Raw genomic sequence first — 56,816 nt, 5'->3', positions numbered from 1 at the left:
AGTGGCAAAATCTTGGTTGGTGGCAAAAACTTTGGGTCGGGATCCTCAAGAGAACATGCGGCTTGGGCTATTTATGACTACGGATTCAGAGCTGTGGTTTCAAGTTTCTTTGCAGATATTTTCAGAAATAACTGTCTGAATATTGGTGTACTTCCAGTACAAGTGAGTCCTGAATTTGCCGATACCATTTTCAAAGCTATCGAAGCTGACCCTAAAACAGAATTAGAAATCAACTTACCAGAACAAACCATTACTTTAAAAGTAACTGGACAAAAAGAATCTTTTAGTATTTCAGGTTACAAAAAAGAAAATATGATTAACGGATTTGATGACATCGATTATTTAATCAACATCAAAGATGAAATCGTTGACTTTGCCAATAAACAGTTGATATAGAACAGTTAATCAATTACACACCAATAGTACAGTCCTATATCGTTTTTTAAAATGATATAGGATTCGTTTTACATAAAAAAGGATGCTTTAATCCGAAAATAATTCCCAATGGAACAGAGAAAAATTGAAATAATGGATACGACCTTGCGCGATGGAGAACAAACTTCGGGCGTATCGTTTTCGGCTGCAGAAAAACTAACCATTGCTCAATTATTATTAGAAGAATTACACATTGACCGTATCGAAATTGCTTCGGCACGCGTGAGTGAAGGAGAATTTCAAGGCGTGAAAGGTATTATGGATTGGGCGGCTATCAAAGGCTATACCGATAGAATAGAAGTTTTATCATTTGTTGATGGAGGAATTTCTATTGAATGGATGAAAAAAGCTGGAGCCAAAGTTCAAAATCTTTTAACCAAAGGTTCTTTAAACCACTTAACCCACCAATTAAAAAAAACACCTGAACAGCATTTTGCAGAAATAGCACAAGCAATCGAACTCGCAAATCAAAACGGAATTGCCACGAATGTTTATCTAGAAGATTGGAGCAACGGTATGCGTAATTCTCCCGATTATGTGTTTCAATATCTGGATTTCATTACACAACAACCCGTAAAAAGAATTTTACTACCCGACACCTTGGGCGTTCTAATTCCTTCGGACACTTTTGAATTTATTTCTAAGATTACACAAAAATACCCTGACATTCACTTTGATTTTCATGCTCACAACGATTATGACCTTAGTGTAGCCAATGTCATGGAAGCCATAAAAGCAGGAATCAGCGGTTTACATGTAACTGTAAATGGAATGGGAGAACGCGCCGGAAATGCTCCTTTGGAGAGTACCGTTGCCGTTATCAATGATTTTTTACCTCAAGTAAAAATTAATGTCAAAGAAACATCTCTATACTCAGTTAGCAAACTTGTAGAAACTTTTACTGGATATAGAATTCCGGCGAACAAACCCATAGTTGGAGATAATGTTTTTACTCAAACCGCTGGTATTCATGCTGATGGAGACAACAAAAACAATCTGTATTTCAACGACTTATTACCCGAACGTTTTGGAAGAAAACGAAAATATGCGCTTGGAAAAACATCAGGCAAAGCCAATATCGAAAAAAACCTTCAAGAGCTTGGGCTACAACTCAATGCCGAAGATTTGAAACTCGTTACACAACGCATCATCGAATTGGGCGACAAGAAAGAAACGGTCACAAAAGAAGACCTACCTTATATCATTTCCGATGTTTTAGATAGTCAGTCCTATCAAGAACGTGTGATGGTGCAATCCTATGTCTTGGTTCATGCTAAAGGAATGCGCCCTTCAACCACACTTTGCCTTAAAATTGATGGAGAAATAATCGAAGAAAACGCACAAGGCGACGGACAATTTGATGCTTTTATGAACGCCCTTAATAAAATTTACAAAAGCAAAAAAATGACTTTACCTAAGCTTATCGACTATGCCGTAAGAATACCTCCAGGTAGTAGCTCCGATGCTTTGTGTGAAACGGTTATCACCTGGACAGCCAACGGAAAAGAATTCAAAACACGAGGATTAGACTCCGACCAAACTGTGGCAGCCATTGTAGCTACGCAAAAAATGTTGAATGTAATCCATTAAAAAGCCACTTAGAATCTAAGCTTCTAAGTTTTCAAAAACAGACTTAGAATCTTTGAAACTAAAAAAAATTAATACCATACTAAGTTACTAATTTTTTGAAAAAACCTTAGAAACTTAGCTTCTCAGATTCTTAGAAACTTAAAAATAAAAAACAATGAAATTAAACATAGCCCTTTTAGCCGGAGACGGCATCGGACCAGAAGTCATCAACGAAGCCGTAAAAGTATCGGATGCCATTGCCAAAAAATTCAATCACAACATCACTTGGACACCCGCCTTAACAGGTGCTTGTGCTATTGACGCAGTTGGCGTACCTTACCCAGACGAAACACACGAAATATGTATGAAAGCCGATGCGGTTTTGTTTGGCGCCATCGGACACCCAAAATACGATAATGACCCAAGCGCTCCCGTTCGTCCTGAACAAGGTTTGCTTTTAATGCGCAAAAAACTAGGTTTGTTTGCCAATGTACGTCCAACGTTTACTTTCCCTTCATTGATTGATAATTCTCCTTTAAAAAGAGAGCGTATCGAAGGAACAGATTTAGTTTTCTTGAGAGAATTAACCGGAGGAATTTATTTTGGTGAAAAAGGAAGAAGAGATGATGGAGAAACTGCTTTTGACAATTGTGTGTACACCAGAGCCGAAGTACAACGTTTGGCTAAAAAAGGTTTCGAATTAGCGATGACGCGTTCTAAGAAATTATGCTGTGTAGATAAAGCCAATGTTTTAGAAACTTCTCGCCTTTGGAGAGAAACGGTTCAAGCTATGGCGAAAGACTATCCAGAAGTAGAAGTGAGTTATGAATTTGTTGATGCTGTCGCTATGCGTTTGGTGCAATGGCCTAACTCTTATGACGTATTGATTACCGAAAATTTATTTGGAGACATATTAACCGATGAAGCTTCTGTAATTTCAGGTTCAATGGGATTAATGCCTTCAGCTTCTGTTGGTGAACACACTTCATTATACGAACCAATTCACGGCTCGTATCCACAAGCAACAGGACTAAACATCGCAAACCCATTGGCTACTATTTTATCTGCCGCAATGATGTTTGAAGATGCCTTTGGATTAAAAGAAGAAGCGCAAGCTATAAGAGCCGTAGTCAACAAATCTTTAGAAGAAGGTATTGTTACCGAAGACTTAGCTGCAAAAGGAAGTAAAGCCTATAAAACTAGCGAAGTGGGAGATTGGTTAGTGGCCAATTTATAAATCGCTTTAAATCGAAAGAAAAGCAAACAACAAAAAAGGGAACAATTTTTCAATTGCTCCCTTTTTTTATACTAGAAAAAAATATTAATATCTTCCTCCTCTGTCACCACCACCGCGGTTGTTTCCGTAACCTCCGCGTGAATCACCACCACGGTTGTTGTTGAAACTTCTTCTTTCGCCTTCTGGTTTTGGCTCAGATTTATTTACCACAATTGCACGTCCTTGAACGGTAGCTCCGTTTAATTCGTCAATTGCTTTTTGAGCTTCCGCGTCGTTTGGCATCTCTACGAAACCAAAACCTTTACTTCTACCAGTAAATTTATCCGTTATAATTTTAACTGAATCTACTGCTCCGTAAGCTTCGAAAGACTCTCTTAAATCTGCTTCCTCAATACTGAATGGAAGACTTCCAACAAAAATGTTCATATGTACTTATTTATAATAAAGCAACAAATGTAGTCTTATTTTATTCTAAACTACTATATAACAAAACATTTATGTTATAATTATGAAAAAGAAAGTAAAGCAAAAAGCCCTTACCTTATTAAAAACCAGACTATTTAGTCTTCGTTATAATTTCTAAAGTCACTGGAACTTTGTAAAAAACACCTTGCGAAAAATAAAATTCTTTAGATTCTTGAGTATCGGCAGATTCATAAGGAATCACAACGGTAAAGGTTCCGCTAATCGTTTTGTTCTCTTCATCATATTCACTGATGGTAATTTTCCCCGTTCCTTTACCACTTTGAGTAGTTAGCGAAGTTACAGGAGTTGTTTCTCGAGAGGTGTACGTTACATAATCAATAGCATTATCATCTAATTGATATGTATTTAATTGTGTAGACGAAAGATGTAACACTAAAGACTCTTTCAAGGTTTGCGCCTCAATAACTATCGAACCATCTTTAGACAAAACAGCTTTACTTTGAAGAGCGCGCCAAAATATATTATTCTTTAATCCTTGAACTGAAGGGTTATTGAAGATAACATCATCAGAACATGAGCCAGCCAATAAAGCTAGCACAACTATCAATAGAACTTTTTTCATTTACTATAATAACAAATTGGATTACAAATCTATTCTTTTTTTAGTTTAAACCATCAAAAGTAGCTTTCAAAGAAGCATTAAAATTCTATCTATTAATATTATAAGCACATTTTAGTTTTTTTAAATAAAAAATGTATCTTTGCACCCTTAATTAATCGAGGTCGAGTACCTCAAAATTTAATCAATAAGATTATGTCAGTAAAAATTAGATTACAAAGACACGGTAAAAAACAAAAACCGTTTTACTGGGTTGTAGCAGCAGATGCTCGCTCAAAAAGAGATGGTAAATACTTAGAGAAAATCGGTACTTACAATCCAAACACTAACCCAGCAACTATCGAATTAAACTTGGATAGCGCTGTAAAATGGTTGCAAAATGGTGCTCAACCTACAGACACTGCAAGAGCAATCCTTTCTTACAAAGGAGCTTTATTGAAACACCACCTAAACGGAGGAGTTCGTAAAGGAGCTTTGACTCAAGAACAAGCTGATGCTAAATTAGCCGCTTGGTTAGAAGCAAAAGCTGGTAAAGTTGACGCTAAAAAAGAAGGCTTAACTAAAGCTCAAGCTGCTGAAAAAGCTAAAGCTTTAAAAGCAGAACAAGAAGTTAACGCAAAACGTTTAGCTGCTCAAGCTGAAGCTGAGGCTGCTGCTATTGCTGCTGCAACTCCTGCTGAAGAAGTTGCCGAAGTTGAAGCTGAAGAAGCTCCAGCTGCAGAAGAAAATAACGAAACAACTGAGGCTTAATTTTACCCAGCGACAATGCGTAAAGAGGACTGTTTCTATTTAGGTAAAATCGCTAAAAAATTTAGTTTCAAAGGGGAAGTCCTAGCTTATCTAGACACGGACGAACCTGAGTTATACGAAAACTTGGAATCAGTGTTTGTTGACCACAACAAACACTTGGTTCCTTTTTTTATTGAAAGTAGTTCACTGCACAAAAACGACTTTCTACGCATCCGTTTTGAGGACATTACTACCGAAGAACAAGCCGATGCACTCATTGGAAGTGACCTTTATCTTCCTTTAAAAATGCTTCCAAAACTAAGCGGAAACAAATTCTATTTTCACGAGGTTATTGGTTTTGAAGTAGAAGACAAACGCTTAGGCTATGTTGGAGAAATTCAATCTATCAACGACACCACTGCACAACCTTTATTTGAAGTACTCAAAGGCGACGCCGAAATTTTAATCCCAATAATCGACCATTTCTTGGTAAAAGTAGACCGAGAAAACAAAAAAATTATTATGGATTTGCCTGAGGGATTGATTGAGATGTACCTTTAATCGAAGTACTCAGTCTACAGTTTTTAGTATTCAGTAGTTCAAAAATCTGAAATCTTTATGTCTAAATTCCAATTCAAAAACTTTTTTATTGAACAAGACCGTTGCGCTATGAAAATTGGTACCGATGGTGTACTATTGGGTGCTTGGGCTCCAATTGACAATCATCCTTTCAGCATTTTAGACATTGGCACTGGAACTGGAATTATCGCTTTGATGTTAGCACAAAGAAGCGCAGCACAGCAAATTGATGCTTTAGAAATAGACGAAGATGCTTACGAACAAGCAACAGATAATTTCGAAAATTCACCTTGGAACGATCGTTTGTTCTGTTTTCATGTCGGTTTGGACGAATTTATAGAAGAACCGGAAGAAGAATATGATTTGATTGTTTCCAACCCGCCTTTCTATTCCGAAGATTACAAAACCGAAAACGAATCACGCGATTTAGCACGATTTCAAGACGCTATGCCTTTTGAGCAATTACTCGAAGCGGCAGATTTATTGCTTTCTGAAAACGGAATTTTTGCAGTAATTATTCCCTTCAAAGAAGAAGAAAACTTTATTGCTTTGGCCAACGAATTCGAATTGTATCCTTTGAAAATCACTCGTGTCAAAGGAACACCAACTACAGAAATCAAACGTAGCTTACTGGCCTTTAGTCGAAATGAAACTACTGATTTACCAATTGACGAATTGATTATCGAAACCGCAAGACACGTCTATACTCCTGAATACATTGAATTAACTAAGGATTTTTATTTGAAGATGTAAAAAAAGCAATCTCTATTTTTTATAAATAAAAATTGCTTTCTACAAATAGCCTATCAAAGTTTCGTAACTACTTAACTATGCAATATGTACTTCCGCCATCAACATCTCCTTGAGGAAAGTTTTTACAATAAAGTGTTCTTTTGAGCGTAAAGCAATCGCCATCAATACTTACAATGTCATTTACTATTCTATCACCTACTTCTATTTGACTTTCAGCAATTTTCTTCGTACAAGTTACTTCATATTGGCAATCTGTTAACCATTTTACACTCCACTCCATCTTTAATACTCCATTATCAAAACTTTCTTGCTTTGTGCCGTTAATAACAAAAATCTTTTTTGGATAATCTGGATCTGCTGCCTTTACATTTTTAATCTTGTTACAATCAAGAGATTGAGAATAACCAATTACGCCCAGTAAAAAAAATATTGCTAATGTTAGTTGTTTTTTCATATATGTAAATTTGATTTGTGCGCGAGAATCTTTTATTTGAATTTATATGCTTGACAATATTAAAAAATTGTATTGTACTATACAACCCTTTACCTTTGCTGTTAAATTAAAAACTTTAGTAAAGAACAAAATACAAAACATCAATTTACCGAAAAGCTGATACAGCTTATTTAATTAGAGTTTTTCAAGTTAATTTCATTATAAAAATGCGGCGCTTGCCAAAGAGCATTTGTTGTACTTGTAAGTTAAACTAAGCGTTTCGTTATTTTATAAACTTTGAACTCTTACACTGTCACTATTTTAATTCGAAATTAAACCGTAATTTTATGTTCCCTACAAAAAGTGATATAAAATAAAAGCTGTTCTTAAAATTATAACATTTTTAAGTAGTTTTGTTATATTTCTTTATGTAGATTTGTCGCCATAAAATTTTCGAACCATGAAACCAGACTTATTTCAATCTCCTGATTACTATAATCTTGACGATTTATTAACCGAAGAACACAAATTAGTGCGTGATGCCGCAAGGGCTTGGGTAAAAAGAGAAGTATCCCCTATCATAGAAGACTATGCTCAAAAAGCAGAATTTCCAAAACAAATCATCAAAGGTTTAGGAGAAATTGGCGGTTTTGGCCCTTACATTCCTGTTGAATATGGAGGTGCGGGATTGGATCAAATATCCTACGGACTCATAATGCAAGAAATTGAGCGAGGTGATTCTGGCGTGCGTTCTACTTCATCTGTACAATCTTCTTTGGTAATGTATCCAATTTGGAAATACGGTAATGAAGAACAACGTATGAAATACCTACCCAAACTAGCTACCGGAGAATTCATGGGTTGCTTTGGATTGACAGAACCTGACCACGGCTCTAACCCAGGTGGAATGACCACCAACTTCAAAGACAAAGGCGATCATTATTTATTAAATGGTGCCAAAATGTGGATTTCTAACGCACCTTTTGCAGACATAGCAGTAGTTTGGGCAAAAAACGAAGAAGGACGAATTCACGGTTTAATTGTAGAACGCGGAATGGAAGGATTTACAACTCCTGAAACCCACAACAAATGGTCCTTGAGAGCTTCGGCTACGGGAGAATTGATATTTGATAATGTAAAAGTTCCAAAAGAAAACTTGTTGCCAAACAAATCAGGTTTAGGCGCACCACTAGGCTGTCTAGATTCTGCTCGTTACGGAATTGCTTGGGGAGCCATTGGAGCAGCTATGGATTGTTATGATACCGCTTTGCGTTATGCCAAAGAGCGTATTCAATTTGACAAACCTATCGCAGGAACTCAATTACAACAAAAAAAATTAGCCGAAATGATTACCGAAATCACCAAAGCACAATTGTTAACTTGGCGATTAGGTGTTTTGAGAAATGAGGGCAGAGCAACTTCGGCTCAAATCTCGATGGCCAAAAGAAACAATGTAGATATGGCTATTCATATAGCAAGAGAAGCCAGACAAATGCTAGGCGGAATGGGAATCACAGGTGAATATTCTATCATGAGACATATGATGAATTTAGAATCTGTAATTACCTACGAAGGCACACATGATATTCATTTATTAATTACAGGAATGGATATCACAGGAATTGCTGCTTTTAAATAAGATAAACAAGTATTAAAGTATTGATAAAATCAATTATAGAAGCTTCTTGGTAACAGGAAGCTTTTTTAATTTTACAAAAAAATCCCAATGAACATAACTTCCATCAATTCAAAGATAGCTTCTCAAAAAGAACAACTTTTAAATCATAGCCTATATCATAAAGTACAAACCCTAGAAGATTTACATTGTTTTTTAGAAACTCATGTATATGCCGTATGGGACTTTATGTCACTATTGAAAGCTTTACAAGCTAAATTAACTTGTACAACAACACCTTGGTTTGCTACACCCAACCCAGAAACACGCTATTTAATCAACGAAATTGTTTTGGCAGAGGAAACAGATCTTTGTATAGACGGAAGACATCTTAGTCACTTTGAAATGTACACCGAAGCCATGCAAGCTTGTGGCGCAACAACCACTGGAATCCATACTTTCCTAGAAGAAGTACAATCCATTCAGAATATTTTTGTGGCTATTAAAAAAAGCCAACTACATCCGAATATCAAATCATTTTTGGACTTCACTTTTCAAGTGATTGAACATGGTAAAGCACATGAAATTGCCGCAGCATTTACGTTTGGAAGAGAAGACTTGATTCCAAGCATGTTCACAGAAATATTGCAAAACTTCCAAAAAAACTTTCCAGAAACGGATTTAAAACAATTGATTTATTATTTCGAAAGACATATTGAGTTGGATGCTGACGAACACGGCCCTATGGCCATGCAAATGATAACAGAACTCTGTGGAAACGACTCCAAAAAATGGGAAGAAGTAGAGAACATTTCCATCCTGGCTTTAGAGAAAAGAATAGGCCTTTGGAATTGTATCGAGGAACAATTGAGTTTAACAATGGAAACTGCTTAAAAAAAGCAATGGCACACTTCTCAACAATCATAAAAAAAGCTCTGCAACTCTTCATTTTGATAGTTGTAGTGCTATTTTTGGGCCAATGTTCTAACGAAAACTTAACAATTACTCCTCAACCAGAAAGCAGCCCAACACCACAGCAACCATCTCTGCCTGTAAATAAAAAAGCATCCTATATCGCTCTCGGCGACAGCTATACGATTGGACAAAGCGTTTGCGAAACATGCCGCTTTCCAGAACAATTAAAGAGAAAACTAGAGAGTACTATCCCAGGTTTATCGGTAGATTTAAAAATTATTGCTCGGACAGGATGGACGACTACAAACTTAATAAGCGCTATTAAAGAACAGCAACCAACTACTAATTACAACTTGGTAACTCTACTTATTGGCGTCAATAATCAGTATCAAAATAGAGAATTTGGCATATATGAACGAGAATTTCCCCAATTGATACAAACTGCCATCTCACTAGCCAAAGGAGACAAATCAAATGTAATAGTGATTTCGATACCCGATTATGCATATACACCATTTGGTCAACTATTAATCACTCCTAGTAAAACTTCAGCTGCAATTGATCAGTATAATGCTTTCGCAAAAAGATATTGCGATACTAATGGAATTACATTCATAGACATAACAGACATTACAAGACAAGGCTTAAAAGAAACCTACTTAGTAGCCATAGATGGATTGCATCCGTCTGAAAAAGCTTATTCGCTATTTGTTGACAGAATCGCTCCCAAAGCTAGCGTGATTATTCAAAAGTAAAAGCCCCGTCGTAGTCGACAGGGCTTATTGTTTTAATTTTCTGGAGCCAATTCCAACTCAAGTCCATCAAGGCTTTCAGTTATAGGAATTTGACAACCTAAACGGCTATTGGATTTTACATAAAAAGCTTCGGATAGCATGGCTTCTTCGTCGTCGCCCATCGGTGGTAGTTCAACCTCATTAAGCACATAGCATTGGCAAGAAGCGCACATGGCCATACCCCCACAAGTTCCTTCAACTGGTAACTCATAAGCTTTGCATAATTCCATAATGTTCATTGCCATATCCGTTGGCGCTTGTAATTCGTGAACAACCCCTTCTCTATCTTTAATCTTTATTAAAACATCCATTATTTAAAATTCCTTATTATTTATCTGATCTCAAGATCCAAAATATATTCTTTACTATTTTTACTATTACTAATTTTTAAACGAAGTATATCCGCTTGGTTAATGGTATAGACAACAGAAACATCTGGAGCATATACACCATCAATGGTTTTATAAACCAGTTTACCTTTATAAGTTGTACTAACTAAGCCGTTTTTTTCATTTTTGGTACCCACTAACGCTTGAGAGGTTAATTCGGCAGAATTATAAGCTGTGTTTTCTTCTAATTTAGCTTTGTCACCACTAAGTTTAGTTAAAAACTCTGCGCCTGTGATTTTCAAATAACCTTGTCTATTAGAAAACACATTAACAGGAGTTGCAAAAGAAGTATCTTGCCACTCACCATCACCACCGGTATAAGCTCTTTTAACAATAGCTTCTTGAATAAGTTCCTGTCCGAAGCTGTTACAAATTGACAATAACAAAATAAAAAATAAGTACTGTTTTTTCATAATTGGTTAGGTTTTAGGTTAATAACTCAAATATAAATCTTTCCTGAAATAAAGAAATAAAATAAAAATGAATTATTCGCACATTTTTCTGATAAAATAAGAAAAAAAGGAAACCAAAAAATGAATTCAATAACGATTCGGTGCTACATCGTTATAATTATTGAATAGTCAAAAACTACTTTCAGACCAAATTTGCCTTGAATATTGCCAAATCAATCTCTTCAAAGAACTTAAAACTTTAGCTTCAAAAGAAACTACTACATGACATTGACTACAGTCTCTATTTGAGGTGCAAATTTTTTGATAGTAGTTTCTACACCGGCACGCAATGTCATTTGATTAACACTACAGCTGGTACAAGCACCCTCGAGTCTAACCTTTACATGTTTGTCTTCCTCGATTGAAATCAGCGTTATATCGCCACCATCCGATTTAAGAAATGGTCTGATTTCATCTAATGCTTTATTTACATTCTCGGTCAATTCTTCTGTTGTCATAATGTATTATTTAATCATTCAACCTTTGAAGAATACTTCTAAAGGTTGAATTTTTAATTATTATTTTTTTACCGCTGAACAACCCGCCATTGTTGTAATTTTTATGGCTTCGGTAGCTGGTAAATTCTCATTTCTGCTTATTGTTTCTTGTACTACATTTCGAGTAATAGTTTCGAAAACAGTTCCAATAATAGAATCGGTTTGTAGTGCTGCTGGTCGACCGTAATCGCCCGCTTCGCGAATAGATTGTACAATTGGCACTTCTCCCAAGAAAGGTACATTTAAATCTGTAGCTAAATTACGAGCACCTTCTTTACCAAAGATATAGTATTTATTTTCAGGAAGTTCTTCTGGCGTAAAATAAGCCATGTTTTCAATAATTCCCAAAACCGGAACATTGATTGCCTCAGATAAGAACATAGCGACACCTTTTCTTGCATCAGCCAAAGCAACAGCTTGTGGAGTGCTCACAACAACCGCTCCAGTAACAGGTAAGGATTGCATAATAGACAGGTGAATGTCTCCTGTTCCTGGTGGCAAATCGATTAGCATAAAATCCAACTCTCCCCAATTGGCATCAAAAATCATTTGATTCAAGGCTTTGGATGCCATTGGTCCTCTCCAGATTACGGCTTGACTTGGAGATGTAAAGAAACCAATTGAAAGCATTTTTACTTCATAGCTCTCGATAGGTTTCATTTTTGATTTTCCATCTACTTCGATAGAAATAGGCTTTTCATTTTCTACATCAAACATAATTGGCATAGAAGGTCCATAGATATCGGCGTCTAAAACTCCAACACTAAAACCCATTTTGGCCAAGGAAACTGCTAAGTTTGCTGTAACTGTAGATTTTCCTACACCACCTTTTCCTGAGGCTACAGCAATAATATTTTTGATACCAGGAATGGCTTTCCCTTTTATTTCTGGTTTGTCTGGAACCTCAACTTTGCTATTAATTTTGATTTTTGCTTCGGCAGATACTTTTTCCAGAATCGTTTTTTTAATATCATCTTCAGCACGTTTTTTAATATGCATAGCAGGTGTGTGCAATACTAAATCTACCACCACTTCATCACCAAAAGTAACTACATTTGCAATAGCCCCGCTCTCGACCATATTTTTTCCTTCTCCAGCAATAGTAATCGTTTCTAATGCTTTTAATATTTCTTTTCTATCTAGTTTCATCATTAAATTATTTATTCAATCGCTAATCTTTTAATAAGACTGATTTTGGATTGCAAAGATAATAGGAAAATTATGGAATCAATTAGGAATGAATTGAAAATATTGATAGAAAAATAGGCAAACTCATTACCTCAAAACAAATTACAACAGTAGCAAACCAGAAACAAATGATTTTTGGCACAAAGAAAAACATCCGAAGCTGTATCTATTCAAAATGGCAGTCTGGCTCCCAAAAATGAGTTTCAAAGTTTACAATTTGATTATCTTTAATCACAATCCCTTCGCTTTCTAACAATTGCTGCATTACATTCGTTCCATCAAAATGAAATTTACCCGTTAATAGCCCTTTACGATTCACTACACGGTGTGCCGGAACATCTTCTAGATGATGTGAAGCGTTCATAGCCCAGCCCACCATCCTAGCAGATCGAGCAGCACCCAAAGCTTTGGCAATGGCTCCATAAGAAGTGACTTTGCCATAAGGAATTTGCCTTACTACAGCATAAACACGCTCAAAAAAATTGGTTTCTTCCATGACTGATTAAAAAAGATGAAGACCGTAATGCTTCATAATGTTCCAAAAAGTGATCAATGTAACTAAACCAGTAATGGTTCCGATGATACGATTCATGTTCTGAATAAAAAAATCGGCTTTGGATTCGATTTTATTAAAAAAAGCCACATAACCATAAAACACAACAAAAGCCCCAGAAACCACTCCCATAACGAAGATAAAAATTGACAGTAAATCAAAGGCAAACAATTGATAAGAAGCAAATGTAATTCCTAACAAAACGTAATAGGGAATAGGAAAAAAATTCAAGGCAGAAAGTAACATACCAAGAAAAAAGCGGGAACTTTTACTGTACTTTTTGATATGTCCTTCTTTTACTTTAGGCTTTTTAGCGATGAAGAGAAAATAAAGAGTCAGTAGAGCAAAAATTACACATCCAATTTCTCTTAGTAATAATATAAGCGAGGGACTTTTATCAATTACCCTAGCGAACAAAAGCGCTAAAAAAGTTTGAAAAAAAATAATAATAACAGCTCCAAAAACAAACCATAAAGCTGTACGTTTTCCTTCTTTGAGGTTTACTTTTACTGCCGTCATATTAATGAGTCCTGGTGGCGAAATACCAACAAAAGCACTAATAAAACCGAGAAAAAATAGACCTAGTATCTGCATATCAAGAAGAAAAACTAGATTTAATTAAAAATCTAGTTTATGATTTTATTTTAAAACGAATAAAAGTAATCGCTTTGTTGATGGCTAAATATTGTTTTTCGTAAAACGTTTGAAAGGCCGTAACTTCCTCAGGACTTCCTTCGTTTTTATACACGTTATGATTGGCATACAACACCTCATGTCCTTCGCCATGCAAAAGTCCTAAAGTGTAACCGTGCATGAATTCTGAATCGGTTTTTAGATTAACGACACCCTCTTTTTTCAAGATTTTTTTATACAATTGTAAAAAATCCGAGTTTGTCATACGATGCTTGGTTCTCTTGTATTTGATTTGTGGATCTGGAAAAGTAATCCAAATTTCATCTACTTCATTTTCTGCAAAAATATGATTGATTAATTCGATTTGGGTTCTTACGAATGCCACATTCTTTAATCCTGTCTCTATGGCAGTCTTAGCTCCTCTCCAAAAACGAGCACCTTTTATATCGATACCGATAAAGTTCTTATTGGGGTATCGCTCTGCTAAACCAACCGAATATTCACCTTTTCCGCAACCCAATTCCAAAACTAATGGATTATCATTTTTGAAAAATTCTGTATTCCATTTTCCTTTCAAAGCAAACAACTCACCTACTACCTCTTCTCTTGTTGGTTGAAACACATTATCGAATGTTTCGTTTTCTTTGAACCTTTTTAATTTATTTTTACTTCCCACGGTATTTTTTGCTATTTCGGGCAAAAATAAGCAATTAAATTAGAAGGCTCGCTTTGCTTAACAAAAAACAAGGACATTCGCTTATAAAATTTCCGACACGAATTCACTAATAAATCAAGAATTTCAATGTATTTTGATGATACAAATTATTATAATTGATGGTGTTGGGGTTCTTCAATATCAATTTCGATCGCAATTAGTGACAAATTGTGCTATTGCTTCGCCTATTGGCTATCGCTCGGGTAGCGACTAACTTCTTTTATACTAATGCGCTGACAAAAACGTTTTATTCTTTGGCGGTTAGTTGTTTCATAACTGCATCTTCTAAAGGGGTTTTAATTTTTACCACTTCGTCTACGTTTTCGTTTGGAATGGTCATAGAAAGCACGTAATGTTTGATTTTCCATTCCTTCCCTACTTTTTCTAACACACCAGAACCTCTACAAATTTTCATTTGCGTACTCAATAACTCGTCAAACCAAGCAATTTTTCCCTTGGCATCCAAAAAAATATGACGCTCGATAGCTGTAAAATTCCAGGCTTTCCCTTTATCGAAATAAGGCTTTGCAAAGGCTTGAAAAGCGGTTTTGTTCCAATTTTCTTTAGCATCGGTACCAATAAAAATCGCATCATTGGTCATTAGTCCAAAATACGCGTCAAATTGCGCTTGTGCCGCAGCTTTATGCCAAGCATCCAGAGTAGCTGCAATTTTTTGTTCTTCAGAACGCTGAGACTGAGCCGAAGCAGTAAAAAGTCCTACTACCAAAAGGAATCCAATAGAAAGTGTGGTTTTCATAAATCGTATTTAGTTAAATGAATGAATCACAAAAATAACGACTTTCTATGAGCTTTGTTTACTTCATTGATCTGAAAGCTAAAAAACAAGACGAATCGGTGCTTTGTCGCATTTTTTGAATTATTTTTGATTTCTAAAACAATCAAAATCAATCTAATTATGAAAACGATTCCAACTCTTCTACTTGCTTTTCTATTATTTTCCTTGTCACAAAGTTCATTTGCACAAGGTTTTGGAGTTCGCGCAGGAGCTAATTTCTCCACGGCTAGTGATGGAAATTTTGGCAAAATAAAAAGCAACAACGGCTATTATCTTGGCGTTTACAAAGAAATGTCTATTGTTCCTAAATTACTTTTTATACAACCCGAAGTTCAGTTCTCTAAACAAGGTTTCAACACAAATACTACTGATTTTGACTTGAGCTACATACAAGTGCCCATTTTGGCCAAATTGTATTTGCTAAAAGTCGTTAGTTTTGAGACGGGTCCACAATTTGGATTCAAAGTAAGTGATAAAATTGACGGCCCTCAAAATCCAGATTTTAAAACTTTTGATAGTGCTTGGGCGTTTGGGATGTCGTTTAATTTGCCTTTTGGGCTAGCTATCAACGGAAGATATATTGGTAGTTTTAAAGAAGTCATCAAAGACAGCGATGCTAAAAACCAAGTCTTTCAATTGGGTGCGTCCTTGACTTTTTAAAACCTGTATTTTTTTAATAAAAAAAGGGCAATGTTTTACGACATTGCCCTTTTATTTGGAACTAGCTCTAAGCTAAAGATTTATCAGTATGCTTTTTGTTTTTCAAAAGTAGAAGTTAAGGTGCGTTTGATTTTGTCTAATGCCCCATGAAATGCTTTTTCGATGCTACTAGCATGTTCTGTAACCGCAATAGGTTGGCTATTAGCCGCACGCACTTCTATCAAGCAACGTTTATCATCTACTCCCGATTTGTTACTATTTTCATCACCAAAATGCACTTCGATTCGGGTAATTTTATCTTCGAAACGAGCCAATGATTTTTCTAATTCACCAGAAAAATAAGCTTCTACTCTCTCGTGTCCTTCGATGTTTTTGTCGGTGTTGATTTGTACTTTCATCGTTACAATTATTTTGAGTTATGTAGTAAATTTAAGCAAATCGGCAGAAAAAAGCTACTCTTTTAGCAAAAGTTTAGTAACTCCATCTTCATTTTATTATTCCAAAAAATTACTTGTGATTACTCCTCGGTTTGTAACCTTTTTACCGTTTTTTTTCTTGTAATCAATAAAGGAATAGCTACACCTGTCGCTAATACTACCAATACAAAAAATGTAGTTAAGCCGTTATTAACCGCTTCGAAGAAAATTTTTGAATAGGCTGTAGGATCTTTCTCTGAGGTTAATTTTATCATACCAATCATGGCTTTGTAGGCAAACAGTCCGGGAATCATAGGTATTACTGCGGGTATTGCAAATGTTATAGGAGGACAGTTTCGTCTGTGCGCAGCAAAAACACTCAAAAAGCCAATTAAAGAAGCACCACAAAGAACCGCTAACACAATTCCGATTTTATTTTCTATCAACAAAAATTTGGTCAATCCCCCAAGGGCTCCAATGATGAATATAGAAAGTAAAGCACGTCTTGGCACATTGAACAAAATAGCAAATCCAATGGCTGCAATTCCCAACCAAATTCCTTTTTCTAAAAATAACAAAACATCCATGATTTAGAAATTATAAATTAACAATCCCATTAAAAGTCCGAGAGCGATGGCAAATGCAATGATTAAAACATTTACCCCGCGAGTAATTCCGTTTAAGATGTTTCCATCAATCAGGTCCGAAAAAGAATTCATCATTGGCACACCGGGAATTAAAAACAAAACCGAAGTCGAAAAAGCATGAATGTATGTAAGCGTAGGATTAAAGTAAAAGTAAAACCCTGAAACTAAAGCTGCTGTAGCCGAAGCAAAAAAGACACACAAATAAAAATTAAATTTTAATTTCATGGCCTCTTGCCTCACGAAAAGGCCAACAAACGAAGCCACAAAACAAGCCAGCATTTCTACAAGATCTCCACCCAATAGTCTACAAAAAGAAGCACCAGCAAGCGCCACCATTGTAAGTACCAAAATTCTTGGATATAAAGGCTTTCTGTTTAACGTTGCTAATTCTTGATTGATGCGCTCTACGCTCCATCCTTCTAAAACAATTTTCCAACTCATAATACTGATTTCGGAAATCAAGTTAAAATTTAAATGCATGTTGGGGACCCATTTGACGCTGGTAAAGGTTTTATTTTTGTTTTGATACACCAAAGTAATCATCAAGCCGTGATTGGTAATCATTAATTCTGATCCACAACCAAAGGCCCCTGCTATTCTATCAATAGTTACTTTGATTCTTTCTGTATTAGCTCCAGAAACCATCAATATCGAACCGATTTCAAGGAGCATTTCGCCCAATTCATATTTATTGGGCTTATTTATAACTTCCATAACAAATGTATTTTTTTCATTGTCCACCAAATTTACGGCTTTTTCATACTCAAAAACCGCTGAAAACACAGTAATTACGTAAACTTACTAACGCAAACGATGGATTTTAATCATTATCCTTTTGACTAACTCCAAAAAAAAGCGTTGCTTCTTGCAACGCTTTATAGTATCATATAAACAAATGACTAGTTCACTACAGCCACTGGAAAAGTCACCAAAGCATCTGTTGCTCCACCAGCATTAGTGATATCACCCTCAGCAACACCAGGAGCTCCTTTTATTGGAAGGTGTTTAAGTGTTATAGTAATATTCCCAGTGCTTGGGCTTTTTGCAGTGGTTAGAGTAAAAAGTATACCAAGCGGTTTCCCATTTACATCTTTATCAACATATTGGAATGACCCAATACTCAATGGTGCTTGATAAAAAAATTGGTGTTCATCACCTTCAGAAATTATTTCAGGATTAAGATTTATAGAGGGGCTTACGGTTTCATTTGAAATCTTAAGGCTACCTGCATAAGTAGTATTCACCTTCAAATTACCAGAAACCGTTACCACAGGCGCATTGGGGCCATCGCCATCTAAATCTCTAGATTTTAGAGAGATTTCGGCATCACCCGCTTTAAGAGTGGCTTCAACTGTAGTAATCACTTCTTCTTCATTAACTGGATTTGGATCGTCGTTGCTACAAGCATTTAAACTTAGTAATGTAAGTAACGCTAAAGGTATTAATTGAATTGTTTTCATTGGTGTAAAATTTGTTTGTTAATAATTAAACTTTATTTGAATTTGAAAATTGCGCCCTACTTCATCTGCGAAGAAGCGTTGGCGGTTGAGATAATCCCTGTAATTTGTATTGAATATATTTTGAACAGCAAACCCAAGTGTAGTCGTGGTTTTGTAAAACGTATTGAATTTCATTTCACTGTAAAAATGAAGCAAATGATACCCCACTGGCGGCGTGCTAATGTCTAATAAAGCTGGCGTTAGATTCCCGTCGCTATCCACTAAGTTAATGTCGAAATTGTTGTTAGGAAACGACTGTTGTCTCATCACAACCTCACTCTTCAACTCCAACAATAACTCATGCCATTCTTTTTTCTTAAATTCGATGGTATTGGTAAAATGAAAAGGAGGCATATCGATCAACGGTTCGTCATTGTCTAGATCATCCCCTTTGATGTAAGCCATCGTAAAACGATGTTGCCATTGCGAACTGATTGTCCAATTGGTTTGCACATCAACTCCTCCCAAAAGCGCTTTGGTTTGTTGGTATTCCCAAACGGGAAAGGCACCACGAATGGTAGTTTCGGCACCAATAGGACGAAGAAACATATAGTTTTGTACAGCATGAATGTAAGGATTGATTTCGAAAGAAAAGACGTCCCATGCCTTTTGCAATGTCGTGGACAGTTTTAACGATTGCTCTTTTTTCAGTGCCAAATCCCCTAATTCAATGATTCCAGTAGAGTGATGCAATCCGTCGCTGAAAAATTCCGATGGATTGGGATTTCGTGTCGCCAAACTAATATTGGTATACCAATCCCATTTCTTGTCAAACGTTTTTCTAAAACCAAGACTAGCCGATAGGTTATGGAAAATAAAACTAGGGTGTGCTAAAATTTGGTCGCCCTCCTCTCGTATCACAAATTGTGGAAAAAGAACATCATAGCCTCTTTCGGTCCATCTGCTTTTAAAGTAAAACTTTTTGGCATCTACCTTTGAAAAATCATAGCGCAAACCACCATCTAGAACCAAACCGTCTGATAAAGAAACACTCGCAATTCCGTAAATACCCGCATCTAGCTTTTCGTAATTAGGAATCAACGGACGAATACCCGTGGCAGGACTGGCAAAGTTATTTTGGAAACCTGTATTTATTCCTGATTTCAAATGCCAATCGTGGTAGGTTTTCTTGAAATCTACATTCAAATTGTGCGTAGACAATTCCAAATCCAAAGCCGCTAGATTATTGAAGGAACCTCTTCTTACATCAAATTCCAATCGCTTATTGAATTGAAAAGAATATTGCGAAGAAAGAGAAGCCGTCTCATCAAAATAGTACTGATAATTCAACTTTGCCAAATGGTGTTGCACCTCTTGTTTTGGATTGTCGATAGTATAGGTAAAATCCTTGATTACCGAAGGTTTTTGGTTATTGATTGAGTTATACAAATCATTGACACTTCCCGTATGCGAAGCGCTCAAAATTCCAATAGTGGCGTTGTAGTAACTATAAAATCCTGACAGGAAATAGTGTTTTCCAGTATACTTTACATCGCCCGTAAAATTCGATTCACGGTTACCAGTATTCGACAAAACATAATCAGGTGCTTCACGATCTCCCATATATTTAAAGGTACCGAGTACGTTCCAACTCCAGCCTAGGTCATTCCCTTTGTGTAAACTTGTAGTGACCGAACCACCTCTTCCGTTGGAAGCCAAATTGAACATCGTTCTTCCAAACAAAGTGTCTTTTCGGACTTGAATTGGTTCTAAAATCACCAAACCTCCCACAGCGTCGCCACCGTATTGTAAGCCTGAAGCACCTTTAATCACCGTTATTTTTCCCGCTGCATTGATGTCAAAATTGGGAGCGTGTTCTGTTCCCCATTCTTGATCTTGCATACGGACGTTATTATTGATGATAGGCACTCGGCTTCCGAACATCCCGTTTACAATAGGTTTGACCACGGTGCTTCCAGTCTTTAAACCCGAAACACCAGCTACTTCTTGCAAAACATCGCCCAAGGACTGATTACTAAACTTCTCAATCGTAGCTGCTTTTACTTTTTGTTCCAGTACCGACTGATTGGGTGTCGTGTTTTTTTGTTTCACCAAAACTTCATACAAAGCCTCTGTATTTTGCTTCATAACAAAATTCAATTCCCTATCCGATGTCAACGTAATCACCGTATCAATAGTTTGATAACCTACATAGGACAACGACACCTTCAACGTACCAGAAGGCAAGTCTTTGATTTCGTAAAACCCTTTTTTGTTGGTGTTTACCGTTTTATTTCCAATGTGTACGTGACAACCTTCAAGGTTTTTTTTCGTTTCAGTTATAATGGTACCGCTCAGTTTGTTTTGTGAAAAAACCAAAGCCGTAAACCAAAAGAACACGAAAACACTATAGCTTTTTGCTCGCATTTTGATATTCAAAAAAAAATTAAAATAGGATTATCGCCATTCCCGAGTCTCGAAAATGACGTATTGAAGTGATATAAACGCTATTAAATTGACTACAAAATGTGCTTTAATCACAAATCATAGTCTATCAAAAAGTTACGCTCACTTCCTAAAAAAAGCTATACCACAGGCGGAGCCCGTAACGCAAATAAACTTCCTGAATAGAAAGTAAAGGTTGAGGAAAAATAAAACTTAGTCGTTTTACCATCAGTTACAGCCTCACTACTTTTCCAAAAAAAGGAAGAAGGCGGCAAGAAACTGTTAACAGAATAAGCACAAACCGAACAAGGTTGCGCATAATGGTGCGCGTGTGTGATTTGTTTCTTTGAAGTCGTGTTTTCGTGATGACAAATTGGAGCTTCTAATTGCTCAACAAAATGGTCATAGCTGTGCTTGGTTTGAAAAACCAACATTGCTAATAGAACCAGCAAAAAGAGTCTCGATATGAAAGCTTTGTTTGTCATCTGTTGCAAATGTAAAGAAAGAAACACGAATTTCAAGAATTGACACAAATTAAAATAAAATTAAAACTTTGCGTCCTTGAGAGAAAAAACACGAATTTCACGAATGGTCACGAATTAAATCTTTGCGTCCCTTGCGTAAACCCTCGCGCCCTTAGCGGTAAAAAAAGACACAGATTACACAAATTTTCACAGATTAAAACCTTGCGCCTTTGCGTCTTTGCGGTAAAAAAACACAGATTGAACAGATTAAAACCTTGCGTCCCCTGCGTAAACCCTTGCTTACTTCGCGGTTAAAAAACTATTTCAATCGAAACACCACCCTCACCAACGCCTTAAGAAAAGGCACTTTTGGACATTTCCAGATTACTTGTAAGTCCTCGAAAAAAGAAGTCTCTTCATCCAAAAATTTAAAAATCAAATCGGGTTTTCCTTTTTGGAACAGCTTTGAAAAAATAACACTTCCCAATTCGTTGCTGCGGTCCAGAATATCCAACAACAACAAATCATACCACCAAAATTTAGTTCTTCTTCCCAAGGCGGTAAAAGGCAAATCGCGTTGCAAAAAGTGTACTAACGCATCCGATTTTTTGTCCGAATTCCTAAAAGTATAGCCCGTACTGGCTTTGGTCCAACCTCCAGCGGTGCCGATATTCAAGACATTCTTCGTATTTGCTTTCCAAAACGGATAACAAGTCATTGGAATACTCCCCTGCTCTTTTTCTTGAATAGTATAACTCGTCACTCCAAGTTGCTGTAAGTAGTCTTTGATGGCGGTTTCGTATTCTGCTGTGGGCAAGAGGTTGGCCGAAAAAAGTGTGTATTCCACCAAAGCCTCGGTAGCCGAAGTAGGCAGCACATACATAAAACGCGTATTCCCTTTTTGCGCGACCGAAAAATCCATAAACGTCGGTTTCTCTGCGGTGAAAACCGGCTCTTTCGTTTGCACAAACCACCCCACAAAATGCTGTTGCAGCACAGGATATTCGTTTTGACGCGCCACCAAAGCAGGATTATAAATACTGTTCAACACACGCTTTCCGTAATAGACCGCTTCCGTGGTTTTTACAAAAATTTGCTGTTCGGTTTCTTCTATATCGGTTACTTTTTCCTGCACAAAAGTCACCTTAGGATGTTGTTGCAACAAAGCGAACACTTGCTGGTAAAAATCAATGCCGCGAATCATTTGATAGCGATACGGCTGCAAAGGCAAGTTCCGACTGTACGCTTGCGAAGCAAACCAAGCCACGTCCCAATGCTTCGCCACGACACCATCCCAAATACTGGGCGAAGTACTCCAAAAACACCAAGTACGATTGTTCGTTTTTTTGGCATCTTCGTCGAGTAACAAAAGGGTTTGGTCTTGGAAAGCAGGAGACGACACCATTTTGTACGCCGTCATCAAAGCCGCCAAGCCCGCCCCAGTAAAAATATAATCGTATTGCACCGTAGTCTCTGAAGTCATACGCCAAAAATAAGGAAAATAACCGCAATACACAGCAAGCGCCCAAAGGCTATTTTATCCACCTTACAAACTAAAATAATGGTATGGATTTTTAGGAGCAGCCATACCAACTTTCCCACACGAGTCGTCCCGCTGTCCACTATATCTTGCTTGCCGAACCCCGGCAAGCAAGGATGCCGCTCCCATCGGGGCTAAGCGAGAACGTTTGGTTTTCAGAATACAAAAAAGAAAAGTCTCTTATTATTTATCAATCCGAGGTTTAGGGAATTATTCTAGTAGCTTATTAGAGTAGACAAGGATTGCAAATCTGCGCTATCGCGATAGGCACTTCATACAAAAACATAAAACTTTTCTTTCTTACGTTTTACAATTTTGATTATTTTTGAAACAAAACACAATTTATGAAGACATTAGAGGAACTACAAAAATTTATTTCATTCGGTTATCTGTACTTAATACTAATGGGTTTACTTCAAGAAAGTCTATTTTTTAACCAAATCGGAATAAACATTTTAAATTATTCATCCATTACAGATATCCTTGTTAGTCCAATAGCTATTTTAACGTCACATCCTATTTTACTACTCGCATTAGTTGTTATTTCAGCCATTTTGTTTACTATCCCTAACTACTTATCCAAAAGAAGCCATAAAAATTGGATTCAAAAAAATATTTTAAAAAACAAACCAAATTTAAATGAAACTGAAACCAGAACTTTCTTTTCCAATCTGGTTATCGTGTTTTTTTTAACTACTTTACTCTGTTTTTTTCTTGGAATTGGACTTGGAATGGGAGAAAAAATTGCTGAAAGAATAGCCAACAACAAACTTGAATACAATACCAAAATGACCTTCGGCGATGGTAATTCAGAAAATGTTTATTTAATTGAAACAAACAGTATGTACTATTTTTACCTTACAAAAGGAAATCAAAATGTAAAAATTGCCCCCATTGGTACCATAAAAAATCTTGAACTAATTAAAAACTAAATAGCAAAATGAAGAGTAAAAATCTAAGTGAATTAAGTATTGAAGAACTAATCAAACAACAGAAAACCATAAAAACAATAATAGGCGTACTGTCTGGTATGCTGCTAGTTCTTCTCGTTTTAGGCATATGGCTCACCTTTCAAAAACCAAGCTTTCTTGTATTTATAGTAATTCCTTTTACCTTTATCCCTTTACTAATTTTCAATGCAGTCACATTGAAGAAAATTAAGTCAGAACTTCATTCACGTGAAAACAACAAGTAAATAATTTCATTTCTCTATTTACCTACTATCGCTTAGTCTCTAAAAACGGGAGCAAGCAAGGATGCCGCTGCCATCGGGTCTAGGCGAGAACGTTTGGTTTTCAGAACACAAAAAAAACGCGTTGATAAATTATCAATCCGAGGTTTAGGGAATTATTCTAGTCGCTTATTGGAAAAGGTACGGATTGTAAATCCGCTATCGGGTTTATGGGATAGGGATGTACCCAACCAGCCTTTTTTTTAGAAACTACTGTTTTGCGTTCTTTTTTTATCTACACATTGTATTGAGGTAAAAACTCATACTTTGTCCACTTTTACTCCAACTATCCATTGCTTTTTCTCTGTAAAAACTGGTTTCAGTTATTGACTTTGCTGTTGAAATGCCAAAGTATTTGCTTTTCTGATTTGCCTTTTTGCTTTCCACCCATTGAATGGTAACTGCTACATCTGCTGTTTCTTTATCCAAATATATTTCATACGGTTTCAAGTCTACCTTAAACCAACCTTTAAACTCATCTTTGATTTCAAAAACGATATCTTTTTCTACAATACGATTTGATGGCAATCCATTTTCAATTTTATAAAAATTCAACCTAAATTTTAGGGAACTGAATTCATTTGAAGTGATGTTAAAATTCAAATCATTTATTTTGCAATCTTTCTTTAGTGTAAACTTCATTCCAACTTCTTTACTCAATCGGTCGTCAACATTTTTTTCGTAATAGGTATAAAAATTAGTGTGCATTAGTCCAAGACCTTTCGAATTTCTTCCCAATACTTTAGGCTTTGGTTTTACAAATTTGACCACCACCTCATCTAATTGATTCTTCAAAGGCGTTAATTCAATTATGTTATTCGGAAGAGTAAGTTGTGATACGGCTACTGTTTTTGATTGATAACCCACATAAGAAAAAGTGACTACATCATTTTCATTGACGCTTTCATCCATTTTTAAAGAAAATTTCCCCTCAGAATTTGATACCGTTCCCGTATTTTTATTGGCAATTCCAATATTTGCGTAGTGTAAGGCAGCTTTATTTTCTATATCCTTTATTTCACCGTTAATCACTTTTACTTGAGCGAAAGAATGTAAAGTAATAGCTAAAAAAAGATAAAAAGGCACTTTCATATTTTGTTTGTTTTCTGTTTTGTTTAAATGATGTAATTGTAGTACTGTCTCAAAAGGTTTTTAACTAAAGTACTCTTTTTTCAGATTTGCCCAAAGTTATGGCAAACCAACAAAGCTAAAACGTGACTAGCTACATTTTTTTAGGTTTTGGTTTAGTTAATGATTGTGGGTAGGAGGGTGACGCTCGTGCTAGCGCAGGGCTTTTATATTTCTCTTGCTTTTATATTAACTTTGGAAATCTGTACCTTTTTAACGCTCCTACATTTCATAGTTTCTTGATTAAAAAGCACCAAATTAGAACCAGTATTATGAAGAGAGCTTCTAAATTTTATTCCTTGAACATTGGTAAATATCTTGATAAACTCACAAATAAACTGTGTAGGAATATAATCTATTTCAGAATCATATCTTCTCATTGGTTTAGATAAGTCTCTACTTATTAACTGCTTTAATAATGTAGATTTGATTTTCTTGTTAACGTCGTTTGGATGATATAAAGTAGGGATTTCTGTGAAATCAGAAATTATTATTTCATTCTGATACTCTTCGTTTTTGGTAAAAATGGCAACTGAAATTTCATCCAAATATGAAGCCCTAACCTCATACAAAATAGTTTCTTGATTATCACTTAAATAAAGATAAGGTATTCCTATTGGATTAGCACGTCCAGCTGAAGCATATTGTGCGGGAGGAGATGACATTTTATCAATTGGATAAATTTCTTCTTGAGAGTTTTGATGTAATCTTGCTCTATAATATTCTTCATCTTCATTTACGATAGTTTTGCTCTCAAAAAAACTATCCCAACCTAAATCTTCCGTTAAAGTATCAATATTTGTAAAGTACCTTCTTTCCCATTTTAATTGCTCTTTTAAGAAAGACCAATAGTTTATATTCTCAAGAATTTCTTCACTAAAATCTACTAAATCTTCAGAACTACTTATTGTTGAATCAGTTTGATTAAGGACTTCATTCAATATTTTATGACCACAATTCAAATCGCTAAATAAGTTCCAGTTTCCTTGAATTAAGGAAATTAAACTTTTACCTTCTTGTTTTACTTGGAAGTTATCAAACAGCTCTTTAAAGAAGTCTAAAAGTTCTATCAATTCGACAGTTTCAACATCTACACTTTTGCAACAATCACAATTTCCTGTTTTTCCTTGTGAAACAATGAACCCAATTAGTTCTTTATCAGAAAAGCATTTTTTACATACAAACTGCATAGCATTAATTTAGGAAGTCACTTATAATTAGCAAATGATTTTTAATGGAAATTTTTTTTACCGTTCCTAAACCAGGATATCTACCTTCTTCCAAATATGTTTTTAATTCATTTGTTGCAGAATTCAACAAAGGTAAGCTATCGCAAAAATCGACTGCTTTTTCAGCTGCTTGAGCAAATTTACCCTGTACGTTGGCAATGGAGTCAACATCTTTAGAAGTAAAGTGTCTTATCCATATTTGATTTTCTAATTCTTTATTTAAATAAGTAAGGTGTATAACAACAGCTCTTGGTGTGCTACCTCCTTCTACAAATTCACTTGGCAATGCCGTAAAGTCAGCAAAAGCTTGATAACCATCTTTGTCATAATACAAGTGTTCTTCTGTAAATTTATGAGCTTTAATATCTAAAAAATCGGCATTTTTTTGTTGCTTTTCGAAAACATCATCTAATCTTATGTAAAACTTCCCTAAACCTTTAATATTTCTGTCTAAACTTCTATACTTATGAGGTTCTAAAAGCATAATCTTACTGATTTTTTCATTTGAACAAAGTGTTTTTAAACTTTCTTCATCTGAAAAATTATCAAGACATATAATTAGACAATTATCTAAATTATATTTTTCAATATTTGAAATTATATAATCTGCATTATCAGAATAATGAAATGCTGGCAAGAATTTAGTGTTTTCTAATTCTGAAAGATAAGTAAGAAAAAACTCTTTATCGCCAGCTTTTTCACCTTTAAAAGGATTAACAATCAAATAAGCGTTAAAATCTTTTTCTTGAAAAACTTTGTGGACTAAATTAAGATTATTGAAACCTTCTTTTACTGGTTCTAATACTGGTGTAATATTTTGTAATTTACCATCATTTACTAGTTCTCTCAAACTAATTAATTCAAATTGTCTTGCTCTTAAGTAAGGGAAATACATAATCTAAATAGTATTTGTTTTTAAACCATTAATTAGGTTATCTCTATCCTGTTTTTTGAAATTCATAGATAGGCATATCTGATTAAATTCACTATTTACCTTATTGAAAAACTGGTTGTTTATATTTCGTTTTTTCATAGAAGTAATAAATAAATTATTCAAATCTTCTTGTGGTATTTTTGATATGAGTTCTTTACAAATCTCAAATTGATTAAAGGAATTCATTTCAGGGAGTTGTTCAAAATATGCTTTTGAAATTTCTAAATATTCTTTCGTATGAAGAACTTCCATTAAAGTGTTCGAATCTATCTTGTTAATTCTCTCTGCTTTTTGAACAAGTTCAAACTCTTTTGAATCAGAATCAAAGGAAATTATACCGACTGAATCGTCAAAACTTGAATATTTTGATAAAAGTACGTTTGGAACAATGATATAAACTTCATTGAAAATTTTCTTATATTCTTTAAGTTGATTCGACAATCTATATTCCTTATCTAAAATTGTTTTAATTTCAAATACTTTAGAAACTCCATTGAACATAGCCAAATCAGCAATAGCTTTACCAATTCTAAATTCATTGAATATGACAGAATTGCTAGTTCCTAATTCTTTCTTTAGCCAATTGTTTAAAAACTCATTTTTTAATACATATTCATTTGGGTAGTTTTTTTCGAGAATTCGATATGTATTTCGAAGAAATTTAAGATAAGATTTACCTTTATTTTGCTCTACAAGATTATACCTTTTAAGCTTAATGTCAATGGAATCAAAATCTCCTTTTAGCCAACGATTTACTTCACTTCTAGAAAAAAGTGTTGAAAAATCTCTTAGTTGGTTTGAATTGTATGACATTGTTTTTCGGGTAAAAGTAATAAAATATTTCACTGTTTCAATATTGACGCTCCTTTTTACTAGTACTGATAACTAATAGATGGTATAACAGATTGATACTTTACTTCCTCAAATATATACAATTTCCATTACAAAATTCACACTAGTTTATCGTTTGTAGTTATCATCTTGTTGTTTTGGATGGTTGAGAAAGTATAAGGATGGAATTCGACAAAAACACACCCCCAGCCCCTATAACTCCATATTTTATTTTATTTTGAGTCGTTGAATCTTCGATTTCTAGAGGGGAGCAGTGCCCGTAAAAATTGGAATTTGCCCTTCGACTGCGCTCAGGGTGACCTTCTATGGGATTTTTCTCGTTCTAACGTTCCTAGCCCTGATGGGAGTGGAAATCCTCTGGCTCGGGTGGCTATTTTGGGCAGGACGGAAAGAGCGACTAAAAGAAGCTCCTTTGCGACCTAGCCCAAAAAGCCACGCGAGGCGGAGATTATAACGGACAGCAGGAGTAGCTCCTTAAAAAAACAACACCAACACTTTATAAGACGCTATCCCAAAACACAAAAGGCCGCCGAAGCAACCTTTTGACTAACAATAACAAAATAAAAAAACTAACTACAATTCTAGACAGTTATTGTAATTTGGCATACTCGAACGTAGGATTTCCTCTTAGTCCCGCTTCGTTGCTCATCGCGAGGAAGCGCACTTTGTAGTAGTTGGAAGCGGCATCTTTGACCACATAAAAACGGTCGGTTCTTACGCTTGGCAAGGTAGTTGGTCCGCCTCCGCTTCTCCAGTTGGAGCCTATGATTCTTTGGTCGGTTTTGGAAGCGGTAAATTTATCTTCGACTACTTTTGCTAAGGTAAAATCTGCATAGCTACCACCATCGGCAACCAAAACTTGGTAGGCTTGTGTGCCGCCCAATCTGTTCGTCACGATAAAATCGGAATAGCCATAGGTTACCTCAGCGGTTCCTGTGGGTAAATAATTGGTGAAAGGCGTAAAATTCAAATCCCACTTGGTTTTTTGTGGCTCAACCGTTACTGTTTTGCCTTCGGACAGACTGAAAAATGTAAAATTGAAATTGCTGTCTTTGGCAATGGTTTTTTCTGTAAAAGTAGTAGCACTCAAGTCCGCATATTGGATTTTGTAACCGTTTCCGTTGCGTAGTATTCTGATTTTTTTCCAGCCTCTCGCTTCGCCGTCAAGGCTCACCGAGCCAACGCCTGGCGTGGTCGTCGAAACCGCAAAACCTAGATTGACCAAGTAGACTTTGTTCTCGGCATCGTTGGCAGCCACCGCGGCGATGGCCGTTCCCACTCCTGCTCCCGCTCCTTCTAAAACTCCCGTTGGATTATCGACAAAACCATTGCTGGCCAAAGTTGTCCCCCCGCCAACTGCCACGGCAGCATCAGCCGTTTGAGGCAAGGTAATGTCAGTAGTTTCTAGTTTTTTTACGGCCATTTTTAAAGCTCCGTTGAGGATTACTCGGTATTCTGCACCTGTTGAAAATCCGAAATCCCAAAACCCTCTCGGAATCGCATCGGTTTTGCTGGTACTCAAATCTACATAGACTTGATTCGGCTGATTTGGCCCACCTACTGCAGGTTGTAAAATCGCTCCTAAGGAAGGAATTTCTGGTTTGTTCCCTTCGTCATCGTTGGAACAAGAGCTTAAGGTAGCTAAGGCTAAGGCTAAAATTAAAAAGGTTTTTTTCATAAAAAGTTGATTTATATTAAAGATTAAGGTTATAGGTCAGTTTTACAAAAAAGGAACGTCCGTAAGCCAGCATTACTTGGTTGGACGTGGCGTGTCCTGCCCCTTCTCCGGTTCTAGTTTGATTGATATTTTTGATGTCGAACAAGTTTCTCGCGCCTATAGTCGTTTCGAGTGTATTGCTGAAAAAATTCTTCTGTATGGTCGCGTCCAACCAATGGCTGTCGTCTATTTCGGAAATCACATACGCAGCACTACTTTCTATGAATTGCTGGGTTTTTCCACTGTATTTGTAGTAGGCCGAAACAATCGTTTTCCATTTGGGTAGCGTATACGATACGCTAGTATTGGCATTGAAGGTGTACAAAAACCGGTCATCTGACACAAAAACTTGATTGTCGATTCTTTGGGAAACACCTACCAAAGAAGCACCCAAATTGAGCAACCAATTCTTGCCCTTGAACTGATTCGTGGTCGAAACATTCCACATTTGATAGCGGCTGATGTTGATGTACTCGTATTCGGGATTACCCGTCTCGGCATTGAATCGCGCCAATGCCATATCGATACGGTCATTGACTTTGAGATAATTGGCGGTAAACGTATGCGACACTTGCAGACCCGAATCCAAAAATGCCGTTTTCTTCGCGCTCATTTCATAAGACCAACTGGTTTCTGGAATCAAATTTTCATTGCCTGTAAAATGATGCCCATCAAAAATTTGTTTGGTGTACAATTCTTCAAAAGTTGGTGTTCTGAAAGATTGCCCCAAAGAAGTACGCAGTTCTATTCCTTTTGGCAACAAATAACGCAGACCCAAAAAAGTTGCATATTGGTTGTCGAATTGCGATTGAATAGAATATCGAACTCCGGGACGAATAGAAAAAGAAGGCGTCGCTTTGATTTCTGAACTCATAAACCAATCGTAATTGTTCAAGCGTTTCGCTATCGGAGCAAATAGATTATTGCCTTCTTGCACCAAAGAATAGCCCAAATTACTCACCACTTCATACCCCAATTGCACATCTATTTTCTTGCTTTTGAAAAAATTACTTAGCGTTCCAGTGCTATACAACACTTCCATAGCTTGGTCTTTTTGTCTCACAGCTTCCTTTTCTTGCTGTGTAAATAGATAGTACCTAAAGTTTTCGGTGTCGCGTTGTTGTTTTTGATGCGAAAGCGAAACAGTATAACTCATTCCGCTTTCTAGTTTTCCAGAAGCATTCCAATTGTGGAAAAATCGTTGCGTCCAATACCTTTTGTCCATAGCATAGCGGTAAGAACCAAGCGTTGGCGAATAGCCCGACTGTACCGTACTGTTGTAAAAATCGACACGTTCATTGAGCCATTGGAACTTATAAAACATTCGAAAAGCGTTCTTTTGGTAGCCTAACATCGTGGTAGCATTCCATTGTTCTTTGGGCAACCAGCGATAGCCGCGTGTGGCATCATTTTCGAAATAATCCTTCCCTTTTTTACCATCCAAAAAACCCTGAAAATCATTCCGATTCAGCGATGCATTAAAAAACCATCTTTCGTTGGGTGCATAAGAAAGTGCCAAAGCCTGAATATGGCGTCCTTTGTCAAAAAGTGAGAATTCGTTGTGTACCGATTCTTCTTGGGTCGTGGCGCGCAAACTCCATTTGTAGCGCGACCCTTTTTTAGTAATTATGTTGAGCACACCGCTTACGGCATTGGCACCGTGCGTCACGCCCATCGAGCCTTCAATGATTTCGATTTGTTCGATGTCGTCCAAGTTAATCTGAGACAAATCGGCGTTATTCCCCAAACCTGCCTCGCCAATTAATGGAATATTGTCGACCAATATTTTGAAATATTGCCCGTCTAAACCAAATAAAGAAACGGTAGAACGCCCATCAGAACTACTAGGCCTTACGGTAATGTTCAAATATTGATTCAAGACATCGGCCAAGTTATTCGCTGCTAAATTTTTGATGTCCTGACTCGAAATCACCCGAACATTGAAAACCGATTTTCTCAAAGACTGGGGTTCTATTTGTCCGGTCACCACAATTTCTTGCAGCGGATTAACCCGAAGCGAATCTTGCTCCTTTTGCTGGGAATAGCCTGTAAATACTGGCAATAACAAGAAAATAACCGCTATACTCTTTTTCATTATTTAGAATTAATCTTAATTATTTTCGGCAAATATATACTTTATTTTTATTTATTCTAAATTAATATAGTATTTTTGTCCGCATAATTTTAACCCTTACTAATAAAAATGAAAACAAAATCAATGCTTATCTTAAGTGCACTTGCACTAAGTACGACCCTTAGTTTTGGACAAAATGCCAAGAAAAAAGAAGACATCAAGGCCATACAAGCGATGTGTGGTTGTTATGAAGTACAATTCAATTTTACCGAAACCTTTGACTATCCAAAAGATAGCGCTAGTTACAAACCCTCAAAAACCAAACACGAAACGGCTTTGGAATGGGTAGAATTGGTAGAAAACACGCCTAACAAATTGGTTTTGCAACACCTCCTCATTACAGGCAACAAAGAAGAAGACATTGTAAAACACTGGCGACAAGACTGGCTCTACGAAAACACCGATTTGTTGCAGTTTCACAAAGACCTTACTTGGAAGTATAAAAAACTTGACCCTAAAACCGTAAAAGGCCAATGGACACAGAAAGTATACCAAGTAGACGACAGTCCAAGATACGAAGGCTCTGCTTCTTGGGCCACAGTAGATGGCGTGACGTCTTGGAAAAACACTACCGATGCGCCTTTGCCTAGAAGAGAACACACACAACGTAACGATTACAATGTTTTGAAAAGAAGAAACATACACGAAATCACTCCAAAAGGATGGATTCACGAACAAGACAACGACAAATTGATTCGTACAGAAGGAGGTTCGGATGTGCTTTTGGCACAAGAAAAAGGAATGGATATTTACACCAAAGTGCCTGACGAAAAATGCCAATTGGCGCAAAAATGGTGGGCAAAAAACAAAGACCTTTGGGCAAAAGTACGCAACGAATGGGCAAAAGTTTACGGTCAAAACAAAGACCTAAACTTGGAGAAAAAAGTAGATAAAAAATCATTATTCAGCATCCTATTCGATTTAAAACCCGATGCTTCTCAAGAAGAAGTAGCCAAAATCATTAACGCATTTGTAATTCGCTAAAACCAAAAACGATGTGCACCCTAAACATTTTAAATAGAACCAATAACGGACTGTTATTTTATTGTACGCATAGTTCGCTGTACAATCTTTCGTTTAACAATTTGACCTTCAACTTTGATGCGGTGGAATTTGATAGATTTAGGGTGTACCTCAACTCCATAGACAGCGCGTACTGGGAAAAGGAATATGAAAATTCTATCTATGAAAAGAAAATTCCCATTCCAACCCTGCAAAACAACTTCATCATTTTGCTGAATCGCCACGAATTGGAGGAACTCAAAATACTAGTCGATTTTAGCCATCGGGCACGCCTGTTAGCCCCCGAGGAAATCAACTATAAAATGATTTACAATTAAAACCAAAAAGTCCAGCAACCACAAACAATTGCTGGATTTTTTACATATAAATTCATCCTATTTCAACAACTTCTCAAAAGCCTTTCGTGGCGCCCCGCGAACCACAATCTCACCACAATAAGAATAACCCAATTTATCGAGAATTTTCAACATCGGAAAGTTATCAAAATTGGTGTCCACTTTAATGCTGAACACGTTTTTCGAAACACTCAACGCTTCAATTTTCTCAAACAAAAGCGTGGCAATTCCCTTTCCTTTGTACTCAGGTGCTGTGGCTACACGATGCACGACCACATAATCCGAATCGCTCAACCACTCACCTTGCAGGTCGTTGTAGGTCGGTTCCTCTCCAAAAATGATAGCCGCATAAGCTACCACCACCTCATTTTCGACCAATACGTGGGCATATCCTTTTATAAAATCGTCGGTCACTGTTTCCAAATTCGGATAACCGTCTTGCCACTGTGTGCTACCGTCTTCTTTACGTTGGGCAATCGCTGCTTGCAAAATATCCCAAATCACTGGAATATCCGCCAGACTTGCTGTTTTCAAAATCATATCGTGCGCATTTGAGCCGTAAAAATAACTTTTATCCCCAAAAAACGAATGCTTTTTTACATTAGTTTGAGGAGCACCACCAACCTGCTCACCACACGAGTCGTCCTGCTGTCCGCTATATCTTGCTTGCCGAACCCCGTCAAGCAAGGATGCCGCTCCCATCAGGGCTAGGCGAGAATATTTGGTTTTCAGAACAGAAAAAATGATTGGTAATCTCTGGATTTTCTTTTAGCGAGAGAGAGAAAATAATTATAGAAAATACAGAGGCTTTAGCCAAAACTAGTTTAGATTTTGACTAAAGCCCCAAACTGAACTAACATTAATGAATGGGCTAAAGCCCATTCCTATCCATTTTTTTCAAAAAAAAATTGCTTCACCTGCAAGGTCTTTTTCCAGACCTTGTAGGTGTTTTAACAGAGCATACCTACAAGGTTAAAAGAAACCTTGCAGGAAATCCGATAATACATCCTTTTTTCGTGAACAAGGACGTCATAAACTTGTAATGATTTAAGATGTTTTCCTGCAAGGTCTTTTTCCAGACCTTGTAGGTATTTTGAAAGTAGCCTAAACCTACAAATCGGATTTGAATTTATATCGCATCAATAAAATAATGCTTATTAATTGATTGCGGGAAAATCAATTGCCTCTCGCTTTAGCGAGAGGATATAATCATAAAAATGTAGAGGCTTTAGCCAAAACTACTATAGATTTTGGCTAAAGCCCCAAACTGAACTAACATTAGCTATTTACATATCCCATCTATCCATTGAAACAATTCTTCCAAATCATAATCGCCACTATGCGGTTTTTGCCAAGGCAAAGCTAAGTCTACTTTAAGATTATTATTTTCAAGTAAAGTGGCCAACATCACCGAAATCCCTAATCCCGTATCCTTGTCATTAGACCCGTGACGAATGCGCCAATGCTTAGAAGTCGCCACCCCCGAAACGCCAATGTAATGCATCGGGTTCATCATTTTTATCACGTGATCATCAACAGTTGTAGCTGTAAGAGTTGAATGCATTTTACTATATGTTGTAAAGTGCTGTGTATCGATTGTTGTTGTCCCAAAAAGTTGTGTTTCTGGACTTGAAAGGTCTAAAGCATCAAAAGCTGGAGGTGTTTTTTGTCTACCAATAAACTTTAAATACGCTTCATAATCAAGTCCTACTACTTTTGATTTAGCAACTGTTACAAACGGAAATTCAGACAAATCAATTCCTGAATCCAGTGCCTTTTGAGCAGATGCCAACACATACGATTGAACTAAGGTTTTAAACGTACCATCCCCGTTTTTGTCCAATGACAGTAGGTTGCCCTTTTTATCTTTTAGCTGTAAACTATTTAAATAAGCAGGAAACAATTCTTTTAATTCGTTGGATACTTTTATTTGATTGGTGGTCAGTTCTTGTGGTTGCGCATTTTTTGGAGCAAATGGCCCTCCTTTTTTATAGGTGTTTATTCCGTTAAATTGCCATTCATAGGTCATATCTGCGTGTTCTAGATTGGTTATAGGACAATAGGCTGAAACTGCATAAATTGCGTCGCTTGCCTTTGCCGCACCAATGGCGTTTAAATAGGGCTCATAGTCTACGGCATCTCCCGTAGCTCCTAGTAAAGTGGACATAGCTCCACCTGCACTTGTGCCGTTTGAAATTATTTTATGAGCATCTCCGGGCATCACGGCATCATTATATTTCAAATAGCGAACCGCAGCTTTCAAATCTACAATTCCAGCTGGTGCTTTGCCTGTGAAATTCCCCATTTGATCTTTTAAGGTTCTTCCTCTAGCTCCAGCTGAAGCAACAATGTAACCTCTAGCTAGTGCGGCTACTACTGTAAGTGGCTTTGAGGGTATTCTTTCTCGCATTGGAGGCAATCCTTCTAGAGGTCTGTTACCCATAGAAGGAGCTTCTCCGTTAATTGGAGGACGCATTCCCATTGGGTTGTCTTTGGTTGTAGCTGGTTTAGCTGGCATATATCCTCCAACTTTATTCGGAAAAAAAATAGGAGCCGTTTGAACTGTATAGCCATTTAGGGTTTGATTAGTAAAGTATTCTTCTGGAATATAAATGTTCATTTTTTGATAAGCAGTATCTACTGGATTGCTTACATATATCGTGTTTTCAAAGGCTCTTACTTTAAGCGTCTTTCCTTCGATGGTCAGTTCTTGCTTTTGAAATTTTGTCACGTCAAATTTCAAGTTAATGGTTTGATTTTGTGCTTGTAGAGTAATCAGACTACTCACAAATACGGCACTCAAAAGGATTACTTTTCTCATATTTTTTACATCTATAGTTATGAAAAACAATGTCTTTTCTTTTCTATATTACATCATAAACCGACATACTGTACTTATTAAAGGCAGATGTATGCAGTTATACTGCTTTTTTAAAAATAGAAATACTTGCATACGTATGTCATCTGAATAAATCTTTTTATGCAACACCATTATTTCCCAAATCAAATATTTCCCTGGTTGTTAAATTAATTTTTATTTCCCAATGTTTGCTACAACCATCAAACCAATTTTCCTTTTCTTTTTTCCAATTATCACTCTCATCTATCTGAAAACCTTTAATCTTCTCTATAACTGTGAGTTTGCTTTTATTAAAAGTTACGAAAATCACTCTTTCATTTTTTTCGTTAAAATAGACAAAATATTGTCTTCTATAAATATTTAAATTCCTATGAATTACCGAACAACCACTTCCTTGATTCATTTTTTTGAAATTAATTTTCCGAAACATATTGCTTTTTCGTTACCAACGTATTTTCCATAATTGGGTATTTCTTTGTATCCTTTTTTTAAATAAAAAGCATAGGCTTCTTGATTTAATCTTCTCGTTTCTAACCAAATTTCTTTGTACTCTAATGCTTTTGCTTTATCCTCAAGGTAATCTAATACTTTTCCTCCAATACCTTTTCTACTATACTTTGAAAACATTCTTTTCACTTCTGCTATATCACTCGAAATTGGCCTAATAGCACCACAGCCAACAACTTCGTTTGTCAAACTTGCTTTTACAAAAACCGATTTAGTGCTTTGTCCATCCCATCCTTGAAATGAATTTTTACCTGTATCACCAAACCGTTTTCCAAGTTCTGCTGATAATTCTTCAATTAGAGGAATCACCTCAATATCTGTTGGTTCTGTTTCAATAATTTGGATTGTCATGTTATATTTTAATCGTTAAAGTTCACTATCTAAAATGCTTCAATAAATGTGTCGTCATTCATTAGCAACTAACATCGATCTGCAAAATAATCTCCGCTTATTGTCATCCCAAAAATAGTCAAACCAACTTTACTAAAAACTACAATCTATAACTTAAGAAACCTATTTTTAAGGACTACAACTAAAAATAAACCTCGCTTAAATATCCTTAAACGAGGTTTGTTTTTGTGCGTATTATTAAATTTTACTTTTTTAATTGAGTTTTACAACGGCTACGTGTGTTGGCGGATGGATTTATGCGCAATGTTTATTTTATTTGACAGTGAATAAATAGTTATATAATGTATTGTCTTCTATTACACCTTTACCCTTAATGGGAGTCAAAATAAAAAGATAAGTTTCATTTTTTATTGTGTAAAACAAAAAATTTGCGCTTAAATTTTCCATATCATAATATACAATTCTACTCGTTGCTATTAAATTATCTTCCTGCTTATTAATTTTTAATTGAAATTCGCTAAATTTTAAGTTCAAACTTTTTATTGTGTCATTGTTAATGGGGCTATTTATTTGAGTATTTGATGTGAAATCTATCTCAGTAATTTTATAATCATTTTTATAAACTGATGGAGTAAACTGCACATCATATACATTTGAAGCACCGATAACTCTAAAAAAACCAGGAGAAGTAGGAAGAGTATTCGGATGTATGTTTAATTTATAATTTTTGGCAACATTTTTTAATTTAATTACCAATAAAGAATATTTTGATTCAATTTCATACTTTGAAATAACGGTATCATTTCCTTTTTTATAACTTCCTTTAGAAATATAACTTTTATTAAAATTTGTTATTTCTTTTATCTTAATACCTTCACATTGTATATAATCTAAATTTTCTTCTATTTTAAATTGTTGACAATTAGTACATATTATCAAAATAATAAAAATAAGATATCCTTTCATAGTAAAATTTATATTGTAAAATCCCGAATCTCAGAATCTATCCGCCAAATAGTAGATAGGTCTGATAAGAGTCAGACTTTAGTTTTCTCAAATATATACAGTTTTAACTACAAAAAATTCAATGCTATTATTGTTTTTGTTTTTGGACTAATTAAGCTTAGTTTCAAAGTCACATAAATTGGAATTTAAAAAACACACCCCCAGCCCCTCTCTAGAGGGGAGCGGTTCCCTGCGATGATTGGAATTTGTCCTTCAAGTACGCACAGGGTGACACTTTTTGGGATTTGGAATTTGGTACTTAAAAATTGAAATTTTATTGCGCTAACGTTCCTAGCCCTGATGGGAACGGCATCCTCTTGTGGCGGGGTTCGCCACAAGAGATATAGTGGACAGCAGGATTAGCTCCTAAACATTAATCCAAATGCCATCGCAAACCTATAAAAGCGCGAATGCCTTGGTTGGGTCCGTAGGCGTAGGTCGGGTCGAAAGTGAGTGCATAGGGATTGTCGGGAGTGGGTTGTGCGACGCCGTTGCTATCGAAGGTGACTTGCTTATCGAAAGGGTCATGGGCACGCGCAATCAAAAAAGGATTGCCGCGATTGGGTGTCCAATTCAGGAGGTTTTTGACGCCGCCAAACAACTCCACGTTGTGGAATTTCTTGTACGTGATTTGAATGTTTTGAATGCTATACGGCAAGGAATACTCGCGACGCGGATCGAGGGGCGACAACAAGGGCAAACGCATACTGCCAGTATAACTTCCGGTATAATCCAAACTCAGGAACCAGTTGGGGATTTCGTAGCTCAAAGCCCAAGACAAACTGACTTTTTCGGTAAACAGAGGCACAAAACGACGGCCTTCTTGCTCGGTCAACGGATTGAAATAACTACCGCCCAAAGTCCCTTTTAACCCAAACGGACTGACCCAATCCAAGGAAATACTACTTCCGAAAATTCTAGAAAAACCATCGAGATTGGCATAAATGATTTGGTTGGGATTCGTATCATAGTCGGCAATGATGCGGTTTTTGAAATGGGTGTACCAAGTCGAAGCTTCGAGGGTGAGCACGCCCGCGGTGTTGGTATCGAATTTTTTGAGGTAATTCAGGTTGGCGGTATACGAAGTTTCGGGGTCTAAATCGCCTTTTAGGACGACTTCTCTAGCACCCGAAAGCGCTTGATGGTCTTCGGTAAACAAATTCACCACTCGGAATCCCGTTCCTAAATTGAGTCGTAAAATATCGGTGGCGGTGGGTTTCCATTTCAGAGCGAGACGTGGCGTGACAATCGAGCCGTGTGCAGGGTGATAATCGTAACGCGCGCCCAACAGCAAGCCCGTTTGCTTAGAAAGTTTGATATCGTCTTGGAGAAATCCACTGTAAATAGGGGTTTGAGAGGAAGTGGCCGTGGCAGGCGTGTTGTCGTTATACCAAGTAAAACGCGCCGCGGCTCCGAACAAAAGCGAATGATTTTGGAGCTCTTTGTCCCAAAGGTATTGCCCAAACGCAATTTTTTGGTTCGCCAAAAAAACGGAAGTACCATAGACCGAATTTTGGTCATGGCCCACCATCGAGAATTGCAAGCTCATTTTTTCGTCAACAGGCAATTGGTACTTGCCCAAGATTTCATAGCGTGACGTATAAATACTTTCGCCATAGACTTGGTCACCTCCTCGAAAGCTGGAATTCCACTGCATTTCGCCACCCCAACGGTCTTCATACAAATAACGGGCGACGAGGCTCATTTCTTTTTTGGAACGGCGTTCAAAATGCCAGCGGCTAAAAAAGGAAACTCTTTTCTGCAAAGCAATATCCGTAAAATTGTCGCCATTGTTATCGACAGCATAATCATTGTAAAACGTGCTGAGTCCAAAAAGCGCATTAGATTTTTTGCCAATATTGGTGCGATAACCCAAATCGAGACTGTTTTCCAGCCAAGAAGTGGTCATCAAGTCGGCAGTAAATTGTGGTGCGTTTTGTGGTTTTTTGGTAATGATATTGATGAGTCCTCCTACTGCCTCGCTCCCATACAAACTCGAAGCGGCGCCTTTGATGATTTCGATTTTGTCGATCATCGCATTCGGAATTCCAGACAAACCATACACCGTTCCCAAAGCACTCACTATGGGCATGCCATCTATCGTGACCATCGTATAAGGGCCGTCCAACCCATTGATCCGAATATCGCCGGTGTTACAAACATTGCAATTGTTTTGTGGACGCAAACCGTTGACGTTTTGCAAGCCTTCAAAAACTGAAGCGGTGGGATTTTGTTTCAAAAAAGTGGTCGAAATGATTTCTACTGGCACCGGATTTTCTAAACGACGTACGGCTTTCATCGTACCCGAAACCACTACTTCGTCGAGCAGTTGCTCGTTCGTCACCACATTTATTTTTAGTAAATGCTTAAAATCCGCACTGCTGATGGACTGCTGATGGGTTTTGATGCCGATAGCAGCAACGCGAAGCGTGTAGCGTTGTAGCGGCAATTGAGGAATTTCAAAAAAGCCCAAACTATCCGTTTGCGTCCCAAAAGCGGTACCTACAATTTCAACCTGTGCCTGTGCTACAGGTTGATTTTCGGAGGTGACTTGTCCGCGAAGAGTAGCTTTTTCTTGTGCCAAAGCAATAGTTAACGAAAAGAAAAACAAATAGCTATATAATAATTTCATTAGAGTAAATAATATTTTAGACAAATCTAAAAAATAATTTTATAATAACTTAAAAAAACGGCTCAATAAAATTGAGCCGTCTGTTTACCCAAAAATTAACCAAACATTCAGGATTTACAACAAAGAATAAATTATGATTTTAATGATCTCCACTATTTTCAAAACCAACAATAGATAGACGATAAGGAGTATTAGAGACTTTTATTTTTAATTCAGATTTTCGTTAAAAATAGCTGTAGGCGAATTACTGGTCGTGGTTCTTGGAATGGGAAAAGGGTCTTTGCTAGAGAAAAAACCATCTTGCAAGTCTCTAAGTTCATCGGGAGTACACAAACAACTGTCTAATTCTTGACGAATTTCAGTTTCGTTCAGACCTATTCCAATAAAAACCAATTCATTCAGACGGTCTCCGTAGGCTCGAGTCCATCGTTCTTCTATAACCTCTTGAAATTCGACAAAATTTGAAAACGTCATGCGCTCGCTCAAAGGCATACTCGCCCACCAAACTCCCGCACCTTCGGCTTTAAGAGAGCCACCCGCTTGACTCCAATTGATGGCTTGATCGGGTCGCGAAGCCATCCAAAACAATCCTTTACTTCGAATGATGCTTTGCGGAAAACGATTGGTCATCCATTCCCAAAAACGATAGGGATGAAAAGGTCGTGGGTCTCTAAAAACGAAAGACGAAATCCCGTATTCCTCGGTCTCTGGCGTGTGAATGCCTTCCAATTCTTGCATCCAACCCGCTGATGTTTCGGCTTCTTCAAAATTGAACAAACCGGTATGCAGTATTTCATGAGGTGCAATTTTCCCCATAGTCGATGTTATGATTCTTGCCACAGGATTCAACTTTTGAATGGAGGCTTTCAAAATTTCGAGTTGTTTTTGGGTAACCAAATCGGTTTTATTCAACACAATCACATTCGCAAATTCGACTTGATCTACCAGTAAATTAACGATTGTTCGTGTATCATTTTCAATATTAGTGGCTTTGATATCTTCTAAGGTTTGGGCAGAGCCAAAGTCTTTGAAAAAGTTAAACGCATCAACCACAGTTACCATAGTATCGATATAACTGAAACGAGACAAATCGATATTCTCATCCTCATTCACAAACGTAAATGTCTGCGCCACCGGAATGGGTTCACTAATTCCTGTACTTTCGATTAACAAATAATCAAAACGATTTTCTTTGGCTAATTTTTCTACTTCTTGCATCAAATCCTCACGAAGCGTACAACAAATGCAACCGTTACTCATTTCGACGAGTTTTTCTTCTGTTCGAGAAAGCGTCATTTCGTCTTTGATTAAACGGGCATCTACATTGACCTCACTCATGTCATTAACAATTACAGCGACTTTCAGTCCGTCTTTGTTGTGCAAAATGTGGTTAAGCAAAGTGGTTTTACCTGCGCCAAGAAAACCTGATAATACCGTAACCGGAAGTTTTTTCATTTTATCGTTATTGCAATTATGTTGCAAATATAGAAATAAAATCTTCTAATGCAATATTGTTGCATTTTATTTATTACGCATAAAAAAAAGCCTCTTTTACAAGAAGCTTTTGTTTACAATACTATAACTGTTTTATAATTCTTCGTATACAATCACGCCTATACCTGTTTCTTGCTCATAGTTGATTTCGATAGCACCAGCCTCAAAATCAATCGTAACAAAATTACCAACAGTATATTTCTCATCGATCTGAGATTGCATCTTCAACAAAGGAGTTTTAATGTTTTCTACCCACAATGGAGCAGCAGAAACATTAACTCGTTTTAGAGAAAGCGCACCGTCAAATTGAGCCGCTAATGCAGCTTGCTCCTTTTCAAAATCATACTCTTCCAAAATACTGAATCCCGTATCCTCTTCATTTATTTTAAAAAAAAGAACGCTTTGGTCTTCAAAATGAAGCTCTACCGTATCAATAAATATAAATTGCTTTTCTGGTTGTACACCATTAACCCATAAATGATAAAAAACTGCCGATACAGTTTTCTTTTTACTGTAGTGCTCCAATAAAGAATTTTCTTCCTTTGAAAAACGATAGGGTGTATTCATGTGTTATGCCGTTAATTAAATAAACGACAAAAATACAGCTTGAAAGACAAAGAAACCACTAAAATCATTTTTTTTGATGATAAAAGTAATGCAAAACATGGCCTGAGATGATTCCAAGCCCTCCGATGGGAACCAAATAGGTTTCTTCATGCAACGCAAAATCTAAAAGCATCCCATTAAATACCAAGAACAAGGAAAACAGCAATGTCAATTTGATATACAAAGGTGCTTCCCCTTTCAGGATAGAAAAAATCAAAACAGCCGCTATCCCAAAAAAGAAAACATCAATCCAAGGGTTATGCGCAATTCCCATAGGCAATACCGAAAGCAACGGGAAAACAATACAATGCACCAAACAGATACTAGCACTCGAAATTCCCAAAACGTCTTGAACAATCAAAGTTTGCTTCTTCATTTTTTTGTATTTTTGTGATTGGCAAAGATAGCCTCTTTTTTATTTATTGCAACAATGTTGCGTTATTTATTTTTTTTATGAAAACTACCCGTAACACAGCTGCCAAAACAGCCATTGCTTCCCTTTTATCCGAATCAAAAGTAGCGCTATCGCATATTGAAATTCAGCATCAGCTGAACGGTCTTTGTGATCGCGTTACTATTTATCGCGTTTTGGACCGCTTAGTAAACGAAGACAGTATTCATAAAATCGCTACTCCTGAAGGTACCGTAAAATATGCCAGTTGCCATCACGAACATACTCACAACAACCATCCGCATCAGCACAACCACGTGCACTTTCATTGTGAAAAATGCCAATCGGTGAGCTGTTTGGATGCTGTAGTCCCTCAATTTGAAATTCCTTCAGCCTATGTGGTGAAAGAAACCAATTTCACCGTAACCGGAATTTGTCCCAATTGCCAATAAACCTCTTATTATTTAGACAAGTCTAAAAAAATATTTAAAGTGAACTTTTTTGTATATATTTGGGTTTTAAAACACTATACAATTGAGTCATTCCTTAGAAGAAGTCAACCAATCGGTGACTACACAAAATAAAAAATCAACGTTTAGAAAAATCTTAGCTTTTCTAGGCCCTGCCTATCTCGTAAGTGTAGGCTACATGGATCCTGGCAACTGGGCTACTGATATTGCGGGTGGAAGTCAATTTGGCTATTCACTATTGTGGGTATTACTGATGAGTAATCTTATGGCGTTGCTATTGCAAAGTTTGAGTGCGCGTTTAGGGATTGTCACCCAACGTGATTTGGCACAAGCGTCTCGTGAAACGTATTCGCCTTTTGTGAATTACATTTTATATTTTTTGGCCGAAATTGCGATTGCTGCTTGTGATTTGGCCGAAGTACTCGGAATGGCGATTGGGATTAATTTACTGTTTGACATTCCGTTGATTGAAGGCGTTTTGATTACGGTTTTGGATACTTTTTTACTCCTCTTCTTAATCAACAAAGGCATTCGAAAGATGGAGGCTTTTATCATTGTTTTGGTAGCCATCATAGGATTTTCGTTTGTATTCGAAATGTTTTTTGCCCAACCAGAACTAGACAAAGTGGTCTTAGGATTGATTCCCTCCATTCCAAATGAAGCTGCGCTTTATATTGCCATTGGAATTATTGGAGCCACGGTAATGCCCCACAATTTGTACTTGCATTCGTCTTTGGTGCAAACCCGAAAATTCGATCGCAGTCCGAAAGGTATTCGTCAAGCCTTAAAATACAATCTGATTGATTCGACGATTGCCCTAAATTTGGCTTTTTTTGTCAATGCCGCTATTTTGATTTTGGCTGCAGCCACCTTCTACAAAAACGGATTGTATGAAGTGGCCGAAATTCAAGATGCCCATAAATTTTTGGCACCAATTTTAGGCACTAAATGGGCTTCTATTCTATTTGCCGTGGCATTGATTGCTGCTGGACAGAGTTCAACAATCACGGGAACTTTAGCGGGTCAAATCGTGATGGAAGGCTATTTGAATTTACGGATTCAGCCTTGGGTACGTCGTATTATTACCAGAATAATAGCCATAGTTCCAGCAGTTATTGTAATCTTGATTTATGGCGAAAGTGTCACAGGGAAACTACTCATTTTCAGTCAAGTGATTTTGAGTTTACAATTGGGATTTGCTATTATTCCATTGATCCATTTTGTAAGCGATAAAAACAAAATGAATGGTTTCCATATCAATACGATAACAAAAATAGCAGCTTGGACGATAGCTTTGATTATTGTTTCGCTCAACGCCAAATTGGTTTTTGACGAGATTCAAGGTTGGTTAACGGAGTCTCAAAACCCAATGGTGCTATGGTTAACAGTAGTGCCTCTGGCCATCGGTTTCTTAATTTTACTACTTTATATTGTTATAAAACCATTCTTAACCAAGACAAAATATACCATACAAAATCATTCGCCACATAATATGGCCTTGCAATTCAATGCTACCGAGGCGCATCTCCCTCAAAAAATTGCTATTGCCGTCGATTTTTCTTTTGCCGATGAAACTGCCATTAACTACGCCTTTAATATGGGTGGAAAAGAGGCTAAATATACGCTGATTCATGTGGTAGAAACTGTTGGTGCTATGATGTATGGTAAACAAACCGACGATCACGAAACCACCATTGACGAAAAATTGTTATTAGAATACAAGGAAATGTTTCAAGAAAAAGGTTTCCACGTCAAAACCCTACTTGGTTTTGGGAAGCCCAACAAAGTACTTCCAAAATTGGTTAATAAAGGCAAATTCGATTTACTTATTATGGGTACGCATGGCCATACTGGATTTAAAGATTTACTATTGGGAACCACAATCGATCATTTGCGTCACAAGATTTCCATTCCATTAGTATTGATTAATAATGCTAAAAAATAAAACAACCCCGTTCTGGCTTTAAAAGCTGAAAGAGGTTAAAAATTCCATTTCATATGATGACCCACTCCGAAGAAAATTATCTCAAAGCCATTTATCATTTGACCGTGCAGCTTGAAGCCGAAGTGCCCACGAACGCCATTGCCGAAATGATGGACACCAAAGCTTCTTCGGTAACCGATATGCTAAAGAAATTGGCTGATAAAGCATTAATCAATTACATCAAATACCAAGGAGTTTCCTTGACTGAAAAAGGTACGCACGCTGCTAAAATGATTGTACGCAAACACCGTTTGTGGGAAGTTTTTTTGGTTGAAAAATTGGCTTTTACTTGGGACGAAGTACACGACATCGCTGAGCAATTAGAACACATCAAATCCGAACAACTCATCAACAAACTCGATGATTTTTTGGGCAACCCTACTGAAGATCCGCACGGAGATCCCATTCCAGACGCACAAGGAAAAATAACTAAAATAGAAAAGCTCCTGCTCTCGGAATTGGCCGAAAGCGAAACTGCTATTTGTGTGGGAGTAAAAGATTCCTCTGCCGATTTTCTGCAATACTTGAACAAACAAAAAATTGCTTTAGGAGCGGTTATCAAAGTATTGGGAAGAGAAAATTTTGACGCCTCTTTACATTTAATCATCAACGATACGCCACTTACCGTATCGTCAAAAATTGCAGGAAACTTGTACGTGAAGCGGATTTAACTTAGCGTAAGTGAACTAGCTTCTTCCATATGATTATTAGTGATATACTGAACCAAATAACGCTGGTCTCTTTGGTCAAAAAAGACATACCAAGAAGTTTTGTTATTTAGCGAAACTACTATAAAGTAGCTTCCATATTGACTTAAAAATTTAGGCGTTTTGTAGTGTTGCCTTACATCAATATATTTTTCGATTTCATCTCGAAGCTCAATAACATATTTTTCTGCATTTTCTATATAACTGAAATACTCTTCAAAAAATAGAATAGTAATTAAATCAATCAAATAGTTTTCAAATGATGGAGTATAGACTATTCTTTTTTCCAAGGCAAGGTGCGTAAATGGGTGTGAACACGTTTGACCAATTCCTCTCCTGAAATACCCTCAGACCATTTTTTTTCAAAATTTTCTTCTTCAGATAAAGCGCCTACTTGCTCTAAAAAAAACTGCAAGGCTTCTCCGTGTTTTTGTAAATCTATCGTTACCGATTTTGCTTTACCAGAAACATCTCTTTTAAATTCAACACCTGAAATATTTTTCATTTGTAGATTGTTTTAACTGTGATAGATGACATCATTTAGAGAAACTTTTATCAGAATCTTACTTATAAGACTGCCCTTCAAGTCATTTGAATACGACACTAAGAATTGTTTTGAACAAATGACATACAAATATAGGGATTTAACCACACCCACAATTCCCGTCTCCACAGTTTTTTTTGGACTTCTTTTTCCAGAAAAACTTTCGAATGAGGAAACCAATGGCAATAGCCAATAAGGAAAAAGCGATGATTTCTTGTACCAACATAGTAGGTTCATTTTAAAGAATTAAACCCAGATTCCGAATTAGAAATCTGGGTTAAAGGTAGGCTTTATTTAAAATTTGGCACCAATACTAATGTAAAAAGTACGTCCATCATTTGGCAATACGCCAGGTCCAGGATAACCTCCAGCACGACGAGTAGCATAACTAACATTCGTAAGATTATTAATTCCCGACTTAATATTATAATTCCCAAAAAAGTCATATTTCATAGAGAAATCATAGACACTAAATCCTGCTAATGCCCCAGTTACACCATTTGCTGATGGAGTTTCGGTGTTGTTGGCATCGGTATAAATCTTACTGGTTCTTCGATTTTGAAACGTGGTAGAAATATTTTTGAAATCCCAGCTAATCCCAAAATTGTGGATGTAGCGTGGCGCGTTTTCCACTTGCTTACCTGCTAAATTACTTTGCGTAATCACAATATTCGGAGCTGTTCCCGATACTTGCGTTAGTCTAAAATCAGAGTAAGTAGCATCAATAAAAGACATAGTCGCAAAGAAATTAATATCCCCGATGGCTTCATTTACCTGAAACGCTTTGGTCACATTCACATTCACAAATCCTTCAAAACCTTTGTGTATGGTCTCTCCTAAATTGGTTCTGAACAAATAAGTGCTTTGCGATGGGTCATTATTTGTAAATTGACGAATACTTCCCACTCTGTTTTGATACAGTAAATAAAAATAGGACACATCAAAGTTGATAAAACCTAGCAACGAACCTCGGTAACCTAAATCCAAATTGTAGCCGCTTCCATCTTTCAAATTAGGATCAATCACATCGGTGGTTGCAGATGGCGTCAAATCCGAAAATAATACTGGGCGAAAGGCTTGTGAAAAATTACCGTAAAAATTGGTTCTTTCCCATTTGTATTCTACTCCTAAACCAAACAATGCCACATTTCGGGTAATGTCTTGCGGATTGGCCATAACATCATTTCCGTTAGTAATATTAATTCTTCCTGCACTTGTAGAACGAATCGATTCGAAACGCACACCAGGAGTCACACTTAATCTTGGGGTAATTTTGAACTGATTTTCGGCAAAAGCGGCAAAATTGTCTGTGGTGAAATCTAAATCTCGATTGTAACGACCTTCAATCGTCAAATCAAAATCGGAACCCGTTGTTCCTCTTCCTTGTTGCACACGGTTCATATTGGCTTGGTACAAACGAACACCGAAGGCTAATTTTTGTTCTTCCTGACCTAATGTATATTTGAAAATACTTCTGGTTTCTAAACCAAAGTTTTTGTAGAAATCACGGTCCACCTGACGATTAGCATAAGCATTCGTTGCGGGATTAATTGCATCTTCAACATTTGGAGCTGCTAGAAAACCTACTGAATTACGTTCTCCGATTAATCCAAAAAGTTTCGCATTAAAAGTCAAACGGTCACTGAATTGGGTATCCAAAATCAAAGCGCCTACATTCCAAGGCGTACCAAACCAGTTACGACTACGAAGAGATTGCTGTGGATTGGCTTCAAACTGTGCATCTGTCAGCCCTCCCGCTTGTTGCATATCATAATCCATATTGGTATATTCAGCAGAAAGTTTGGTTTTCTCGTTGAACTTGTACGCAAAATAAGCATGGGTATTGCGCACCGCATAGCGCCCGTTTTCTCTCCAACCGTCCCCGTTTCTGGAATGATTGTACACGTAATAGTCTATTTTTTTTGTGGTACCACCAATGGCGTTATAAGAACTAAATAGGCCATAGCTTCCCACCGTGTTTTGCGTTTCGAAAGAGAAAGCTTTTTCCGTTTCGCGTTTCAATTCGTAGTTGAGCATTCCACCAAACTGAGATCCAAATTGTAGTGAAGCGCCACCGCGAACCAATTGAATATTGGCTACTGCTTCCAATGGCGGATTGTAATACGCTTCTGGATAGCCAAACACATCCGAGGATATATCATAGCCATTCTGACGTGTATTCAACTCCCAACTTCTGTTTGGACTCAACCCGCGAACCCCTACATTGATTTGTATTCCAGACCCCTCATTTTCCCAAATCGAAACACCAGGTACTTTCGCAAAAATTTCTCTTGCATTGTTGGTTACCACATTTCCATTAGTGTTTAGCAATGAAATCACTTCGTTTTTCTTTCCAGAAAACAAACTATTGCCTTGCACTTCTTTCAAGCGCTCTACAGGCTGTTTTTTGTAATAAACGGTTACGGGATATAATTTTTTTACAGTGTCGTTTAAAGCAACATCATTAGTGTCTTGTTGTCCGAAAGCCAAACTACTTGTCACTAGTACAAGCGCAGAAAAGAATAATTTCATTTTTATTTAGATTAATTCTAGACTGCAAATGTAAGTTCGGATTCTTATTTAGACAAATTAAAAATTACTTTTAACATTTGTTCTGCTACTTTAACTCAATAATTGATAGGCTACTAAAGCCACCGTATAAGCAAAAGCGCTCATAAAAAGAAGTTGTCCCAAAGGCCATCGCCAACTGTTGGTTTCTTTGCGAGTAACAGCAAGTGTACTGACGCATTGCATCGCAAAAGCATAAAAAAGTAGTAAAGAAATCCCAGAGGCAAAATTGAAGACTTTTTCGCCTGTCAAAGGATTGATTTCTGATTGCATTTTATTCTTGATGGTGTCTTCATTATCGGTGTCGCCAACGCTGTAAATCGTGGCCAAAGTACCCACAAAGACTTCTCTCGCCGCAAAAGAACTGATAATCGCAATTCCTATTTTCCAATCATACCCCAAAGGCGTCAAAACAGGTTCAATAGATTTACCCATCAGTCCGATATAGGAATTCTCCAATTTTTGCGAAGCGACTTCGTTCTCAAACTCGGTTGCAGAAAGCGGTTTATCAGCGTGTTTACTTTCTACAATTTGCTCCGCATTACTGAAGTTTTCACCTGGACCATACGAAGCCAAAAACCACAAAATAATCGAAATCGCCAAAATGATTTTTCCAGCGCCAAATACGAAGGCTTTGGTTTTTTCAATCACATTGATACCTACGTTTTTAAACAAAGGCAATTTATAGTTGGGCATTTCCACAATGAAATAGGATTTCCCTTTAATCTTCAATATTTTATTCAAAACATAAGCCGAAAAGATGGCCATTCCAAATCCAAGCAAATACAACATCATTAGCGTTAGCCCTTGTAGATTTAAGATTCCCAACACCCTTTGATCAGGAATCACCAATCCAATAATGATAGCGTACACTGGCAAACGCGCCGAACAAGTCGTAAACGGAGTCACTAAAATGGTTATTAGGCGTTCTTTCCAATTTTCGATATTACGAGTCGCCATAATCGCAGGAATAGCACAAGCCGTTCCCGAAACCAAAGGCACGACACTTTTGCCCGACAGCCCAAACTTACTCATAATTTTATCCATCAAAAACACCACACGACTCATGTATCCGCTTTCCTCGAGTATCGAAATGAACAAAAACAAAAAGGCTATCTGTGGAATAAAAATTAAGATACCACCAATTCCGGGAATAATTCCTTGGGAAATCAAATTGGTCAACATGCCTGCTGGCAAGACTTCGGCAGACCAAGCGCTCAAACTAGCAAAAGAGCTATCGATAAAATCCATTGGTACTTCTGACCACACAAAAATGGATTGAAAAATGCCAAACAAAATACAAAAGAAAATCACATAGCCCCAGAATTTATGCGTCAACACACGATCCAATTGGGCTCTAAAATCTTTAGCAATAGATTGATCGATGGTCATTCCCACTTTCAACACATCATTAATAAACTGGTAGCGCTTAATGGTTTCTTTTTGCTGCAAGCGTTTCAAGTCCGAATGTGATTTGGTAAATGTACTCTGGATTTCTTTTCGCTCTAAATTCAAAAAGTTCACATCTTGAGTAATCACCAACCATAACTTATACAACAACTGATTCGGAAACGCCTTGCGAAGATTTTCAAAATATTCAGTATCAATTACCGAGGCATTCATACACGGCTCGGTGGGAAGTGATTTATAAGAAACAATTAGATTTTTTATTTCTTCAATTCCTTGTCCTTTTCTGGAACTCACCAACGCAATTTTGGTTTTTAGCTTTTCTTCTAAAAAAGGAATATCCAAACTGATGCCCTTGTATTCCATTCGATCCGCCATATTGATAACCAAAATCGTTGGAATTTCAAGGTCTTTGATTTGGGTAAAAAGCAGTAGATTTCGCTTTAAATTCTCCACATCCGTCACCACTATGGCAACATCGGGGTAGAGTTTATCGTTTTTGTTGAGCAGTAATTCAATCACCACATTTTCATCAATCGAGCTGGCATTCAAACTATACGTTCCTGGTAAATCTAGAATATTGGCTTTGAAATTATAAGGCAACTTACAAAAACCCACCTTTTTTTCTACCGTAATTCCAGGATAATTCCCTACTTGTTGATTCAAACCCGTCAATTGATTAAAAACAGAGGTTTTCCCCACATTCGGGTTCCCTATCAAAGCGACATTGATGTTGTGATTGCTGGTCATTAGCTTTATTGGATTCGTTCCACTTCTATTTCCTGAGCCGTTGCTACTCGAATCGCAACGTGTGACCCGTTAATGTTTAGGTACAAGGGATCACCGAAGGGAGCGATTTGCAGCAACGCTACTTCATTACCCGGCAAACAGCCCATTTCGAGCAATTTTAATGGAATCGCATCAATATCAAAGTCTTTGATAATGGCTCTTTCCCCTTTTTTGAGTGAATGTATTGTTGTCGACAAACCTTATTTAGATTGAATTAAGATTGCAAAAATACATATTATAATAGAAATTCAAATGATAATTATCACAATTATAAAAGAAGTAGCCACGAATTCACGAAGTATAGCTAAAAAACTATCAAAGTAGAAATGAAGTTCCACAAATAATACAACTCGTAACTATTTATGACTTGTAAAGGCAGAGCAAAAAAACAAAACCGAATTAGTAAAAATTAGTAGAATTCGCGTTCCATTTTCACCAAACTAAATAAGAATCCGTGTTCATCTGTTTAAATCGGCGTGATCCGTGTTCCATTTCAGAACTGAATTAGTGAAAATTCGTGAAATTCGTGTTCCCTTTTCACCAAACTAATTAGCACACAAAAAATTAATATCTTCTATCAATCGCGTCATATCCTCTTTTTTGGTTCCATCATAAAAACCACGAACGCGTCTTTTTTGGTCCACCAACACAAAATTCTCGGTGTGTACCATATCGTACAATTCTTCGGGTTTCCCCAACTTAACGGCCAAATACGATTTTCGAGCCATTGTATAAATTTCCTTTTTATCACCAGTAACCAAGTTCCATTTGCTGTCTATCACGCCGTGTTCAAGAGCATATTTTTTCAAAACAGGCACACTATCGGTCTCTGGAAAAACGGTGTGCGACAACAGCATTACTTTGGGATTATTTTTGATAGCTGCTTGCACTTCGGCCAAGTTCTTGGTCATTTTAGGACAAATCGAACCACAAGTCGTAAAGAAAAAATCGGCCACATACACTTTACCTTCATAATCTTTTTGGGTAATCGTCTTCCCATTTTGATTCACAAACGAAAAATCTGCAATCGTGTGTGCCTTACTCACATATTGCACCGTACTGTCCACCAATTCAGGATTCACGTCAGCTGGATTGTAAATCGGCAAGGTCTTTTCTGGTTTCAACGCATTGTAAAACAAGCCAATTGTAATCGCAGAAAACACCAATAAAACACCAAAAAATATACGATACTTATAAAAGAAAGCTTTCATTTGTAGGTTTTTAAAATAAAATAGAAAGACAACATTTGAATTTCGCGCAAAATTACAAAACAACGGTCTGCCTTACACTACTCTTTTTAAAATAATTTGGGCGTGCCCCTTCGCCTCGTAGAAAAAACGAGGCAAAGGGTCGGGTCTCCGTTCCCGCTTTTTTTTATCCCGCGAAAAAACGGGATAAAAAAAGAGCTCCACTCCACCCCTCACGCAAAAAAAATTTCACAAGACGTTAAACCTTTACTACACTATGAAGTCCAATAGGGTATTCTTGCCCTTTGCATAAAAATTTCAAGAGTCAAAATTCGAAAGACGTCTTTATTGTAATGCTAATTTTATGCAAGCAAGAAAAAGGAATTCCATTGTGCAAAATTCTCTTAATAATGTATTTTTTGTCACAAAAAAAGCAATTTCGATGTAACTATTTTTTGCTTTTTGACACGAATGTATCGTAACTAATTCAAATTTTAATATGAACCCAAAAAAGTCCACCACCTTACTGTTTGCACTACCAGCAGTTTTTAGTTTTGGATGGAGCCAAGCACAAACCGCTTCGGCCTCCAAAGAGCCAGGAATCAATATCCAATATATGGATAAAACCATCAAACCAAGCGATGATTTTTTCAGATATGTAAACGGAACCTGGTTGAACACTACCGAAATCCCAAGCGACAAAACCCGTTGGGGAAGCTTTGACGAATTGCGTCAACGCACCGACGCTGATGCCTTGGCCATCCTAAAAGAAGCCGCCAACAACCCAGCGTACAAATCGAATACCGACCAAGGTAAAGCCATCAATTTGTACAAAACCATGTTGGATACCGTAAGCCGTAACAAATTAGGTATTGCTCCCCTAAAACCTTATTTGAAAAAAATCAACGCGGTGAAAAACGTAAAAGATTTACAAGCTTTGTTAATCGAAATGGAACCTACTGGAGGCATTGGCTTCTTTGGCGCTGGTGTAGGTACCGATGCTAAAAACAGCAATGTCAATGTAATTAACTTAGGACCTGGAGGCGTAGGCTTACCAGACCGTGATTACTATGTAGGCGAAGACAAAGATTCTAAAGAAAAAAGAGAAAAATATGTACTGCACGTGGCTAAAATGTTGCAATATTTAGGCGACAAACCAGAAGTAGCCAAAGCCAACGCTGAGAAAATTTTGGCTTTAGAAATCGAAATGTCTAAGCCTCGTTTTGACCGTGTAGAAAGAAGAGACCGTCGTAAATCGTACAACCCAATGACCGTTGCGGAAATACAAAAACTAACGCCATCCATCGATTGGACTACGTATTTCACTAAAATTGGTTTGCCAACGAATCAAACAATTATCGTGTCGCAACCTAAATATATGACGGCATTAGAAACCCTTTTTAAAGAAAACAAAGTAGACGACTGGAAAGCCTATATGCGTTGGTCTTTATTGAACAGAGCTTCTAGCCAATTATCTACAGAAATTGAAAAAGCTAACTGGGAATTTTATGGCAAAACCTTAACGGGTGCTGTAAAACAAAGACCTTTTGAAGAAAGAGCTTTACAAACCGTAACAGGGTCTGTGGGTGAAGCTTTAGGGAAATTATACGTAGAGAAAAAATTCCCTGCCGAAGCTAAAGAAAAGGCAGCCAAAATGATTAAAAACATTTTCCGTGCTTACGAAAACCGCATCAACAACTTACCTTGGATGTCGGCTGAAACGAAAGTAAGTGCGATTGCCAAATTAAACAAACTAAGAGTTAAAATTGGTTATCCAGACAAATGGAAAGACTACTCTGCTTTGACTATCAAAAGTCCAGCTGAAGGAGGAACGTTTTTTGAGAACGTAAGAAACATTGCTATTTGGCGTAATAAAGAAAACTTTGCTGAATTGAGCAAACCCGTAGACAAAGACCGTTGGGGTATGGCACCACAAACAGTAAATGCCTACTATAATCCATCGAACAACGAAATTGTATTCCCTGCTGCTATTTTGCAACCACCTTTTTACAATTACCAAGCTGACGAAGCTGTGAATTATGGTGGAATTGGAGGGGTTATTGGTCACGAAATCTCTCACGGATTTGATGATTCAGGAGCACGTTACAATGCCGACGGTAATTTAGTAGACTGGTGGACACCAGAAGATTTGAAAAAATTCGGTGCTTTGACTGGCGCTTTAGCTGCACAATACAGCGCTTTGCAACCGCTTCCAGGTACTTTTGTAGATGGTAAATTTACTTTAGGTGAAAACATTGGAGATTTAGGTGGTGTGAATGCTGCTTACGATGGTTTGCAATTGTACTTAAAAGAAAACGGCAACCCAGGATTGATTGATGGATATACCCCAGAACAACGTTTCTTCATTTCTTGGTCTACCATTTGGCGTTCTAAAATGAGAGACGAAGCCTTGAAATCGCAAGTAAAAACCGACCCGCATTCACCAGGTATGTACAGAGCCTATGTGCCTTTACAAAACGTTGATGCTTTCTACGATGCCTTCAATATTCAACCGAATGACGGAATGTATATCGCTCCAGACAAAAGAGTAAAAATCTGGTAAGATTTACTGCTCTAATAATACCAAAACCCATCAGCTAAAGCTGATGGTTTTTTTGTTGGTGTAAATTAGATGGAATTTAAAAACTTACAATCTGAATCTGATTATTATCTAAAATTTCAGTTTATCAGTTTTTATTTTAGTGCTATCTTCCTGCAAGGTCTTTTTTTTGACCTGTAGGTATTTGTATTCAAATAACATACCTACAAGGTTTTTAAAACCTTGCAGGAAAACAACTCAAAAAAGGAAACTTATTTAAAAAGTGATTCTTACTCCAATTTGGTTAGCACTTGCTAGTAATGTTGTAGTTGGTTGAGATTCGAAAGTACTTGCTGTTCCATTGTTGTGTAAACCCAAAGCTTTTTTGATTCTTTTTGGATAGCCAATTTTTATTGGTATAGAAGCTACAATCATTGCGCCTCCAATGATAGCGGCAGTTAAATTAGATCGTTCAGATTTGATGTTTGGAGCATAATCACCAGGGTAATAAGTAGATGTAGTGTTATCTGTAGTCATCGCTGTTGCAAGATTAACTGTTACCAATCCTAAACCACCATAAAACAAAACATTTCCCCACGTTTTTTTATTACGCCCAGCATTGTATTCTGCTAAAGCTTCGGTGTTTTTGCTTAATAATTGTCTAACCTCATCAGAAGTTAATTTTTTGTTTTCAGAAGTATAAACGGTACCTCCACTACCATAGTTAAGTTGTTGTGCCATTCCAGCAATCGAAACCATCAAGAAGGCTAAAAGCATTGTTCTTTTCATAAATTGTTGAATTATAATGTAGTAAATAATTGTTGTTTTTAAGCTATATACTCTTGGATTAGTGTTCTTCATTGGCTTAAAAACACTTTCTAAAAGTAGGAATTATAAGTGAATTTGTTTGTAAATAAAAGAAGAAAAAACAATACAATTTCATAGTAATTCATCAAAATTCTACTACTTGAAAACCATCCTGCAAGGTCTTTTTTTGACCTTGTAGGTATTTGGATTCAAACAACATACCTACAAGGTTTTGAAAACCTTGCAGGAAAACAACTGGAAAATCATTTAAAAACACCATTTGCATTAGTAGTCCTTGGCTTATGAAAAACCAAACGTCCTCCCCTAGCCCCGATTACTATGATATATACAAACTAAAAATTTATTTATTTTTTAGTTTAAAAAAAGACATAACAAGCCTTCGAATAAGAATTACACGAAGGTTTGTTGTGCCTTTCATAAGTTATT

General features: G+C 36.9%; 59 protein-coding genes (1 of these 59 running past the window's edge). 18 read left to right on the top strand and 41 right to left on the bottom strand.

From position 1 onward, the window contains the following. The 3 genes from leuD to leuB all read left to right on the top strand — a co-directional run. Positions 1 to 396: the 3' portion of a 3-isopropylmalate dehydratase small subunit gene (gene leuD / locus ACZ1AQ_RS06445; RefSeq protein ID WP_489632112.1), read on the top strand. The gene continues 201 nt to the left of window position 1, outside the view; 396 of the gene's 597 nt are visible here — the last part of the coding sequence; the start codon falls outside the window, past its left edge; the stop codon is at positions 394 to 396. A 108-nt stretch (positions 397 to 504) separates the two neighbouring features. Continuing rightward, positions 505 to 2,025 (top strand): alpha-isopropylmalate synthase regulatory domain-containing protein, encoded by a 1,521-nt coding sequence (locus tag ACZ1AQ_RS06440; protein WP_489632111.1) that lies wholly within the window; start codon positions 505 to 507, stop codon positions 2,023 to 2,025. A 154-nt stretch (positions 2,026 to 2,179) separates the two neighbouring features. Next, positions 2,180 to 3,241 (top strand): 3-isopropylmalate dehydrogenase, encoded by a 1,062-nt coding sequence (gene leuB / locus ACZ1AQ_RS06435; protein WP_489632110.1) that lies wholly within the window; start codon positions 2,180 to 2,182, stop codon positions 3,239 to 3,241. An 84-nt stretch (positions 3,242 to 3,325) separates the two neighbouring features. Here leuB and rbp read toward each other — a convergent pair whose 3' ends face one another. After that, positions 3,326 to 3,667, bottom strand: a complete 342-nt coding sequence (gene rbp, locus ACZ1AQ_RS06430; protein WP_064715451.1) for an RNA-binding regulator — start codon at positions 3,665 to 3,667, stop codon at positions 3,326 to 3,328. 130 nt (positions 3,668 to 3,797) lie between these two features. Continuing rightward, positions 3,798 to 4,289, bottom strand: coding sequence for a DUF6252 domain-containing protein (locus tag ACZ1AQ_RS06425; RefSeq protein ID WP_489632109.1), 492 nt, complete (start codon positions 4,287 to 4,289; stop codon positions 3,798 to 3,800). Positions 4,290 to 4,481: 192 nt separating this feature from the next. Between ACZ1AQ_RS06425 and ACZ1AQ_RS06420 the strand changes: the two genes are divergently transcribed. From ACZ1AQ_RS06420 to ACZ1AQ_RS06410, 3 genes are read left to right on the top strand one after another with little or no spacing between them, the layout of a single operon-like run. After that, entirely contained in the window at positions 4,482 to 5,036 is a 555-nt protein-coding gene (locus ACZ1AQ_RS06420; protein ID WP_489632108.1) for a 30S ribosomal protein S16, read from the top strand. Positions 5,037 to 5,051: 15 nt separating this feature from the next. Further along, a complete protein-coding gene (gene rimM / locus ACZ1AQ_RS06415; RefSeq protein ID WP_489632107.1) occupies positions 5,052 to 5,576 on the top strand; it encodes a ribosome maturation factor RimM in 525 nt (174 codons plus the stop codon). A gap of 57 nt (positions 5,577 to 5,633) precedes the next feature. Further along, complete coding sequence (locus tag ACZ1AQ_RS06410; RefSeq protein ID WP_489632106.1) at positions 5,634 to 6,347, top strand: tRNA1(Val) (adenine(37)-N6)-methyltransferase; 714 nt, start codon at positions 5,634 to 5,636, stop codon at positions 6,345 to 6,347. Positions 6,348 to 6,414: 67 nt separating this feature from the next. On the opposite strand, the gene ACZ1AQ_RS06405 is transcribed toward ACZ1AQ_RS06410, so the two are convergent. Further along, on the bottom strand, positions 6,415 to 6,801 hold the full coding sequence (locus ACZ1AQ_RS06405) for a hypothetical protein (protein WP_489632105.1): 387 nt from the start codon (positions 6,799 to 6,801) through the stop codon (positions 6,415 to 6,417). A 439-nt stretch (positions 6,802 to 7,240) separates the two neighbouring features. On the opposite strand from ACZ1AQ_RS06405, the gene ACZ1AQ_RS06400 reads away from it, so the two are divergent. From ACZ1AQ_RS06400 to ACZ1AQ_RS06390, 3 genes are all read left to right on the top strand, one after another. Beyond that, the gene (locus ACZ1AQ_RS06400; protein WP_064715446.1) at positions 7,241 to 8,419 is read left to right on the top strand and encodes an acyl-CoA dehydrogenase family protein; all 1,179 of its coding nucleotides are present in this window, start codon (positions 7,241 to 7,243) and stop codon (positions 8,417 to 8,419) included. A gap of 87 nt (positions 8,420 to 8,506) precedes the next feature. After that, positions 8,507 to 9,289: a DUF3050 domain-containing protein gene (locus tag ACZ1AQ_RS06395; RefSeq protein WP_489632104.1), complete on the top strand. Its 783-nt coding sequence runs from the start codon at positions 8,507 to 8,509 to the stop codon at positions 9,287 to 9,289. Between the two features lie 8 nt (positions 9,290 to 9,297). Continuing rightward, the gene (locus ACZ1AQ_RS06390; RefSeq protein ID WP_489632103.1) at positions 9,298 to 10,065 is read left to right on the top strand and encodes an SGNH/GDSL hydrolase family protein; all 768 of its coding nucleotides are present in this window, start codon (positions 9,298 to 9,300) and stop codon (positions 10,063 to 10,065) included. 32 nt (positions 10,066 to 10,097) lie between these two features. On the opposite strand, the gene ACZ1AQ_RS06385 is transcribed toward ACZ1AQ_RS06390, so the two are convergent. From ACZ1AQ_RS06385 to ACZ1AQ_RS06350, 8 genes are all read right to left on the bottom strand, one after another. Then, on the bottom strand, positions 10,098 to 10,415 hold the full coding sequence (locus ACZ1AQ_RS06385) for a 2Fe-2S iron-sulfur cluster-binding family protein (protein ID WP_489632102.1): 318 nt from the start codon (positions 10,413 to 10,415) through the stop codon (positions 10,098 to 10,100). A 20-nt stretch (positions 10,416 to 10,435) separates the two neighbouring features. Beyond that, complete coding sequence (locus ACZ1AQ_RS06380) at positions 10,436 to 10,906, bottom strand: hypothetical protein (protein ID WP_489632101.1); 471 nt, start codon at positions 10,904 to 10,906, stop codon at positions 10,436 to 10,438. 257 nt (positions 10,907 to 11,163) lie between these two features. Next, positions 11,164 to 11,403, bottom strand: a complete 240-nt coding sequence (locus ACZ1AQ_RS06375) for a NifU family protein (protein ID WP_489632100.1) — start codon at positions 11,401 to 11,403, stop codon at positions 11,164 to 11,166. A 60-nt stretch (positions 11,404 to 11,463) separates the two neighbouring features. Next, positions 11,464 to 12,591, bottom strand: a complete 1,128-nt coding sequence (locus tag ACZ1AQ_RS06370; protein ID WP_489632279.1) for an Mrp/NBP35 family ATP-binding protein — start codon at positions 12,589 to 12,591, stop codon at positions 11,464 to 11,466. Between the two features lie 205 nt (positions 12,592 to 12,796). Then, positions 12,797 to 13,126 (bottom strand): MGMT family protein, encoded by a 330-nt coding sequence (locus ACZ1AQ_RS06365; RefSeq protein WP_489632099.1) that lies wholly within the window; start codon positions 13,124 to 13,126, stop codon positions 12,797 to 12,799. Positions 13,127 to 13,132: 6 nt separating this feature from the next. Beyond that, positions 13,133 to 13,777: a LysE family translocator gene (locus ACZ1AQ_RS06360; RefSeq protein WP_489632098.1), complete on the bottom strand. Its 645-nt coding sequence runs from the start codon at positions 13,775 to 13,777 to the stop codon at positions 13,133 to 13,135. A gap of 37 nt (positions 13,778 to 13,814) precedes the next feature. Beyond that, positions 13,815 to 14,492 (bottom strand): tRNA (guanosine(46)-N7)-methyltransferase TrmB, encoded by a 678-nt coding sequence (gene trmB / locus ACZ1AQ_RS06355; protein ID WP_489632278.1) that lies wholly within the window; start codon positions 14,490 to 14,492, stop codon positions 13,815 to 13,817. A gap of 286 nt (positions 14,493 to 14,778) precedes the next feature. Then, complete coding sequence (locus ACZ1AQ_RS06350) at positions 14,779 to 15,288, bottom strand: nuclear transport factor 2 family protein (RefSeq protein ID WP_489632097.1); 510 nt, start codon at positions 15,286 to 15,288, stop codon at positions 14,779 to 14,781. 159 nt (positions 15,289 to 15,447) lie between these two features. On the opposite strand from ACZ1AQ_RS06350, the gene ACZ1AQ_RS06345 reads away from it, so the two are divergent. Next, entirely contained in the window at positions 15,448 to 15,987 is a 540-nt protein-coding gene (locus tag ACZ1AQ_RS06345; protein ID WP_489632096.1) for a porin family protein, read from the top strand. An 83-nt stretch (positions 15,988 to 16,070) separates the two neighbouring features. Here ACZ1AQ_RS06345 and ACZ1AQ_RS06340 read toward each other — a convergent pair whose 3' ends face one another. The 7 genes from ACZ1AQ_RS06340 to ACZ1AQ_RS06310 form a co-directional block, all read right to left on the bottom strand. Further along, entirely contained in the window at positions 16,071 to 16,385 is a 315-nt protein-coding gene (locus ACZ1AQ_RS06340; protein WP_159688137.1) for an HPF/RaiA family ribosome-associated protein, read from the bottom strand. 119 nt (positions 16,386 to 16,504) lie between these two features. Next, a complete protein-coding gene (locus ACZ1AQ_RS06335) occupies positions 16,505 to 16,990 on the bottom strand; it encodes a threonine/serine exporter family protein (protein ID WP_489632095.1) in 486 nt (161 codons plus the stop codon). 3 nt (positions 16,991 to 16,993) lie between these two features. Next, the gene (locus ACZ1AQ_RS06330; protein ID WP_489632094.1) at positions 16,994 to 17,764 is read right to left on the bottom strand and encodes a threonine/serine exporter family protein; all 771 of its coding nucleotides are present in this window, start codon (positions 17,762 to 17,764) and stop codon (positions 16,994 to 16,996) included. 185 nt (positions 17,765 to 17,949) lie between these two features. Continuing rightward, complete coding sequence (locus ACZ1AQ_RS06325) at positions 17,950 to 18,510, bottom strand: type 1 periplasmic binding fold superfamily protein (protein WP_489632093.1); 561 nt, start codon at positions 18,508 to 18,510, stop codon at positions 17,950 to 17,952. An 18-nt stretch (positions 18,511 to 18,528) separates the two neighbouring features. Beyond that, positions 18,529 to 20,916, bottom strand: a complete 2,388-nt coding sequence (locus ACZ1AQ_RS06320; protein WP_489632092.1) for a TonB-dependent receptor — start codon at positions 20,914 to 20,916, stop codon at positions 18,529 to 18,531. A 158-nt stretch (positions 20,917 to 21,074) separates the two neighbouring features. Continuing rightward, a complete protein-coding gene (locus ACZ1AQ_RS06315) occupies positions 21,075 to 21,419 on the bottom strand; it encodes a hypothetical protein (RefSeq protein ID WP_489632091.1) in 345 nt (114 codons plus the stop codon). A 298-nt stretch (positions 21,420 to 21,717) separates the two neighbouring features. Next, positions 21,718 to 22,881 carry a lycopene cyclase family protein gene (locus ACZ1AQ_RS06310; protein ID WP_489632090.1) on the bottom strand — a complete coding sequence of 388 codons (1,164 nt, stop codon included), beginning with the start codon at positions 22,879 to 22,881 and terminating at the stop codon, positions 21,718 to 21,720. A 401-nt stretch (positions 22,882 to 23,282) separates the two neighbouring features. Between ACZ1AQ_RS06310 and ACZ1AQ_RS06305 the strand changes: the two genes are divergently transcribed. Both ACZ1AQ_RS06305 and ACZ1AQ_RS06300 read left to right on the top strand, forming a co-directional pair. Next, positions 23,283 to 23,870, top strand: a complete 588-nt coding sequence (locus tag ACZ1AQ_RS06305; RefSeq protein WP_489632089.1) for a hypothetical protein — start codon at positions 23,283 to 23,285, stop codon at positions 23,868 to 23,870. 8 nt (positions 23,871 to 23,878) lie between these two features. Next, complete coding sequence (locus ACZ1AQ_RS06300) at positions 23,879 to 24,133, top strand: redox-active disulfide protein 2 (RefSeq protein WP_342691157.1); 255 nt, start codon at positions 23,879 to 23,881, stop codon at positions 24,131 to 24,133. Between the two features lie 267 nt (positions 24,134 to 24,400). Here the strand turns inward: ACZ1AQ_RS06300 and ACZ1AQ_RS06295 are convergent, their stop codons facing one another. The 6 genes from ACZ1AQ_RS06295 to ACZ1AQ_RS06270 form a co-directional block, all read right to left on the bottom strand. Further along, the gene (locus tag ACZ1AQ_RS06295; RefSeq protein ID WP_489632088.1) at positions 24,401 to 25,261 is read right to left on the bottom strand and encodes a carboxypeptidase-like regulatory domain-containing protein; all 861 of its coding nucleotides are present in this window, start codon (positions 25,259 to 25,261) and stop codon (positions 24,401 to 24,403) included. 203 nt (positions 25,262 to 25,464) lie between these two features. After that, the gene (locus ACZ1AQ_RS06290; protein ID WP_159688161.1) at positions 25,465 to 26,487 is read right to left on the bottom strand and encodes an RES family NAD+ phosphorylase; all 1,023 of its coding nucleotides are present in this window, start codon (positions 26,485 to 26,487) and stop codon (positions 25,465 to 25,467) included. Between the two features lie 4 nt (positions 26,488 to 26,491). Continuing rightward, positions 26,492 to 27,421 (bottom strand): sce7725 family protein, encoded by a 930-nt coding sequence (locus tag ACZ1AQ_RS06285; protein ID WP_489632087.1) that lies wholly within the window; start codon positions 27,419 to 27,421, stop codon positions 26,492 to 26,494. A 3-nt stretch (positions 27,422 to 27,424) separates the two neighbouring features. Further along, positions 27,425 to 28,273 carry a sce7726 family protein gene (locus tag ACZ1AQ_RS06280; RefSeq protein WP_489632086.1) on the bottom strand — a complete coding sequence of 283 codons (849 nt, stop codon included), beginning with the start codon at positions 28,271 to 28,273 and terminating at the stop codon, positions 27,425 to 27,427. 628 nt (positions 28,274 to 28,901) lie between these two features. Beyond that, complete coding sequence (locus ACZ1AQ_RS06275; protein WP_489632085.1) at positions 28,902 to 29,990, bottom strand: HmuY family protein; 1,089 nt, start codon at positions 29,988 to 29,990, stop codon at positions 28,902 to 28,904. A 16-nt stretch (positions 29,991 to 30,006) separates the two neighbouring features. Continuing rightward, complete coding sequence (locus ACZ1AQ_RS06270) at positions 30,007 to 32,124, bottom strand: TonB-dependent receptor plug domain-containing protein (RefSeq protein WP_489632084.1); 2,118 nt, start codon at positions 32,122 to 32,124, stop codon at positions 30,007 to 30,009. 108 nt (positions 32,125 to 32,232) lie between these two features. Here ACZ1AQ_RS06270 and ACZ1AQ_RS06265 point away from each other — a divergent pair, with 108 nt between their 5' ends. Together ACZ1AQ_RS06265 and ACZ1AQ_RS06260 are read left to right on the top strand one after the other, a co-directional pair. Then, complete coding sequence (locus ACZ1AQ_RS06265) at positions 32,233 to 33,147, top strand: DUF6607 family protein (protein ID WP_489632083.1); 915 nt, start codon at positions 32,233 to 32,235, stop codon at positions 33,145 to 33,147. An 11-nt stretch (positions 33,148 to 33,158) separates the two neighbouring features. Then, complete coding sequence (locus ACZ1AQ_RS06260; RefSeq protein ID WP_064715415.1) at positions 33,159 to 33,503, top strand: DUF6686 family protein; 345 nt, start codon at positions 33,159 to 33,161, stop codon at positions 33,501 to 33,503. Positions 33,504 to 33,560: 57 nt separating this feature from the next. Here ACZ1AQ_RS06260 and ACZ1AQ_RS06255 read toward each other — a convergent pair whose 3' ends face one another. The 9 genes from ACZ1AQ_RS06255 to ACZ1AQ_RS06215 form a co-directional block, all read right to left on the bottom strand. Further along, positions 33,561 to 34,223 carry a GNAT family N-acetyltransferase gene (locus ACZ1AQ_RS06255; protein ID WP_489632082.1) on the bottom strand — a complete coding sequence of 221 codons (663 nt, stop codon included), beginning with the start codon at positions 34,221 to 34,223 and terminating at the stop codon, positions 33,561 to 33,563. Between the two features lie 580 nt (positions 34,224 to 34,803). Further along, a complete protein-coding gene (locus tag ACZ1AQ_RS06250) occupies positions 34,804 to 36,342 on the bottom strand; it encodes a subtype B tannase (protein WP_489632081.1) in 1,539 nt (512 codons plus the stop codon). Between the two features lie 157 nt (positions 36,343 to 36,499). Beyond that, entirely contained in the window at positions 36,500 to 36,784 is a 285-nt protein-coding gene (locus ACZ1AQ_RS06245) for a hypothetical protein (RefSeq protein ID WP_489632080.1), read from the bottom strand. Then, positions 36,781 to 37,239, bottom strand: a complete 459-nt coding sequence (locus ACZ1AQ_RS06240; RefSeq protein ID WP_489632079.1) for a GNAT family N-acetyltransferase — start codon at positions 37,237 to 37,239, stop codon at positions 36,781 to 36,783. Before ACZ1AQ_RS06240 ends, ACZ1AQ_RS06245 begins: the two co-directional genes overlap by 4 nt. A 312-nt stretch (positions 37,240 to 37,551) precedes the next feature. Beyond that, a complete protein-coding gene (locus tag ACZ1AQ_RS06235) occupies positions 37,552 to 38,205 on the bottom strand; it encodes a hypothetical protein (RefSeq protein ID WP_489632078.1) in 654 nt (217 codons plus the stop codon). Between the two features lie 412 nt (positions 38,206 to 38,617). Beyond that, positions 38,618 to 40,876 (bottom strand): TonB-dependent receptor, encoded by a 2,259-nt coding sequence (locus ACZ1AQ_RS06230; RefSeq protein WP_489632077.1) that lies wholly within the window; start codon positions 40,874 to 40,876, stop codon positions 38,618 to 38,620. A 207-nt stretch (positions 40,877 to 41,083) separates the two neighbouring features. Beyond that, positions 41,084 to 42,331 (bottom strand): GTP-binding protein, encoded by a 1,248-nt coding sequence (locus tag ACZ1AQ_RS06225; RefSeq protein WP_489632076.1) that lies wholly within the window; start codon positions 42,329 to 42,331, stop codon positions 41,084 to 41,086. A 132-nt stretch (positions 42,332 to 42,463) separates the two neighbouring features. Then, positions 42,464 to 42,937, bottom strand: a complete 474-nt coding sequence (locus tag ACZ1AQ_RS06220; protein WP_489632075.1) for a hypothetical protein — start codon at positions 42,935 to 42,937, stop codon at positions 42,464 to 42,466. A 64-nt stretch (positions 42,938 to 43,001) separates the two neighbouring features. Then, positions 43,002 to 43,352 carry a MerC domain-containing protein gene (locus ACZ1AQ_RS06215; protein ID WP_489632074.1) on the bottom strand — a complete coding sequence of 117 codons (351 nt, stop codon included), beginning with the start codon at positions 43,350 to 43,352 and terminating at the stop codon, positions 43,002 to 43,004. A gap of 77 nt (positions 43,353 to 43,429) precedes the next feature. On the opposite strand from ACZ1AQ_RS06215, the gene ACZ1AQ_RS06210 reads away from it, so the two are divergent. The 3 genes from ACZ1AQ_RS06210 to ACZ1AQ_RS06200 all read left to right on the top strand — a co-directional run bounded on the left by ACZ1AQ_RS06210 (position 43,430) and on the right by ACZ1AQ_RS06200 (position 46,492). Further along, positions 43,430 to 43,819 carry a Fur family transcriptional regulator gene (locus tag ACZ1AQ_RS06210; protein ID WP_489632073.1) on the top strand — a complete coding sequence of 130 codons (390 nt, stop codon included), beginning with the start codon at positions 43,430 to 43,432 and terminating at the stop codon, positions 43,817 to 43,819. Positions 43,820 to 43,901: 82 nt separating this feature from the next. Further along, positions 43,902 to 45,782 (top strand): Nramp family divalent metal transporter, encoded by a 1,881-nt coding sequence (locus ACZ1AQ_RS06205; protein WP_489632072.1) that lies wholly within the window; start codon positions 43,902 to 43,904, stop codon positions 45,780 to 45,782. 56 nt (positions 45,783 to 45,838) lie between these two features. Beyond that, entirely contained in the window at positions 45,839 to 46,492 is a 654-nt protein-coding gene (locus tag ACZ1AQ_RS06200) for a metal-dependent transcriptional regulator (RefSeq protein WP_489632277.1), read from the top strand. Here the strand turns inward: ACZ1AQ_RS06200 and ACZ1AQ_RS06195 are convergent. The 7 genes from ACZ1AQ_RS06195 to ACZ1AQ_RS06165 all read right to left on the bottom strand — a co-directional run bounded on the left by ACZ1AQ_RS06195 (position 46,489) and on the right by ACZ1AQ_RS06165 (position 53,047). Beyond that, entirely contained in the window at positions 46,489 to 46,818 is a 330-nt protein-coding gene (locus ACZ1AQ_RS06195; protein WP_489632071.1) for a hypothetical protein, read from the bottom strand. The two genes, ACZ1AQ_RS06200 and ACZ1AQ_RS06195, sit on opposite strands and share 4 nt — an antisense overlap. After that, complete coding sequence (locus tag ACZ1AQ_RS06190) at positions 46,803 to 47,033, bottom strand: hypothetical protein (protein WP_064715399.1); 231 nt, start codon at positions 47,031 to 47,033, stop codon at positions 46,803 to 46,805. The genes ACZ1AQ_RS06195 and ACZ1AQ_RS06190 overlap by 16 nt, the downstream gene beginning before the upstream one ends. Before the next feature lie 139 nt (positions 47,034 to 47,172). Next, entirely contained in the window at positions 47,173 to 47,298 is a 126-nt protein-coding gene (locus tag ACZ1AQ_RS06185) for a FeoB-associated Cys-rich membrane protein (protein WP_082923242.1), read from the bottom strand. A 68-nt stretch (positions 47,299 to 47,366) separates the two neighbouring features. Further along, positions 47,367 to 49,604: a TonB-dependent receptor family protein gene (locus ACZ1AQ_RS06180; protein ID WP_489632070.1), complete on the bottom strand. Its 2,238-nt coding sequence runs from the start codon at positions 49,602 to 49,604 to the stop codon at positions 47,367 to 47,369. A 90-nt stretch (positions 49,605 to 49,694) separates the two neighbouring features. Next, complete coding sequence (feoB, locus tag ACZ1AQ_RS06175; protein WP_489632069.1) at positions 49,695 to 51,797, bottom strand: ferrous iron transport protein B; 2,103 nt, start codon at positions 51,795 to 51,797, stop codon at positions 49,695 to 49,697. 5 nt (positions 51,798 to 51,802) lie between these two features. Then, positions 51,803 to 52,033, bottom strand: a complete 231-nt coding sequence (locus tag ACZ1AQ_RS06170) for a FeoA family protein (protein ID WP_489632068.1) — start codon at positions 52,031 to 52,033, stop codon at positions 51,803 to 51,805. 348 nt (positions 52,034 to 52,381) lie between these two features. Beyond that, complete coding sequence (locus ACZ1AQ_RS06165; RefSeq protein ID WP_489632067.1) at positions 52,382 to 53,047, bottom strand: SCO family protein; 666 nt, start codon at positions 53,045 to 53,047, stop codon at positions 52,382 to 52,384. 475 nt (positions 53,048 to 53,522) lie between these two features. Between ACZ1AQ_RS06165 and ACZ1AQ_RS06160 the strand changes: the two genes are divergently transcribed. Then, on the top strand, positions 53,523 to 55,586 hold the full coding sequence (locus ACZ1AQ_RS06160) for a M13 family metallopeptidase (protein ID WP_489632066.1): 2,064 nt from the start codon (positions 53,523 to 53,525) through the stop codon (positions 55,584 to 55,586). A gap of 252 nt (positions 55,587 to 55,838) precedes the next feature. On the opposite strand, the gene ACZ1AQ_RS06155 is transcribed toward ACZ1AQ_RS06160, so the two are convergent. Next, the gene (locus ACZ1AQ_RS06155; protein ID WP_489632065.1) at positions 55,839 to 56,351 is read right to left on the bottom strand and encodes a hypothetical protein; all 513 of its coding nucleotides are present in this window, start codon (positions 56,349 to 56,351) and stop codon (positions 55,839 to 55,841) included. Positions 56,352 to 56,816: the final 465 nt, after the last annotated feature.

The organism is Flavobacterium sp. UM26, from assembly GCF_057922445.1.
The sequence above is the reverse complement of the archived record's forward strand: the minus strand, read 5'-3'. Positions and strand labels throughout refer to the sequence as shown.

Excerpts from the sequence above, each read along its gene's own strand:
- ACZ1AQ_RS06375 (WP_489632100.1), bottom strand. The coding sequence starts at position 11,403 with ATGACAACAGAAGAATTGACCGAGAATGTAAATAAAGCATTAGATGAA.
- ACZ1AQ_RS06215 (WP_489632074.1), bottom strand. The coding sequence starts at position 43,352 with ATGAAGAAGCAAACTTTGATTGTTCAAGACGTTTTGGGAATTTCGAGT.
- ACZ1AQ_RS06320 (WP_489632092.1), bottom strand. The coding sequence starts at position 20,916 with ATGCGAGCAAAAAGCTATAGTGTTTTCGTGTTCTTTTGGTTTACGGCT.
- ACZ1AQ_RS06245 (WP_489632080.1), bottom strand. The coding sequence starts at position 36,784 with ATGAATCAAGGAAGTGGTTGTTCGGTAATTCATAGGAATTTAAATATT.
- ACZ1AQ_RS06275 (WP_489632085.1), bottom strand. The coding sequence starts at position 29,990 with ATGAAAAAAACCTTTTTAATTTTAGCCTTAGCCTTAGCTACCTTAAGC.
- ACZ1AQ_RS06405 (WP_489632105.1), bottom strand. The coding sequence starts at position 6,801 with ATGAAAAAACAACTAACATTAGCAATATTTTTTTTACTGGGCGTAATT.
- ACZ1AQ_RS06290 (WP_159688161.1), bottom strand. The coding sequence starts at position 26,487 with ATGCAGTTTGTATGTAAAAAATGCTTTTCTGATAAAGAACTAATTGGG.
- ACZ1AQ_RS06325 (WP_489632093.1), bottom strand. The coding sequence starts at position 18,510 with ATGAAAACAATTCAATTAATACCTTTAGCGTTACTTACATTACTAAGT.
- ACZ1AQ_RS06280 (WP_489632086.1), bottom strand. The coding sequence starts at position 28,273 with ATGTCATACAATTCAAACCAACTAAGAGATTTTTCAACACTTTTTTCT.
- ACZ1AQ_RS06265 (WP_489632083.1), top strand. The coding sequence starts at position 32,233 with ATGAAAACAAAATCAATGCTTATCTTAAGTGCACTTGCACTAAGTACG.
- ACZ1AQ_RS06250 (WP_489632081.1), bottom strand. The coding sequence starts at position 36,342 with ATGAGAAAAGTAATCCTTTTGAGTGCCGTATTTGTGAGTAGTCTGATT.
- ACZ1AQ_RS06190 (WP_064715399.1), bottom strand. The coding sequence starts at position 47,033 with ATGAAAAATATTTCAGGTGTTGAATTTAAAAGAGATGTTTCTGGTAAA.
- ACZ1AQ_RS06380 (WP_489632101.1), bottom strand. The coding sequence starts at position 10,906 with ATGAAAAAACAGTACTTATTTTTTATTTTGTTATTGTCAATTTGTAAC.
- ACZ1AQ_RS06240 (WP_489632079.1), bottom strand. The coding sequence starts at position 37,239 with ATGACAATCCAAATTATTGAAACAGAACCAACAGATATTGAGGTGATT.
- ACZ1AQ_RS06230 (WP_489632077.1), bottom strand. The coding sequence starts at position 40,876 with ATGAAATTATTATATAGCTATTTGTTTTTCTTTTCGTTAACTATTGCT.
- leuB (WP_489632110.1), top strand. The coding sequence starts at position 2,180 with ATGAAATTAAACATAGCCCTTTTAGCCGGAGACGGCATCGGACCAGAA.
- ACZ1AQ_RS06400 (WP_064715446.1), top strand. The coding sequence starts at position 7,241 with ATGAAACCAGACTTATTTCAATCTCCTGATTACTATAATCTTGACGAT.
- ACZ1AQ_RS06440 (WP_489632111.1), top strand. The coding sequence starts at position 505 with ATGGAACAGAGAAAAATTGAAATAATGGATACGACCTTGCGCGATGGA.
- ACZ1AQ_RS06295 (WP_489632088.1), bottom strand. The coding sequence starts at position 25,261 with ATGAAAGTGCCTTTTTATCTTTTTTTAGCTATTACTTTACATTCTTTC.
- ACZ1AQ_RS06160 (WP_489632066.1), top strand. The coding sequence starts at position 53,523 with ATGAACCCAAAAAAGTCCACCACCTTACTGTTTGCACTACCAGCAGTT.
- ACZ1AQ_RS06345 (WP_489632096.1), top strand. The coding sequence starts at position 15,448 with ATGAAAACGATTCCAACTCTTCTACTTGCTTTTCTATTATTTTCCTTG.
- ACZ1AQ_RS06365 (WP_489632099.1), bottom strand. The coding sequence starts at position 13,126 with ATGGAAGAAACCAATTTTTTTGAGCGTGTTTATGCTGTAGTAAGGCAA.
- ACZ1AQ_RS06370 (WP_489632279.1), bottom strand. The coding sequence starts at position 12,591 with ATGAAACTAGATAGAAAAGAAATATTAAAAGCATTAGAAACGATTACT.
- ACZ1AQ_RS06220 (WP_489632075.1), bottom strand. The coding sequence starts at position 42,937 with ATGAATACACCCTATCGTTTTTCAAAGGAAGAAAATTCTTTATTGGAG.
- ACZ1AQ_RS06335 (WP_489632095.1), bottom strand. The coding sequence starts at position 16,990 with ATGGATGTTTTGTTATTTTTAGAAAAAGGAATTTGGTTGGGAATTGCA.
- ACZ1AQ_RS06330 (WP_489632094.1), bottom strand. The coding sequence starts at position 17,764 with ATGGAAGTTATAAATAAGCCCAATAAATATGAATTGGGCGAAATGCTC.
- ACZ1AQ_RS06390 (WP_489632103.1), top strand. The coding sequence starts at position 9,298 with ATGGCACACTTCTCAACAATCATAAAAAAAGCTCTGCAACTCTTCATT.
- ACZ1AQ_RS06350 (WP_489632097.1), bottom strand. The coding sequence starts at position 15,288 with ATGAAAACCACACTTTCTATTGGATTCCTTTTGGTAGTAGGACTTTTT.
- ACZ1AQ_RS06225 (WP_489632076.1), bottom strand. The coding sequence starts at position 42,331 with ATGAAAAAACTTCCGGTTACGGTATTATCAGGTTTTCTTGGCGCAGGT.
- ACZ1AQ_RS06340 (WP_159688137.1), bottom strand. The coding sequence starts at position 16,385 with ATGAAAGTACAAATCAACACCGACAAAAACATCGAAGGACACGAGAGA.
- feoB (WP_489632069.1), bottom strand. The coding sequence starts at position 51,797 with ATGACCAGCAATCACAACATCAATGTCGCTTTGATAGGGAACCCGAAT.
- ACZ1AQ_RS06315 (WP_489632091.1), bottom strand. The coding sequence starts at position 21,419 with ATGACAAACAAAGCTTTCATATCGAGACTCTTTTTGCTGGTTCTATTA.
- ACZ1AQ_RS06260 (WP_064715415.1), top strand. The coding sequence starts at position 33,159 with ATGTGCACCCTAAACATTTTAAATAGAACCAATAACGGACTGTTATTT.
- ACZ1AQ_RS06360 (WP_489632098.1), bottom strand. The coding sequence starts at position 13,777 with ATGCAGATACTAGGTCTATTTTTTCTCGGTTTTATTAGTGCTTTTGTT.
- ACZ1AQ_RS06285 (WP_489632087.1), bottom strand. The coding sequence starts at position 27,421 with ATGTATTTCCCTTACTTAAGAGCAAGACAATTTGAATTAATTAGTTTG.
- ACZ1AQ_RS06420 (WP_489632108.1), top strand. The coding sequence starts at position 4,482 with ATGTCAGTAAAAATTAGATTACAAAGACACGGTAAAAAACAAAAACCG.
- ACZ1AQ_RS06185 (WP_082923242.1), bottom strand. The coding sequence starts at position 47,298 with ATGTTGGTACAAGAAATCATCGCTTTTTCCTTATTGGCTATTGCCATT.
- ACZ1AQ_RS06270 (WP_489632084.1), bottom strand. The coding sequence starts at position 32,124 with ATGAAAAAGAGTATAGCGGTTATTTTCTTGTTATTGCCAGTATTTACA.
- ACZ1AQ_RS06210 (WP_489632073.1), top strand. The coding sequence starts at position 43,430 with ATGAAAACTACCCGTAACACAGCTGCCAAAACAGCCATTGCTTCCCTT.
- ACZ1AQ_RS06310 (WP_489632090.1), bottom strand. The coding sequence starts at position 22,881 with ATGACTTCAGAGACTACGGTGCAATACGATTATATTTTTACTGGGGCG.
- ACZ1AQ_RS06425 (WP_489632109.1), bottom strand. The coding sequence starts at position 4,289 with ATGAAAAAAGTTCTATTGATAGTTGTGCTAGCTTTATTGGCTGGCTCA.
- ACZ1AQ_RS06200 (WP_489632277.1), top strand. The coding sequence starts at position 45,839 with ATGACCCACTCCGAAGAAAATTATCTCAAAGCCATTTATCATTTGACC.
- ACZ1AQ_RS06410 (WP_489632106.1), top strand. The coding sequence starts at position 5,634 with ATGTCTAAATTCCAATTCAAAAACTTTTTTATTGAACAAGACCGTTGC.
- rimM (WP_489632107.1), top strand. The coding sequence starts at position 5,052 with ATGCGTAAAGAGGACTGTTTCTATTTAGGTAAAATCGCTAAAAAATTT.
- ACZ1AQ_RS06395 (WP_489632104.1), top strand. The coding sequence starts at position 8,507 with ATGAACATAACTTCCATCAATTCAAAGATAGCTTCTCAAAAAGAACAA.
- ACZ1AQ_RS06155 (WP_489632065.1), bottom strand. The coding sequence starts at position 56,351 with ATGAAAAGAACAATGCTTTTAGCCTTCTTGATGGTTTCGATTGCTGGA.
- ACZ1AQ_RS06255 (WP_489632082.1), bottom strand. The coding sequence starts at position 34,223 with ATGGGAGCGGCATCCTTGCTTGACGGGGTTCGGCAAGCAAGATATAGC.
- ACZ1AQ_RS06300 (WP_342691157.1), top strand. The coding sequence starts at position 23,879 with ATGAAGAGTAAAAATCTAAGTGAATTAAGTATTGAAGAACTAATCAAA.
- ACZ1AQ_RS06235 (WP_489632078.1), bottom strand. The coding sequence starts at position 38,205 with ATGAAAGGATATCTTATTTTTATTATTTTGATAATATGTACTAATTGT.
- ACZ1AQ_RS06180 (WP_489632070.1), bottom strand. The coding sequence starts at position 49,604 with ATGAAATTATTCTTTTCTGCGCTTGTACTAGTGACAAGTAGTTTGGCT.
- rbp (WP_064715451.1), bottom strand. The coding sequence starts at position 3,667 with ATGAACATTTTTGTTGGAAGTCTTCCATTCAGTATTGAGGAAGCAGAT.
- ACZ1AQ_RS06385 (WP_489632102.1), bottom strand. The coding sequence starts at position 10,415 with ATGGATGTTTTAATAAAGATTAAAGATAGAGAAGGGGTTGTTCACGAA.
- ACZ1AQ_RS06165 (WP_489632067.1), bottom strand. The coding sequence starts at position 53,047 with ATGAAAGCTTTCTTTTATAAGTATCGTATATTTTTTGGTGTTTTATTG.
- ACZ1AQ_RS06305 (WP_489632089.1), top strand. The coding sequence starts at position 23,283 with ATGAAGACATTAGAGGAACTACAAAAATTTATTTCATTCGGTTATCTG.